General features: G+C 37.9%; 67 protein-coding genes, 1 tRNA gene and 1 riboswitch (2 of these 69 running past the window's edge). Of the genes, 12 read left to right on the top strand and 56 right to left on the bottom strand.

The features are described from left to right. Positions 1-405, top strand: the 3' portion of a protein-coding gene (locus JI665_RS02405) for a carbon-nitrogen family hydrolase (protein WP_206835787.1). The gene continues 381 nt to the left of window position 1, outside the view; the window shows 405 of its 786 coding nt (coding positions 382-786); the start codon falls outside the window, past its left edge; its stop codon occupies positions 403-405. A gap of 36 nt (positions 406-441) precedes the next feature. On the opposite strand, the gene JI665_RS02400 is transcribed toward JI665_RS02405, so the two are convergent. From JI665_RS02400 to JI665_RS02385, 4 genes are all read right to left on the bottom strand, one after another. Then, a complete protein-coding gene (locus JI665_RS02400; RefSeq protein WP_206835784.1) occupies positions 442-1023 on the bottom strand; it encodes a metalloregulator ArsR/SmtB family transcription factor in 582 nt (193 codons plus the stop codon). Between the two features lie 122 nt (positions 1024-1145). Then, positions 1146-1646 (bottom strand): methylated-DNA--[protein]-cysteine S-methyltransferase, encoded by a 501-nt coding sequence (locus JI665_RS02395; protein WP_206835781.1) that lies wholly within the window; start codon positions 1644-1646, stop codon positions 1146-1148. Further along, the gene (locus JI665_RS02390) at positions 1643-3478 is read right to left on the bottom strand and encodes a PAS domain-containing sensor histidine kinase (RefSeq protein WP_211202445.1); all 1836 of its coding nucleotides are present in this window, start codon (positions 3476-3478) and stop codon (positions 1643-1645) included. Before JI665_RS02390 ends, JI665_RS02395 begins: the two co-directional genes overlap by 4 nt. A gap of 166 nt (positions 3479-3644) precedes the next feature. Next, positions 3645-5450: a methyl-accepting chemotaxis protein gene (locus JI665_RS02385; RefSeq protein ID WP_206835776.1), complete on the bottom strand. Its 1806-nt coding sequence runs from the start codon at positions 5448-5450 to the stop codon at positions 3645-3647. Positions 5451-5957: 507 nt separating this feature from the next. On the opposite strand from JI665_RS02385, the gene JI665_RS02380 reads away from it, so the two are divergent. Next, the gene (locus JI665_RS02380) at positions 5958-6998 is read left to right on the top strand and encodes an acyltransferase family protein (protein WP_206835772.1); all 1041 of its coding nucleotides are present in this window, start codon (positions 5958-5960) and stop codon (positions 6996-6998) included. 104 nt (positions 6999-7102) lie between these two features. Beyond that, a tRNA-Arg gene (locus JI665_RS02375) sits at positions 7103-7176 on the top strand. A 129-nt stretch (positions 7177-7305) separates the two neighbouring features. Here JI665_RS02375 and JI665_RS02370 read toward each other — a convergent pair. The 3 genes from JI665_RS02370 to JI665_RS02360 are packed head-to-tail and all read right to left on the bottom strand — an operon-like array spanning position 7306 to position 11013. After that, positions 7306-8436 carry a Ger(x)C family spore germination protein gene (locus tag JI665_RS02370; protein WP_071160344.1) on the bottom strand — a complete coding sequence of 377 codons (1131 nt, stop codon included), beginning with the start codon at positions 8434-8436 and terminating at the stop codon, positions 7306-7308. A gap of 14 nt (positions 8437-8450) precedes the next feature. Beyond that, entirely contained in the window at positions 8451-9533 is a 1083-nt protein-coding gene (locus tag JI665_RS02365; protein ID WP_163142893.1) for a GerAB/ArcD/ProY family transporter, read from the bottom strand. Positions 9534-9570: 37 nt separating this feature from the next. Further along, positions 9571-11013, bottom strand: coding sequence for a spore germination protein (locus JI665_RS02360; RefSeq protein ID WP_206835769.1), 1443 nt, complete (start codon positions 11011-11013; stop codon positions 9571-9573). 169 nt (positions 11014-11182) lie between these two features. On the opposite strand from JI665_RS02360, the gene JI665_RS02355 reads away from it, so the two are divergent. Continuing rightward, positions 11183-11401: a hypothetical protein gene (locus JI665_RS02355; protein ID WP_206835766.1), complete on the top strand. Its 219-nt coding sequence runs from the start codon at positions 11183-11185 to the stop codon at positions 11399-11401. A gap of 37 nt (positions 11402-11438) precedes the next feature. On the opposite strand, the gene JI665_RS02350 is transcribed toward JI665_RS02355, so the two are convergent. From JI665_RS02350 to JI665_RS02225, 26 genes are all read right to left on the bottom strand, one after another. Beyond that, positions 11439-12443 (bottom strand): DUF3231 family protein, encoded by a 1005-nt coding sequence (locus tag JI665_RS02350; protein ID WP_206835763.1) that lies wholly within the window; start codon positions 12441-12443, stop codon positions 11439-11441. A 314-nt stretch (positions 12444-12757) separates the two neighbouring features. Continuing rightward, entirely contained in the window at positions 12758-13447 is a 690-nt protein-coding gene (locus JI665_RS02345) for an N-acetylmuramoyl-L-alanine amidase (protein WP_071160354.1), read from the bottom strand. Between the two features lie 120 nt (positions 13448-13567). Beyond that, complete coding sequence (locus tag JI665_RS02340; protein WP_071160356.1) at positions 13568-13834, bottom strand: phage holin; 267 nt, start codon at positions 13832-13834, stop codon at positions 13568-13570. A gap of 1 nt (position 13835) precedes the next feature. Beyond that, the gene (locus JI665_RS02335; protein ID WP_071160357.1) at positions 13836-14111 is read right to left on the bottom strand and encodes a hemolysin XhlA family protein; all 276 of its coding nucleotides are present in this window, start codon (positions 14109-14111) and stop codon (positions 13836-13838) included. 184 nt (positions 14112-14295) lie between these two features. Next, positions 14296-14559, bottom strand: a complete 264-nt coding sequence (locus tag JI665_RS02330) for a hemolysin XhlA family protein (RefSeq protein WP_206835760.1) — start codon at positions 14557-14559, stop codon at positions 14296-14298. 36 nt (positions 14560-14595) lie between these two features. Next, on the bottom strand, positions 14596-14799 hold the full coding sequence (locus tag JI665_RS02325; protein ID WP_071160361.1) for a hypothetical protein: 204 nt from the start codon (positions 14797-14799) through the stop codon (positions 14596-14598). After that, a complete protein-coding gene (locus JI665_RS02320) occupies positions 14796-18338 on the bottom strand; it encodes a phage tail spike protein (RefSeq protein ID WP_206835756.1) in 3543 nt (1180 codons plus the stop codon). The genes JI665_RS02325 and JI665_RS02320 overlap by 4 nt, the downstream gene beginning before the upstream one ends. Continuing rightward, positions 18339-19085 carry a distal tail protein Dit gene (locus tag JI665_RS02315; RefSeq protein ID WP_206835753.1) on the bottom strand — a complete coding sequence of 249 codons (747 nt, stop codon included), beginning with the start codon at positions 19083-19085 and terminating at the stop codon, positions 18339-18341. Further along, complete coding sequence (locus JI665_RS02310; RefSeq protein ID WP_206835750.1) at positions 19082-21421, bottom strand: phage tail tape measure protein; 2340 nt, start codon at positions 21419-21421, stop codon at positions 19082-19084. Before JI665_RS02310 ends, JI665_RS02315 begins: the two co-directional genes overlap by 4 nt. A 4-nt stretch (positions 21422-21425) precedes the next feature. Beyond that, positions 21426-22028 (bottom strand): Gp15 family bacteriophage protein, encoded by a 603-nt coding sequence (locus tag JI665_RS02305; RefSeq protein ID WP_206835747.1) that lies wholly within the window; start codon positions 22026-22028, stop codon positions 21426-21428. A gap of 5 nt (positions 22029-22033) precedes the next feature. Further along, positions 22034-22417, bottom strand: a complete 384-nt coding sequence (locus tag JI665_RS02300; RefSeq protein ID WP_206835745.1) for a hypothetical protein — start codon at positions 22415-22417, stop codon at positions 22034-22036. A gap of 33 nt (positions 22418-22450) precedes the next feature. Continuing rightward, complete coding sequence (locus tag JI665_RS02295) at positions 22451-22897, bottom strand: phage tail tube protein (protein WP_206835741.1); 447 nt, start codon at positions 22895-22897, stop codon at positions 22451-22453. Positions 22898-22911: 14 nt separating this feature from the next. Then, entirely contained in the window at positions 22912-23310 is a 399-nt protein-coding gene (locus JI665_RS02290; protein ID WP_206835739.1) for a phage tail terminator protein, read from the bottom strand. 20 nt (positions 23311-23330) lie between these two features. Then, complete coding sequence (locus tag JI665_RS02285; protein ID WP_206835736.1) at positions 23331-23681, bottom strand: minor capsid protein; 351 nt, start codon at positions 23679-23681, stop codon at positions 23331-23333. After that, a complete protein-coding gene (locus JI665_RS02280; protein WP_206835733.1) occupies positions 23682-24020 on the bottom strand; it encodes a putative minor capsid protein in 339 nt (112 codons plus the stop codon). It abuts the gene before it with no gap. Then, positions 24014-24388 carry a hypothetical protein gene (locus tag JI665_RS02275; RefSeq protein WP_206835730.1) on the bottom strand — a complete coding sequence of 125 codons (375 nt, stop codon included), beginning with the start codon at positions 24386-24388 and terminating at the stop codon, positions 24014-24016. The genes JI665_RS02280 and JI665_RS02275 overlap by 7 nt, the downstream gene beginning before the upstream one ends. A 2-nt stretch (positions 24389-24390) precedes the next feature. Beyond that, a complete protein-coding gene (locus JI665_RS02270) occupies positions 24391-24597 on the bottom strand; it encodes a hypothetical protein (RefSeq protein ID WP_206835726.1) in 207 nt (68 codons plus the stop codon). A 17-nt stretch (positions 24598-24614) separates the two neighbouring features. Beyond that, positions 24615-25595, bottom strand: coding sequence for a major capsid protein (locus JI665_RS02265; protein WP_206835722.1), 981 nt, complete (start codon positions 25593-25595; stop codon positions 24615-24617). Positions 25596-25614: 19 nt separating this feature from the next. Further along, positions 25615-26193 (bottom strand): phage scaffolding protein, encoded by a 579-nt coding sequence (locus JI665_RS02260; protein WP_206835720.1) that lies wholly within the window; start codon positions 26191-26193, stop codon positions 25615-25617. Between the two features lie 100 nt (positions 26194-26293). Continuing rightward, the gene (locus JI665_RS02255) at positions 26294-27394 is read right to left on the bottom strand and encodes a phage minor capsid protein (RefSeq protein WP_206835718.1); all 1101 of its coding nucleotides are present in this window, start codon (positions 27392-27394) and stop codon (positions 26294-26296) included. After that, positions 27394-28896, bottom strand: a complete 1503-nt coding sequence (locus tag JI665_RS02250) for a phage portal protein (protein ID WP_206835716.1) — start codon at positions 28894-28896, stop codon at positions 27394-27396. Before JI665_RS02250 ends, JI665_RS02255 begins: the two co-directional genes overlap by 1 nt. Positions 28897-28910: 14 nt before the next feature. Then, entirely contained in the window at positions 28911-30212 is a 1302-nt protein-coding gene (locus JI665_RS02245; protein WP_206835714.1) for a PBSX family phage terminase large subunit, read from the bottom strand. After that, on the bottom strand, positions 30193-30927 hold the full coding sequence (gene terS, locus JI665_RS02240; protein ID WP_206835712.1) for a phage terminase small subunit: 735 nt from the start codon (positions 30925-30927) through the stop codon (positions 30193-30195). The genes JI665_RS02245 and terS overlap by 20 nt, the downstream gene beginning before the upstream one ends. A 97-nt stretch (positions 30928-31024) precedes the next feature. Beyond that, the gene (locus JI665_RS02235; protein ID WP_206835710.1) at positions 31025-31639 is read right to left on the bottom strand and encodes a hypothetical protein; all 615 of its coding nucleotides are present in this window, start codon (positions 31637-31639) and stop codon (positions 31025-31027) included. Between the two features lie 15 nt (positions 31640-31654). Further along, positions 31655-32680 carry a Kiwa anti-phage protein KwaB-like domain-containing protein gene (locus tag JI665_RS02230; protein ID WP_206835708.1) on the bottom strand — a complete coding sequence of 342 codons (1026 nt, stop codon included), beginning with the start codon at positions 32678-32680 and terminating at the stop codon, positions 31655-31657. A 143-nt stretch (positions 32681-32823) separates the two neighbouring features. Then, on the bottom strand, positions 32824-33291 hold the full coding sequence (locus JI665_RS02225; protein WP_206835706.1) for a LuxR C-terminal-related transcriptional regulator: 468 nt from the start codon (positions 33289-33291) through the stop codon (positions 32824-32826). 169 nt (positions 33292-33460) lie between these two features. Here JI665_RS02225 and JI665_RS28850 point away from each other — a divergent pair, with 169 nt between their 5' ends. Then, on the top strand, positions 33461-33619 hold the full coding sequence (locus JI665_RS28850; protein WP_083390605.1) for an aspartyl-phosphate phosphatase Spo0E family protein: 159 nt from the start codon (positions 33461-33463) through the stop codon (positions 33617-33619). Between the two features lie 120 nt (positions 33620-33739). On the opposite strand, the gene JI665_RS02215 is transcribed toward JI665_RS28850, so the two are convergent. The 15 genes from JI665_RS02215 to JI665_RS02145 all read right to left on the bottom strand — a co-directional run bounded on the left by JI665_RS02215 (position 33740) and on the right by JI665_RS02145 (position 43061). Next, positions 33740-34423: a DUF421 domain-containing protein gene (locus tag JI665_RS02215; protein ID WP_206835705.1), complete on the bottom strand. Its 684-nt coding sequence runs from the start codon at positions 34421-34423 to the stop codon at positions 33740-33742. 121 nt (positions 34424-34544) lie between these two features. After that, entirely contained in the window at positions 34545-36032 is a 1488-nt protein-coding gene (locus JI665_RS02210; RefSeq protein WP_206835703.1) for a phospholipase D-like domain-containing protein, read from the bottom strand. 103 nt (positions 36033-36135) lie between these two features. After that, positions 36136-36372, bottom strand: coding sequence for a hypothetical protein (locus JI665_RS02205; protein ID WP_206835701.1), 237 nt, complete (start codon positions 36370-36372; stop codon positions 36136-36138). 111 nt (positions 36373-36483) lie between these two features. Next, positions 36484-36571, top strand: a riboswitch (cyclic di-GMP riboswitch). 261 nt (positions 36572-36832) lie between these two features. Next, complete coding sequence (locus tag JI665_RS02200; RefSeq protein WP_206837716.1) at positions 36833-37021, bottom strand: hypothetical protein; 189 nt, start codon at positions 37019-37021, stop codon at positions 36833-36835. A 77-nt stretch (positions 37022-37098) separates the two neighbouring features. Then, a complete protein-coding gene (locus JI665_RS02195) occupies positions 37099-37293 on the bottom strand; it encodes a hypothetical protein (protein WP_206835699.1) in 195 nt (64 codons plus the stop codon). A 4-nt stretch (positions 37294-37297) separates the two neighbouring features. After that, entirely contained in the window at positions 37298-38254 is a 957-nt protein-coding gene (locus JI665_RS02190; protein WP_206835696.1) for an HTH domain-containing protein, read from the bottom strand. 8 nt (positions 38255-38262) lie between these two features. Beyond that, positions 38263-38751 carry an HNH endonuclease gene (locus tag JI665_RS02185; protein ID WP_206835694.1) on the bottom strand — a complete coding sequence of 163 codons (489 nt, stop codon included), beginning with the start codon at positions 38749-38751 and terminating at the stop codon, positions 38263-38265. A gap of 156 nt (positions 38752-38907) precedes the next feature. Continuing rightward, positions 38908-39837, bottom strand: a complete 930-nt coding sequence (locus tag JI665_RS02180; RefSeq protein WP_206835689.1) for a recombinase RecT — start codon at positions 39835-39837, stop codon at positions 38908-38910. After that, complete coding sequence (locus JI665_RS02175) at positions 39837-40748, bottom strand: YqaJ viral recombinase family protein (protein WP_211202444.1); 912 nt, start codon at positions 40746-40748, stop codon at positions 39837-39839. The genes JI665_RS02180 and JI665_RS02175 overlap by 1 nt, the downstream gene beginning before the upstream one ends. Positions 40749-40887: 139 nt before the next feature. Further along, complete coding sequence (locus tag JI665_RS02170; RefSeq protein ID WP_311315958.1) at positions 40888-41109, bottom strand: YqaI family protein; 222 nt, start codon at positions 41107-41109, stop codon at positions 40888-40890. A gap of 167 nt (positions 41110-41276) precedes the next feature. After that, entirely contained in the window at positions 41277-41492 is a 216-nt protein-coding gene (locus JI665_RS02165; RefSeq protein WP_206835684.1) for a hypothetical protein, read from the bottom strand. Then, positions 41483-41746: a helix-turn-helix domain-containing protein gene (locus tag JI665_RS02160; RefSeq protein ID WP_009330644.1), complete on the bottom strand. Its 264-nt coding sequence runs from the start codon at positions 41744-41746 to the stop codon at positions 41483-41485. Before JI665_RS02160 ends, JI665_RS02165 begins: the two co-directional genes overlap by 10 nt. Positions 41747-41889: 143 nt before the next feature. Beyond that, positions 41890-42591 (bottom strand): ORF6N domain-containing protein, encoded by a 702-nt coding sequence (locus JI665_RS02155; RefSeq protein ID WP_206835682.1) that lies wholly within the window; start codon positions 42589-42591, stop codon positions 41890-41892. Beyond that, positions 42592-42780 (bottom strand): helix-turn-helix domain-containing protein, encoded by a 189-nt coding sequence (locus JI665_RS02150; RefSeq protein WP_026041684.1) that lies wholly within the window; start codon positions 42778-42780, stop codon positions 42592-42594. 53 nt (positions 42781-42833) lie between these two features. Beyond that, positions 42834-43061, bottom strand: coding sequence for a helix-turn-helix domain-containing protein (locus JI665_RS02145; protein ID WP_206835679.1), 228 nt, complete (start codon positions 43059-43061; stop codon positions 42834-42836). Positions 43062-43230: 169 nt separating this feature from the next. On the opposite strand from JI665_RS02145, the gene JI665_RS02140 reads away from it, so the two are divergent. From JI665_RS02140 to JI665_RS02120, 5 genes are all read left to right on the top strand, one after another. Then, positions 43231-43659: a helix-turn-helix domain-containing protein gene (locus tag JI665_RS02140; protein ID WP_206835676.1), complete on the top strand. Its 429-nt coding sequence runs from the start codon at positions 43231-43233 to the stop codon at positions 43657-43659. Positions 43660-43663: 4 nt separating this feature from the next. Next, positions 43664-44104, top strand: coding sequence for an ImmA/IrrE family metallo-endopeptidase (locus JI665_RS02135; RefSeq protein WP_206835673.1), 441 nt, complete (start codon positions 43664-43666; stop codon positions 44102-44104). Between the two features lie 116 nt (positions 44105-44220). Then, a complete protein-coding gene (locus JI665_RS02130; protein ID WP_206835670.1) occupies positions 44221-44874 on the top strand; it encodes a ribonuclease in 654 nt (217 codons plus the stop codon). A 71-nt stretch (positions 44875-44945) separates the two neighbouring features. Next, the gene (locus tag JI665_RS02125; protein ID WP_206835669.1) at positions 44946-45872 is read left to right on the top strand and encodes an exonuclease domain-containing protein; all 927 of its coding nucleotides are present in this window, start codon (positions 44946-44948) and stop codon (positions 45870-45872) included. A gap of 68 nt (positions 45873-45940) precedes the next feature. Then, on the top strand, positions 45941-47107 hold the full coding sequence (locus JI665_RS02120; RefSeq protein WP_206835667.1) for a tyrosine-type recombinase/integrase: 1167 nt from the start codon (positions 45941-45943) through the stop codon (positions 47105-47107). A gap of 240 nt (positions 47108-47347) precedes the next feature. Here the strand turns inward: JI665_RS02120 and JI665_RS02115 are convergent, their stop codons facing one another. The 5 genes from JI665_RS02115 to JI665_RS02095 form a co-directional block, all read right to left on the bottom strand. Then, positions 47348-48019 (bottom strand): PH domain-containing protein, encoded by a 672-nt coding sequence (locus JI665_RS02115; protein ID WP_206835665.1) that lies wholly within the window; start codon positions 48017-48019, stop codon positions 47348-47350. A gap of 11 nt (positions 48020-48030) precedes the next feature. After that, entirely contained in the window at positions 48031-49257 is a 1227-nt protein-coding gene (locus tag JI665_RS02110) for a YHYH domain-containing protein (RefSeq protein WP_206835663.1), read from the bottom strand. Between the two features lie 415 nt (positions 49258-49672). Further along, positions 49673-50392 (bottom strand): LutC/YkgG family protein, encoded by a 720-nt coding sequence (locus JI665_RS02105; protein ID WP_206835661.1) that lies wholly within the window; start codon positions 50390-50392, stop codon positions 49673-49675. Further along, positions 50389-51819, bottom strand: a complete 1431-nt coding sequence (locus tag JI665_RS02100; RefSeq protein ID WP_206835659.1) for a LutB/LldF family L-lactate oxidation iron-sulfur protein — start codon at positions 51817-51819, stop codon at positions 50389-50391. The genes JI665_RS02105 and JI665_RS02100 overlap by 4 nt, the downstream gene beginning before the upstream one ends. 137 nt (positions 51820-51956) lie before the next feature. Beyond that, positions 51957-52673, bottom strand: a complete 717-nt coding sequence (locus tag JI665_RS02095; protein WP_206835657.1) for a (Fe-S)-binding protein — start codon at positions 52671-52673, stop codon at positions 51957-51959. Between the two features lie 204 nt (positions 52674-52877). Here JI665_RS02095 and JI665_RS02090 point away from each other — a divergent pair, with 204 nt between their 5' ends. Next, positions 52878-54626, top strand: a complete 1749-nt coding sequence (locus tag JI665_RS02090; protein ID WP_206835654.1) for a B12-binding domain-containing radical SAM protein — start codon at positions 52878-52880, stop codon at positions 54624-54626. Positions 54627-54653: 27 nt separating this feature from the next. Here JI665_RS02090 and JI665_RS02085 read toward each other — a convergent pair whose 3' ends face one another. Then, positions 54654-54809 carry a hypothetical protein gene (locus JI665_RS02085; RefSeq protein ID WP_206835652.1) on the bottom strand — a complete coding sequence of 52 codons (156 nt, stop codon included), beginning with the start codon at positions 54807-54809 and terminating at the stop codon, positions 54654-54656. Further along, the gene (locus tag JI665_RS02080) at positions 54810-54971 is read right to left on the bottom strand and encodes a hypothetical protein (RefSeq protein WP_206835650.1); all 162 of its coding nucleotides are present in this window, start codon (positions 54969-54971) and stop codon (positions 54810-54812) included. A gap of 167 nt (positions 54972-55138) precedes the next feature. Here JI665_RS02080 and JI665_RS02075 point away from each other — a divergent pair, with 167 nt between their 5' ends. Beyond that, the gene (locus tag JI665_RS02075) at positions 55139-55489 is read left to right on the top strand and encodes a DUF3905 domain-containing protein (RefSeq protein WP_206835648.1); all 351 of its coding nucleotides are present in this window, start codon (positions 55139-55141) and stop codon (positions 55487-55489) included. A gap of 78 nt (positions 55490-55567) precedes the next feature. On the opposite strand, the gene JI665_RS02070 is transcribed toward JI665_RS02075, so the two are convergent. After that, positions 55568-56880, bottom strand: partial view of a TrkH family potassium uptake protein gene (locus tag JI665_RS02070; RefSeq protein WP_206835647.1) — the 3' portion only. It continues 52 nt past the right edge of the window; 1313 of the gene's 1365 nt are visible here — the last part of the coding sequence; the start codon falls outside the window, past its right edge — the gene reads right to left on this strand; its stop codon occupies positions 55568-55570.

The raw sequence follows: 56880 nt of genomic DNA, 5'->3' as shown, positions 1-56880 counted from the left end.
GGGACAGCTAAGGGAGTATTTTCTCTGGAAAATAGGAAGTTTGCAGGGATGATTTGTTATGATATCCGTTTTCCTGAGTGGGTGCGGACCCATACAGCGGAAGGTGCCGAAGCTTTATTTGTAGTAGCAGAATGGCCATTGGCCCGGCTGGCACATTGGCGGTCGCTTTTGATTGCACGTGCCATTGAAAACCAGTGCTATGTAATTGCATGCAACCGCTCTGGCTCTGATCCTGACAATGTCTTTGCAGGCCATTCGATGATTATAGATCCTTGGGGAGAAGTGCTTGCTGAAGGTTCTGAAACAGAAGAAATCCTCCATGCTGAGATAGACCTGGATAAAGTGAAAGAAGTCCGCAGCATGATTCCGATTTTTACTGACCGCCAACCGGATTTTTACCGCTGATGGCATACAGGGCCCTGACTAGGGCCCCTGACTTTTTTACCCTTCTATTTTTGCCCACATTTCTGGAGGATTTAATTCATAAATGCCATTTTCCCTGTACATATAATGATTAATAATAAACTCTCTGCGTATTGTAGCATAGTCTTCATGATACTGTTTAATATATTCGTTGAGCTCTTTTTCTTCATATTTTTTTCCCATTTTCAACCCTTTGATTAGATGTTCAAAAACCATGAGCTTCTTCTTTCTCTGTGCAGGTATATTCTTCAGTTTTCCATCTTTTGTAAAGAAGTTTTCAATAACCTTCTGGCTTTCTGAATTTTGTTCTTCCATTTTCTTAATCTCCTCTTTATCTGCCAATTTCGCAAGAACACCCGACTGATGTTTCAGTACGGATTCATTTAGATAGAAATAAACTGTATTTTTATCTCTTCTCTGATAAACAAGGTTTATTTCCCTGAGTTTATTTAAATGATGGGTAATGGTTGGCGGGGTCAATCCAAGCTTCCCAGCTATCGCCTGTCCATGCAAAGGCCCTTTGGCAAGAAGAAAAACAATCCTGATTCTGGTTGGGTCTCCCATTGTCTTATAAAAAGCTACTAAACGATTTAATTGCATAATACCAGCACCCTCATTTCGATTATCATCTAATTAGATAATAATCGAATTAATTTCCTCCAGTCAACCATATATATAATATCGCATAAAAAAATCACCCTTAGAGGTGATTTAAGAAAGAGCTATTTAATATAATTAGCCCCCTCGAGGGATAGCAGTACTTCTTTAATTTCAGTCCGGGTTCCTGCATACCCTGTTAACGATTTATTTTTTCCGATTACCCGATGGCATGGAATAATGATCGGAAGGCGATTGGCTTTGTTTGCCTGTCCAATGGCGCGCACTGCTTTTTCTTTCCCTATTTTGACAGCAATGTCCTGATAACTTCTTGTCTCACCATATGGGATTAGGCAAAGCTCTTTCCAGACTGCTTTTTGAAATTCAGTGCCATGAGGTTCTATAGGGATGTCGAACTTTTTCCTTTGCCCATCAAAGTATTCCCCAAGCTGGATCGAACACTTTTTGATTAAAGGATCGGAGGGATCAAATTGCAATGGTAAAACTTCTTCCCCTTCGAGAAAATCTTCTTTCCCCATGTATAATGCCGAAAGGATCCCCTTTTCAATGACAATGTAAATGTCTCCTGCCGGTGTGTTTTTTTTAGAATAAATTCTTACTGTCATTTCATTCCCGCCTTTAAAATATAGGGCAAATAGATGTGGAATACAGTTCCTTCCCCCAATTTGCTTTCCACTTCAATTGTTCCCTTATGTTCTTCAATAATTTTATAAGTAACCATTAAACCAAGTCCAGTGCCTCTTTCCTTTGTAGTATAGAAAGGTTCACCAAGCTTTTTTATTTTATGCGCGGGAATTCCTGTTCCTTCGTCCCTAATGGATATGTGAACTTTATTATTTAACCCCTTCTGAATGGATACAGTAATATATCCACCTTTAGGCATGACTTCAATCGCATTTTTTATTATATTGATAAAGACCTTTTTCATTTGATTGGATTCACAGAAAACATTGGGCAATTTCTTTTCATAATAAGTCCTGAATTGAACATTATGCAGCACAGCCTGAGCACTCAGGAGATCGACTGTTTCCTTCATGATTTGAGATATGTCTTTTTCCACAAATTTGACAGCTTGAGGCTTAGCGAGTATGAGAAATTCATTAATAATTGAATCTATCCTGCTAAGCTCAGTGGTAATCACATTGAAATACATAGAATGATCTTCCTTCACACTGCCCTCCAGCAGCTGTATAAAGCCTTTAAGAGCTGTCATTGGGTTTCTGATCTCGTGGGCAATTCCTGCTGCCAATTCTCCAATGACATTCAAAGTGTCTGATTTCCGAAGCTGTTCTTCCATTTCCAGCTTCTCAGTTATGTCTTTAAATGTTGTCATACTGATATTAGAAAAAATATTCAGCTTGTTGGAAAACTCAAAGAACTTCTTTCTGCCTGATTTCAGAGTAATGGAAAGGTTACCGTCTGATTGCCCCGCTGAATGTATGTTTTTTATTTGCTCCTTTAATTCATCATCGGTTATATTGCAGTCATTCAAAATACTATGCAGCGATACACCGATAAGCTCCTCTTTTGTCATTTGAAGCAATCTCTGACCTGATTGATTAATATCGACTATTTCAAACTGGTCGTTCCAAAGAAGAATACCTTCAAGGGCACCTTCAAATATCATGCGGAATTTTTGTTCGCTTTCCCTCAAGCTTTTCTCCATGGCATGACGCTCACTGACATTTCTGAAGATAGTCATATGGTAGCCTTCAACGGAGTTTAATTTCACTGTAAACTCCAAAGATTTGAACTGGCCATTTGGCATAAGAAAAACTAGCTCATCCCGTATGCTTCCCTTAACGAACATCTCTTTAACAATGCTTCTGTATCTTTCCGATTTTTCATATACAAAATCTTTTATCTTTTTTTTGAGAAGCTCGTCATGAGTGCATTCAAAAATTCGGCAAGCAGCTTCATTCGCATCGATGATTTCGCCATCTCCACCCCAAAAAATGATCCCATCCAGAGCTTCGGTAAATAGGTCCGCATACAGCTCTTCATTCTTTTTCACTTTCCGTTCCAGGAGCCGCTTACTCGTTACATCTCTTAATATACACATATAAAGACTGCCCTCATTAAGGATGCTGGTAGTAAAATCAAACTCTATTATCGTTCTGCCGTTATAAATAGGAAGAATGCCCCTGACACTTTCCTTCCTCTTCAACAGTTCCCTTTGCTTTTCAAGCTTGAAATGCCTATTTTTCGGCACGATATCAGACAAATTCCTGCCGAGCAGATATTGTTTATCCATTTTTAAGCTTTCAGCAAATGATGGATTGACATCCACAATTCTCTCCTGGCTATCAAAAATTATAATTCCATCTTTCGAGCGTGAGAATATATTATATTTAGGTGAATTATCATTGGCCAAAATATTATTTTCCTTTTCCAAAGTCTCAATCCTGGCATAGAGTTTCCTGATTTCCTGATTCATAATGACCACTCTATTTCCTCCTATTGGGATATGCAATTAATTAAATATTTCTACAAGATCTGACTAAAACCTTTAAATCTCTGAGAAAACTGTCCTATTAATTTTTCATATCAAAGGGTTCTGGGGGAGAAGAAAAGGCATACCCTGTCAAGAGTATGCCTGGAATTTACAATTTGAATTTTGCAATCATCTCATTTAATTGTTCTGCCAATTCCGACAAGGACTGTGCATTGTCTGAGATTTCCTCCATTGAATGGTTAGTCTGAGCCATTGATGCACTCGTTTGTTCGATGCCTGCAGCAGATTCCTCAGATACTGCGGCAATACTGCCAATGGACTGGTTCATATGGGAGGAATTAATGGAGACCTGCTCAAGGCTGCGGGAAATGTCACTGACATTAGTTGACATTGAGTTAACTGCCTCATAAATATTCTGGAATGTTTGCCCCGTCAATTGAATTTGCTCAGTTCCCTTTTCAACTTGAACATAGCCTGTTTGAAGCGACGTGGCCACACTGTTTGACTCTGCTTGAATGCCCACGACAATTCTAGTGATATCTGAAACCGAGAATGATACCTGCTCAGCCAGTTTCCTCACCTCATCTGCCACAACTGCAAAACCTCTTCCATGCTCACCTGCTCTGGCTGCTTCAATGGCTGCATTTAATGCCAGCAGGTTAGTCTGGTCTGCAATTTCCTTTATTACCTTAACTAATCTGGATATTTGCTTTGTCTGATCATCGAGTCCATTTACCTTGTCCACTGATGACTTCATTATCTGGTTAATTAATCCCATTTGTTCCTGGGATTCCTTCATTAGCTTGTTTCCATTCTCAGTGAGCGATAGCACCTCTGTGGAAGCACTCTTTATTTCATTACCGCTGTATGAAGCTTCCTTCACTTTTTCCAGGTACTCGTCCATCATTAAAGATAAACGTGTTGCAGAGCCCGCCTGATCCTCAGCGCCTCCGGATAGTTCCTGCATCGTTGAAGCAACCTGCTGACTTGCTGCTTTCACTTCATTTGCAGCAATATTCAGTTCTCCGCTTCTTTCTGTCACATACCCAGAAACTGCATTAATTTCCTGAATCATGGTCTTCAGTTTTATTTTCATGGAATTCATGGCTCTGCTAAGCTGGGCTACTTCATCATCACCCTCATACTCCACCGAATCTGCATTGAGGTTTCCTCCTGCAATATCATTTGAGAATTGTACAATGGCAGTCAGCTTTTTAGAAATAATACGTCCTATAAAAAGGATACTTACGATTCCCAGGATAGCAGAAATGATGATTGAAATGCCAAGTACTATTAAAGTAAGGATAAGGCCAGATTTAGCAGAAGTCACAGCCTTTTGCTGATCCTCTTTTATCATGCTGCTGAGAGTATTTAATTTATCGACCGTTTCAGAAATGATATTATCGGCCTGCAATTTTCCCAGCCTATATTCTCTTGCATGCTGGAGTTTCACTTCTGGCTCAATGACATCATGAAATAAACTGGTGATTTTTTGATCATTTTCATCAATTTGTCTAAAAAGGGCTTTTAATTTTGAATCGCTCAGTTCTGGAGAAATTTCCTCTTTCAAATTATTAAAATCCTCTGTCAGCTCATCGAATGTTTTTAAATGTTTTGGGTTGGAGTCAATGATAAAGTTTCCAATCGTGCTCCCTTTATGATGAAAAGTGGCCGCTGATTCAGTAATCTTAATGGCCTTTTCCCCAGAATCCTTAACTATCTCCAGTTTTGAATTGGCAATTGTCAGCAAGAAGAAAGTAAGAACGGTGGAAACCGTGAATAGCCCAATGGTCACAAAAAGCGCAACCCCATATTTCTGGCCAAGCTTCAGGTTCTTCCACCATCTAGTGCTGGCCATTTTGTTTAAATACTTGGCTATGCTAAGCTTTATTGGCTTGGACGATTCTTTTCTTTCCTTCTTGCCCGGTATAAATTTTCTTACCCCTTTCAACATTGCTTCCCCCTTTGTGATTTAACCAGATGCGAACAATTGAACTAGTTTGTTTCTAATTCTTTTTTACTATTCTTTCAATTCATTATAATAGAACAAAAAAGACATTTGAAGATTATTTTTCCAATTTTTCATTTTAATACAGCCTTCCCTGCACATTTTCCATTTAAGAATCTTCTCTTTAAAACCCTGATTGTCTCACTAAATCGTCAGCTATGACATACTAATCGAACTACTCCCTTTTATCTGCGACAAAAATGAATTTTCACAATTGAGATTTGAAACAGATTTACAAGAAGCCATTCAAGCCATATAATATATGAGCTAACAAGCAAACATTCTTTGTATAACAGGAATTTATAGATAGTATGACAGAAATTTCGACGGTCAACCATTTTACTTTATCTGTAAATTAAACCTTCTATTTACACGAGAAAAGAAGTTTGCTTCATGTTAAAGTGGGTAAAGAAAGAAAGAGAATTTTTGGGGGTCTTTAATAGAGGAGGACTTATGAAACAACGTGACTTTTACTTCGACAACATGAAGTTCATCTTGATCTTCTTTGTCGTTTTTGGACATTTACTCCGCTCTTTTATTGAAGATAATGAAACAATCTATACTTTATATAAGGTAATCTACACGTTCCATATGCCAGCTTTTATACTGGTTTCCGGTTTTTTTGCAAAAGGCTTTTATAAAAAAGGGTATATAAAGAAAATTGCAAAAAAGCTCATACTGCCATATATTATTTTTCAGGTTATTTATTCGATTTTCTATTATTTTTTATATAATAAAGGCACATTTGAGTTGGATCCTTTTAACCCGCATTGGTCTTTATGGTTCCTGATCAGCATGTTCTTCTGGAATATCATGCTTCTATTCTTTGCAAAGTATAAACCTGTATATTCCCTGGCTGCTGCTTTTATCATTGGGCTTGCCGTCGGATATGCCGATTGGATTTCAAACTATTTAAGCTTATCCAGAACATTTGTGTTCTTTCCTTTATTCCTAATGGGGTATTATTTAAAGAAGGAGCATTTTTATGCGCTATTCCAGCCAAAGTTCAGAATTAGTGCATTAGCTATTTTTGCTGTAGTCTTTGCAGGCTTTTATCTCTATCCTGAAGTGGATTATAAATGGCTGCTTGGCTCAAAACCATATACTGAAATGGGGACAGCTTCGATTGGGGCAGTCTTTACGAGATTGGGCTTTTATGTCCTAAGTTTGATAATGGTATTTAGCTTCTTTGCTTTTGTGCCCCGTAAACAATATTTCTTTACTAATTTAGGAAAAAATACACTTTATGTCTATCTGCTCCACGGTTTCTTTGTACGAGTATTCAGGGAAAGTGATGTACAGGGCTTTTTTAACAAACCGGAAAACTTCCTGCTGCTTGCCGGAATATCGCTGCTGCTTACTTTGCTTCTCTCAAGCAAACTGATTACTTCATTTGCACAGCCAATTATAGAACTGAAAACGTCACAGCTAAAGAAGCTTAAAGATAGATCAAGGGCATATGCCAGATTTTATCGTAAAAAACTTACAAGTTAGAGCAGAAACCGGTCATGGATTACTGGCCGGTTTTTTACTTTAGTCATAACCATTGACCATTTTTGATTATTGGATTATAATAAGTAACTGTGTTATATTTTTTTGTCCCAGTAGCTCAGCTGGATAGAGCGACAGCCTCCTAAGCTGTAGGTCGTGAGTTCGAATCTCGCCTGGGACGCTACAAAAGAAAAGCGCAAAACCCTTTTATATGAAGGGTTTTGCTTTTTTTATTTTATTCAATTTGAGTAGTCATAAACCTTTGAATTCCAAGTTTGGGGTCGGTTTGGGGTCGGAACGAAATTTTTTCCTAATTAACTGCTCCAGGCCGCTTAATTTCTACAGTTATATTTGGCTTTATCTTTAGTGCAGAATACTTCTCACTTAATTCTCCATTGCTTAAATGAGAATATTTCCTTAAACTTTTTATTTTTCTTCCAATTCCTATGGGATCTGTTTCTAAGATTTTTAATTCCTCAAGAATTTTCTCGAATTCATTTTTAAGTTCTTCACCAATCAAGCGCTCTAATTTTCTTGTTGATTCTTTATCAATTATGGAAGCGGATGGCTGAGTTTCTAATATTGAAACTGAAATAGACGCGTTTAAGTTTACTATTTCATTATTAACTACCTCAATTTTCCCGTGATAATTGATAGGGTGTAAGGTAATTTTATACTTTTCATTTTCTGCATTCTCAGAGATAAGTACTCCAGTTTTCTCTAATTTATCAGAAGGTATCGTTAAGGTTAAATCCCCTAAGAAAGCATTTTTGTTAGTGAATAATTTTATGTAGAAGGTTTTGATTAAAGAAATAGAACCAACCATTTTATCATCCCTGAATAATGCTACTGCTTCTATAAAAGGTGCTTCACCTTTAATATTTTTTATAATAGGCAGCGTAGGATCAATGCCACTCTCATATAATGCGGAAACAAAGTCATGCAAGTTAGAGTTTATTAACATTTCTTTTTTCTCATGTTTGTCCAGTAACTGATACATATAGGAACCCATTTCAGGAAACTCTTCATATTCTTTACTATTTATCGTTTCCTCCGATTTGTCTGTGATCGCTAAGAATATGAGGGGATTTATGCTGGTGTCTCTTAGCATCGTATCAAGAAATGAAAATATCCCTTCCTCAGCCATTTTTTTATCAAATAAGATGGTTCTTAATTGTCCAGAGGAAATGTCATGACTTGTTTGCTGCTCCAGCCTTTGTCGAATTTCTTTACTGGTAGAACCCTCAGCAGAAATGGTAGTACTTGTCTTTCCCTGTGAACCGTCAAATTGCAAAAGACTTATTGTGCCTTTGTAAGTCTCATCATCCAGTAAGTCAAAACCAAGAATAGTTGAAATACCCTGCATCTCGATTATTTTGCTTGGAGGGACACATGAAGTACAGATAAGGGTACAAACAAAAATAAAGAATCTTAATTTCATTATTTCAACTCCCCTTATGAACGACCAACGATTTTTGATTTAATGGTAATGATGCCATATAAAACTACAGGGTATACAAACCATAAATAAAATCCAATTTGAGCAACTTTATCTATAAAATAATCATTATCAACTCTTTTGGTGATAAAAAAACTGCAGATAAAAATGATAATTGAAATTATCCATATTCCATATTTCTGCTTTATGCGAAAAATCTGTTTAACACCATTGGAAGATAAAAATAACGATATACACAAGTTAGGAAAAATTACGATTATCCATATTGAAACTACTAAAAATTCAAAGCGCTCAATAAACGGAAAACGCATAGTACTGATAATGCTGACAAATGGCCAGATATTTACCTCTAATTCTTTTGAGCTAAAAAACAATATAGAGAAAATGGTAATGATTAAAACAAGAAATGTTGTAAACCATATTGCCAGTTGACTATATAAGTGAACTTTATTTTTCTCCTTGAAAAATGGAAAAAGAAAAAGTAACGCCTCGAAGCCCAACATTGTATAGCTACTTTTGTAGACTCCATTCATAATTTCAGTCGGACTAGTCGATAAAATGGGTAATATTCTATCGAGATTTAAACTTTGAAGAGGTTGATACAATACGAATAACATCCATATGACAATAATAAAAGATAAAAAACAAATACCAGCAACAACTCTGAATCCGCCAGACACACCATAAATTGTTATCAAAACTAATGATAGAACACCGACCCATTCATAGAGACCTTCATAACCCCACGTAAGTGATAGTTCAACATAACTTATGGTGATTGAATAATGAACTGCCATAAAGTAAACGACAATTACGACATTAATGAGGCTGCCAAAAATACGTCCAAATAAATTTTCATGTATTTCAAATAGCGTACGATTTTCATTCTGTTTAAGTATGGATATCATTATCCAAGTTATAAAGCTAATAGCTATACCAGACAGTAAAACCGAAATCCAGGCATCTTTCTTAGATTCTAAATACACGATCCTTGGAGCTCCAAGGATACCCATACCAAATTGAGATGTGTGTATAATAAAAAAGGCCATAAAGGCATTGACAATGGCATTTGACTTCATTTTCCACCTCAAATTTCATGTGAATTTGAACTTTTTATTACCTCTCCCTTATTCGAATTGTATCTTTTGTGCGATTGACTACAGGGCGTTTGGTATAAAAATGGTGGGGGAGCCGAAATAGAAAGTATTTTAAATCCTCCTTTCTGAACGGATATAATGGCGCAAGATAGGGCTTATTTAAAGACGTAAGCTTTAACAAATGAACCATTAGTATACAAACACTAATCATAATCCCATTCAAACCCCATAAACCAGCCAAAATAATACATGGAAATCTTGCTATTCGAATCGCAGTACCCATTTCATAAATAGGAGCCAGAAAAGCCCCTAGTGCACTGAAGGCAACTATAATAATTAAAATATTACTTGTTAAACCTGCCTCAACTGTAGCTTGGCCTACAACAATTCCTCCAACAATCCCCATTGTTTGACCTACTTTAGAAGGGAGTCGTGCACCAGCTTCTCTAAGTAATTCAATTAATAATTCAAGTAAAAGAGCTTCTAATAAAGGTGGAAAAGGAACTTGTGAGCGCGATTGTCCTATTATAATCAACAATTTAGAAGGTATCAGTTCAAAATGATAGGTCATTGTAGCTACATAGAATGCAGTTAAAAATAAAGATACTATCATAGCAAAAATTCGAGTAAATCGTATAAATGTACTTAGCGACCATCTTAAATAGATATCTTCTGTTGATTCAAAGAACGAAAAAAAGTTAGCTGGCCCAATAATAGCTACTGGACTGCCATCCATAAATACACCAATTCTTCCGTTCAAAATCGAGTAAATAAATCGATCGGGTAATTCTGTTAATAGAAGCTGCGGAAAAAATGTATAGTGATCGTCTTCTAGGCATTGCGCTAAAACTGAACTGTCATTAATATTATCTGGTTTTATTTTTTCTAATCTTTCTTTAAGGTTATTTAGTGTTTCATCATTTGCTATATCTTTTATATATACGATTCTTACTTCCTTCTTAACACGTTCCCCAATTGTTAAGCTATCAGTACACAAATTATAATCATTAAGGTTTTGCCTGATAATCTTGATATTTGATGATAATGACTCTGTAAAGGATATCTTAGGTCCATATACTAATGATTCTGTTTCTGCCTTCTCAATTGATCTTTCAAGAGTATTATTGCAATTTACCATAAAACCTTTTTTCTCATTTAAGAAATAAATATAAGAAAATCCTTTTAAAAGAGATGAGATGAACTCATTCTTTTCGATTTCAGTTTTTATTTCCTCAATTGGTATGTTATTAACCAAATAAGTGTAATTTAAGTGTTTTTCTGGAATTGTTTGCATGTATTTAATAACATATTCATTTAGGACTTCCTGATTAATTAAATTCTTCATAAAAACGATTTGAATAGTTTGCCTTCCCAATTCCATTTTTCTACACATCAAATCTGGCGAGTCATTAAGCACGGTTCTTATTTCCTGATAATCTAGGAAGTCATTTTTGCTTTTCATTTGTGACCTACCCTTTAATCATTTCTTTTAGTTTTTGTTTCTGGGAAGAATTTATACGCAACATTGAAACTTGGGTTAAAACATTGATATTATTTGAAATTTTTCACAAATTAGACACAAGGACTTTTCTCCTATTAGCTGAATTGTTTAGCTGAAGGGAGGGATAAAATTGAAAACCAAAAATAACATTAATCCGCATTGCCATGTTTGTATGGAAGAATTTATGGTGGGTGTAGATGTAGTAATGGATGGTACCTTTAAAGGGATCATACATGCAGATTGTAATTATCTGCCGCCGGGTGAGATTGAAGATAGAGGGAAATTTGAGGCTGTTGTCAAGAGGAACCAAAAGTGGTTTAGCCAATTTAATCATGTTATAAGGCACTGAAATTAACGCCCCTCTCGATTGAGAAGGGCCTTTATATTTATACTTCTTTTGCTAATTCACTTCTATTTGGAGCAAGTGGCGGCTGTTCTAACCATTTATTCTTAACCATAAGATCAAACCATTTCTTTGTAACCATGAGATTTTTGAGAATTGTGGCTTCATAAGTAGTTACAAGGTCTGTTCGCATAGCCGAAGCTAGTCCTGCCCCATGGTAGTTTTGAGAAGCTTGATATAGGAATCCTATGTGATACAGCATTAGCTTATCGGAGAAAGGAGAATCCGTTGAAGTTGTCACTTCTGTTTCCCAAGATTTCGGAACGGGTAAATTATCTCCTTGCATGATCTTTGAAAATGTTTTTATTTGGGCATCAGCTGTTTTCTCTGAATCGGTTAAAAACTTCCTAACATCTTTCGATTGAGCAACTTGACTGAAAGCGATAGAAAGGGTTTTAGCCATAATGCTTTTTTTAAGATTTAATGAAATGCTAATGATTTCTGTAGAGGCTAATTTTCTGCCCTTTCCGAAATATCCATCAGTAAAATCTTGGCTTGTTACATATTCAAGGTTTTTAGCAGGATAAAACAAAGGATCTCTTTGGAAGTTTCCTTTCTCAAGCAATAACTCAATTGTTCGATGATACATTATTTTTGCATCGGTATCACAAGAATCATAAAAGTCCCTTAAGTCTTTTCTAACGGAAACACCTAATGCAGTGCTGTGTCCTAGCAATCCATGTAACGTCATGATATGTAAATAATTCAAGCAAAAAATATCAGTGAACAATCTTTGTTTGCCTTCATAGAGGTCAGATTCAGTAAATCCTATTGGTATTGGGAACCCCTCTTTCTCCAAAAAGGTTACGACTTGATTCTTCTGTTTTTCAAATGTATTAATAGCATCCTCAAAAATGTTTTTTATTGTTTCATCGTCAATAATAGTGACCATATATCGATTTACCACGTCTACCAATGTACCATTCACATATTCTCCCCATAGTGTACCTATCTCGGAAGATGTGAGTTTTAATTTATTCTCTTCCACAAAATCACCTCATGTATCAAATACTTATCCTATTTATTCCTTTTTTGAGTTTCATAAATGCACTTTACCATCTGCATGGTTTTAAGACCTAAAACTGTAATAATGATGGTATATATTGTTGTTAAAATTATCGCAGAATATCCTAAATATGTAATGTTGCCTGTTGTTTTAGAAAATCTCAATAGACTCACTTCCTTTGAATGAACTTGTATAATATTGTTCCCAATCTAAAAGCTTCAATGTATTATGAATTCCTTTTATCAAAATTTCCATTTGATTAAGAAGCCCCTCTCGATTGAGAAGGGCTTTATACATTACTTCACTCGAAGTACTTGTCCTACATAAATGGTGTAATTATCATCAAGGTTGTTCCAATCTTTAATTTGTTTCATAGTGCTTCCGTAAGTTCTGCTCAGTGAATAAACAGTATCACCAGACACAACAGTGTGATAAACTGCTGAGTTCTTCTTAGGAAGATTAAAGCTTCTTACAATTCCATTGACATGACCGCGGGCAAGATTTTCGATAAAAGTGGCTGATTTTAACTTAGCTGCATCATTAGCATTATCGATAAACCCATTTTCAGTTAATAGGGCAGGCATGTTCGTTTCCCTTAGAACATGGAAGTTTGCCTGCTTTTTTCCACGATCATTAAAGTCAGCCAGCTTAATTACTTCAGCATGGATATTATTTTGGTATGTTGTTGTTGGTGCCCCGACTCCTGGATAAACATAATCTTCATATCCTGTTCCTCCACCAGCGTTAATATGGACTGACAAAAAGAAATCAGCTCCCCATGCATTAGCAGCATTTGTACGCTCAGATAAAGATACTGTTTGGTCACCAGTTCGGCTCATGCGGATGGAAACATTATCATATTCAAGGGTTAAAATATCTTTTATACGTGTGGCGATTTGAAGTGTTAAATTCTTTTCCTGAAGACCATTTCCTACCGCACCTGGATCTGTGCCGCCGTGACCTGGATCAATAAAAAGTTTGACCATATTTAATCACCTCTAATAATATTTTTATTCACAAATCTATTAACTGCTTGTACTACTGCCCTCCTTCTCACATACCAATCACCCCCTCAAGAAATAAGAATAGCCACCCAAACTGGCAGCTTATTTTGGCCATTGATAGCGTTTAGCTTGTTGACTATCCTCGATTCCTTTCGTTGTAGGATCATTCAAGGCATTCCACACACTGACCACTATCAGCAATAAAACATATGGATTAGAAAAAGCTCCTACTAGCAAATTAAAAACAGAACCCCACGTAGTGAGGTCCTGTGCGGTTAAGCCATAGTATCCTAATATTGGTGCAAAAAAAGCTAGAAATAACTGTGCTAGAAATACAGGATTTTTAAAGCGAATCTTCCAGTTGATCATGTCATTGTCCCCCTCTTAAAACATTATAAAAAATAGCAATTGCTCCCCCAATGATTCCAGTACTGATTGCTGTGATAATGGCTGCTGTAATTGTTCTTTTTATCCATGTTGTATTTTCGTCAATTTTATTTAGCTTTTCATTTATTGAAATAATTTGTTGATCCTGTCGAGTTGTAATTTTTTCAAGATTGTTCACCCGATTCTCAATATTTCTAAGATCCCCTTTTATTTCTGCAATTTCTTTGTCGTATAAATTTTCATTAACCGGCTCCTTCAAGATAACCACCCTCCTTATAAGGATATCTTGTGCTTGTCCAGCTTCATGGACTTAAGTGGCTAAAATTTATATTCTTTTCCACATTGAGCACTCTATAAGGTAGTAAATGAAAACCTTCTGTATCAAGTAACGGCAACTATCTCCATTTTGCTTTAATAGTTCTTCTACAAAGTAATTTATTTCTCTACCCTTTAAACACTGTAAAGATAACTGCAATACCGCCGCTGATTATAGCAGTGAAAACGGACATAATAATGGCATTTGTAATTGTTCTTTTTAGCCATTTAGTATCTTCTTTAATTTCCTTTAGGTCACCTTGGATGTTCTGGATTATTTGGTCTTGTAAGAGTGTTTTATCCTGTAGCCGGCGAATATCACCTTTCATTTCTTCAATGTCTTTCTTTACAGATGTCTTCCATAAATCCATTGTTTCCGCCTCATATGTCACTTACAATACCTCCTTTGAAGGTAATAAAAAGAACCCTTAAATCTTAGGTTCTTTTATACCATCTGAAACCTTTAATTCAATTAGTTTATTTTCAAGTTCCTGGATTTTCTGCTGCAATTCTTTATTTTGAGAAACCAAATTATCATGTTGTGCCTTCAAGATGATATTTTCGTATTTTAGTTTTCCAAGTTCACTTTGAAAATAGGGGTCTATAGAAATTGTTTGTTTCTGTTCGCTCATTGAATATCCTTCCTTTCAAGTTTCAGTCTTAATTCTTCAATCTCAGCAAAAGCACCTAACAATTTTTCGTTGATTTCCTGAACAGCTTTCCAAAGCATAGAAGACATTTGATATAGATTGATTCCGTCAGGTATATCAGGTGTTTCCCCTTTTATAACAATATCTTCTGGGGCTTCATCGGCAATCATACCCATGAAAAGTTTAGAATCCTCATGACCTATCATGTTGTAAGTATAAATAGGAGTAACAAGTACTTTTTCCAATGCTGATTCTTCATAAGGATTAATGTTTCTTTTTAACCGCCTATCAGAAGCATCAGAAATAATGGCCTGCATAGTTCCATATGCGCTATCAGAGTTATTCCTTACCTGAATGGTGCTTGAAGATGAAAGCCATTTTAAAACAGCCCCGCTTGCCATTCTCATTCCATCATGACTGCCAAGGCCCATAAACTCAGCGCTCCCACCGTCAGAAGTACTGATAAAAACCCTGCCGATTTCGTTGGAAATGGTCAAATTGTTGTTATTTAAGCTTCCGAATCCAAACCAACCACTTCTCGATACATGAGTTCCTTTGAAAAACTCGATGTATACATGATTCTGAGATCCCCCCACCAATTGAAGCGCATCAGAACCGGAATCTATAACGGTTTTGTTATGGAGATAAATATATTTTTTGTTGCTTCCAATAAGTCTGAAGTGCATTCCGTCTTGAGCTGAAATCATAGCTTCTTTAATTGACAAATCATCATGTCCACGAATATCAAGCAAAAGCCCGGCTTCTGGATCCTGAGTGTCATGTGTACCGATTCCGACACGATCAGCATAGATGTATTGCGGGTATGCCGTTGTGAAAACAGGTGTTGACCCATCAAGCAACGGCATCATGTCGTATTCGTGCCCGTCAAAATCAGTAAAGCCTGATTGAATAACCCCGTTTGTCATACTTGTTCTTGCTGCGTTGTATTTGTATTCATAAGGAAGTTTGCTTAAATCATTTCCCGATCTTAATGTGCTCACAAGTGGCAGAGATACTTCAGAACTGATAAAACCGTTATATATAGAGGTTTCTATTCGTTGGTTATAATCTCCCGGCACAGGGTAACGGGATTGCATAAAAAGACCGTCATTTATAACAGCCCTTTGGCTTGGATCCCCTGAAACATCTGCGCAATATATTTGGGCAGTTGTTCCGATAAGGTTTATATTCCCTGAATTGATTGTTGGGGAATTAATTGAAATCCCGGCTTCAAGGGTTCCTGAAAATGACACATTTCCGTTTGCATCAACAATAAATTGGTCATTGATGTTCAAACCTTCCCAAGCTTTAAGGTTTTTTGCTTCAATATCACCTTGCACAATGAGATTGCCCCGGATCCTGATCCTTACATCTGTATCCCTTACATAAAGTTTTGTCGCTGATGTATTGCTGTAAAAATAGCACTCCCAATAAGTAGGTTTTTTTCCTGAATAAGCATTTTGAGGAATAACCCTTGAGAACCGCACCCTTGTAACAGTATTGGCAGGAACAGCCACAATGCTATGCAGGAAGAAGGTGTCTATATATGAAGTTCCATCTTCAAAGTAAACCCTTATTCCCATAGTCAAGGAAGGCGCTGTGCCTGAGTTTTGTGCATATAGCAAGAAATCAAAGGCAATTTCATCCCCATCCTCAGGAACAGGCCTGTTATATTGGGTTTCATCCGTATCTTCCATGAGATAAACCCAATCATTTAAAACGCTCCATTGGAACCACTTTTCCCCGTTAAGGGTAACAGGTCTCATATTACCATAAAGCCCTTCCTCAACAGTTGAAATGTTGGCCCCTAGCTGCGCCCTAACATCAATTCTTGCTGCGTTTAAAATGCCTGTGTCGATAACGTCAGCATTCACGCTGCCGATCTTGGCCCTGCCTATTGAAGCATCAGCCATTTTCGCCCCGTCAATATTGGCATTTAACGCAATGAGATCATTTGTTATCACTTGGGGAGTTATATCTCCTGCAACAATTCTTGCTGTTGTGGCTGTTTTTTGATCAGAAAACGGCCCGGCAGTTCCCGCCCTGTTCATCCCTCTAACCCTGATGTAATATTGCTGATTTGGCTCACCTTCATAAACAAATACGCTTGTCGTTGCCCTGGCCACAAGATTTGATATGTCAGGTGTGAAGTTAGGAACTGTTGAAACGTAAACTTCATACTCTTTTACATAGCTACTTAAATCGGCATCCCATTCAATAATGACTTTTGAAAAGGCTCCTGAAGCCGTTATATTTGGTTTTGCAGGGAGTATATCCGCAAAATCAGTATCATCAATAGGGCCAATTTCTCCGGGATTATCCCAAACCCCGGTTCTTCCATCGACCTTACTTTCAATGTTTTTCAGCCTTGAAGCAAGATCAGTAAACAAGGGAAGGAAGTTCCCAAGGATTATTTCAGTGTTTTCAGGATTTACTAAATCCTGTTTGATTTCTATAACTCTGGATTCAACCCTTAATTCAGGAGTGAATTCTTTATCAACGACAAAAACAGTATCGCCTAGTCTAACTTTTTCATGGGAAAGCCCGGCAACCTGCTCCAAGTCCAGAACGTTCATTTCATAAGTGATCCTTGGTGTATTTGTGCCTTGAAGGGCATCCCATGTTTTATCCAATAAAGCTTCTGAATCCGTTTCTTCTCCATCTTCAAAGATTCCGAACCTGTGTATTTTCTTCCCTGTGTCTGGATCAATGCGCCCAAATCGTTCAAGGGCTACCGGATCCCCAACCCACTTTTGGCCTAAAGGCTTATCAACAGGATCAAGGCCTGAACCATTCCAAACTACATCCGCAAAGTCAATGCGCCTTGTATATCCTCCTGCTTCTGTTTCCTCACCTTTTCCCCGCCCATAAAGTGCCGTTTTAAGGTTAGAAGTATCCACAGTTCTTTTAATGGAAACCAGATCTTTTGTGAATTCAAACCGCTTCCCAGTATCAGCTCCCCGCCTTGCAAGGAGATCCACAAAACGCCCTGTAATGGCTGAACCGTCAAAGTTTATGCGTTTCTTTAGTTCCCCGCCCCATGTACTGATTATCTTCTGAATTGAAGAAATGGCAGATTCATAGTAAAAATTTGTTGTTCTTAGGCCAAGATCCGCAACGGTTCCTTTTTTGAACCGGCTATTTGAAAGGGCATCATCCAGGGCACTGTCTGCTGTACCATTAACAGTTCGCAAGTCTTCTATTATGTCGTCATTCATTTCAAAGTAAGCATGTTCCGCATTAGCCCTTGTGACTATTTCAGTTCCATTATGTTCTTCCTCGATTTTGTAAATCTGGAATAACTGAAAATCTCCATCTTCGTCTTTGAATGCTACAAGATTGTTTTCTTTAACATGTGCAGCCGCTTCATGATCTGCGGGAACTGAAAACTCAAATGTATGATCTTTATTTAATTGTTCTGTGTGAACGGCATCAAAAAAAGGGCATTTCCCGCTGTTGTCGTTTTGCAAAACAGCAAGAAGCCCTTCTGATTGACCTTCCAGTATAAAAAGTTTGTTCATTTATAGCCACCTTCTTACATAAACAAGGCTTACTGTACTAACCCCGGCAGGCGTAACAGTTAAAGTTGTATCTCCTGGATTCAAAGAGAAAAAATCTGAATTAATATCAAGTGCAGTAATTAAGTTTGTTGTGCCGTTATAAGTAATTGTGCCAACTTGACAATCAATCACAACTTCATCGCCAGCCACAAAATTACGCACAATCCGTAGAAATTCATTATAATTCTTTTCAATCTTTAATTCAGTAGCTGTAGCCGAAAAATCGACAGTGATAATAGGAAATGATTCTGCCGTTCCTGTATTATTTATTGTTGCAAAGTCGTTTGAAATCGTTGATGAACTTTCTGTTATGGAATAAGCAAAAGGATCCGGGCAAAGGAATTCAATTTCTGCCATTCGCTTTGCAAAGATCCCTTCAAAATCTGTATTTTCGGTTACAACCGCATAATATTTCTTATCAGTTTCATCATCAAAAATCAGTTCTTGTGGTCCATTGTTGGGATTCAGCCATACAGCTAAATCCCTTATCTTATTTCTGTAATCAAATAGAGAAGCACCGAAAAGGTTTATTTCTACCGTTATTCTGCGCTCCATAAACCGATAACCAAAGTAATGAACCCCATTTTCAGAAGGCGCTTGAGCCGTTCGGCTTTCGATCTCCGGGAGTGTGTCACGACCTTGTATATTTGTAATCCTTATTCCTTTTGATGTTGAATGAAATCCGTTGAAGGAAAATCCCCAACTCATGGATTAACACCCCCTACACGCAAAGACCTGTTTTCTAAGCTTGCCAGTTTTTGAGAAATGCCCCTTGCATCATTTTCAGTCCGAACATTAGGCATAATAAGCTGAATGGTTTTATTGACCACTCCTGCTGCAGCACTTGAAGCAGTTTGTGCAGAATGAACTTTCTGATTGGAAATGTCTAACCTGGCATCTTGCAAAGGTTTCCTTGTTCCGATTGCAACAGTTTCTCCTACTTGAGTTGCTGCTTTCATCAGTTGTTTTGCCCTAGCTAAAAGCCCATCCTCTAAACCTTCCGTAAAGAATGAGCCTAATTCAATGGCTACCCTTGAAGGACTATGAATATCTAATGCGCTCTGGATCTTATTTGCAATGCTTTTCGCAATGCTTCTTGCAGTGTCCATCAGGCTTCCAAACATGCCCCACAATCCTCGAATAAGACCGCTTATGATGTTTCGCCCTATCCATTCAAGATCAACACCTTCAAGCCAATCTTGGGCCTGATTCCATATGTCCATGATCTTCTGTTTGACTTCATAAAGCTTTTCTTGAACCCCTTGTCTTAAAGCAACAAATTTTTCAACAGCAGTTCTGCGTATGGCTTCAGCTGTGTTTTGGACAATTCCCTTTGCTTCATTCCAAGTATTTTGTATTTTGGTTTTTAAGGAATTGTATATTTCATTTGTTTTGTCCTTTAACGCTTGCCATTTTCCAGAAACATAGCTCCTTATATTATCAGCTACATTATTTGCAGTGTTTTTCATGGCCAGCCAAGTATTGGAGAAAAATGTTTTTATTCCTTTCCACGTATTTTCTGTTACTGTTTTGGCAGCTTTCCAAGTTTTATCTATGAAATCAGATATGAACTTTAGAGATTGCTCAAATAAAATCTTGGTTAAACTCCACATATTAGAAAGGAAGTTTTTTACCTGGCCCCATTTTTCAGTCGTCCATTTGCTTATAGAATCCCAATTTTCATAGATTAAGAGTGCTAAAGCTACAACGATTCCCGAAATAATACCTACCGGGCCTGTGAGTGCAAGCATTGCTGTTCTGATTAACGGGAATATCGCCTTTACTTTAGATAACCATTGCCAGGCTGTTGTTAGTGGACCAATCATTGCCCCTAATACGGTTAAAAACGGGCCTATTGCAGCTGCTATTAGTCCGATTCCAACAGTTATTGCCTGCATAACAGGATCCATTTTTGCAAAGGCATCAGAAACAAATTGGATTGCTTGGGAGACATACGGGAGAACTGCCATGGCAAAGTCTAAAAGAACTTTCCCTAAAGGCTCTAGGGCAATCAAAGCTTCCCTTGTGAATTTCTTCCACTTGGTTCCAAAGGATTCTTCTGTTACCCGGTTCATTTCATCCATGGAACCTTTAACACCTTTTACCCCCCCATTAATATTGCCAAGGGCATACATGGCATCAGCTTCAAGATCTTCCCACTTAGTTCCGTACAAGCCAACCCCTATTTCATTAGCTTTAACCTGATCATCCATTCCTTTTAATTCCGCTATGACTGCATTGTGAACATCTTTAACCGTACCCTTACCTGCTAAGAAATTCTTCCATACCTTCTGTGTACTTTTGGACATTTGGCCCATAGCATCAGAAGTTGATTTGGATCCGTCTTTGATTTTGATTTGAAATTCCTTCATTGCATCATTAATGTAATCGAGGTTATACACTCCTGCTTTACTGCCTTGTTCTAACAGCTGAAAGTATTCAGATGCAGAAAAGCCCATTTCAGCAAACAAAGGCGCATATTCGCTGAGATTATCAAACATTTCATTAGAGAAGTTCAAGCCGTTCTGCGCCCCATGTGCCATGAGATCAAATGCTTCTTCAGCAGAAATCCCAAACCCTTTTATCAGGTTTCCTCCGGCCCTTGTAACCTCATTTACATCTGCATCAAAGGTTTGAGCCAAGTTCATGGCCGATTTTGTTACGGTTTCAAGTTCTTCTTGATCTAATCCCTTGATATTTTGCCGGGTTTGAATCAAGGCGTTTGAAACATCTTCAAGGCTTTCACCGAACCCCGCTGTATAAATGTTTTTGGCTGTTTGGGTTAGTCTTTCAGCCTCTCCTTTGGTAAGTCCCAAACTATTTCTTATTTTCGCTTGTGCATCACTAACGGAAGTTGCAGCAGCAATCCCAGCAGCTCCCATTGCAGTAAGAGGAACCGTTACGGCCTTGGACATGGTTTCCCCAATGGATCCCATTCTGTCAGCTACATCTTGTACCCGGTTTTCAATCTGCTGAAGCCCTGATTCCACGTTATTTGTGTTTATTTCTGTATTGATGACAATGCGCCCATCAATCGAAGCCATATTTTCACCTACCTTTTTTGTAGGATTTCTTTAACGCTTTACCTATCGCTGTTAAAGTTGCATCAGCTTCTTCAAGGGAAGGTGTTTCATTTTTGAGCATATAGATCCGCTTCAATTCAATAATCCTGTTCCGTTCTTCCTGGTTGTATTTAGTAGGTGCAGGAATTTTCTGCGCTCTAATTGCCAAAACCTCTTTAAATTTCGTATCATCAGATAAGCTATCTAATAATGCCAAGAACTTCTGCCAATGCAGTTTGCCTTGCATTTCAAAAAGATCAATCTTGTAATCTTGAAGGAACGAAGCATAAATAAAGGCAGCATCTTGTTCAAAATCAAAATAGCTTTTACCACCGTTTTCAGGTTTCTTAGGAAATAGAATTTCGTCAAAAAGAAAGCCTATAAATTGGCTTATCTCCAAAATAGAGAGTTCCAATTCATAGGCATTTTTCACAAGCATTTCAAATAGAATTTCAAGCTTTTCTATTTCATCAAACGTTTCATCAGATAGGAGCTCATAAACCCGTAGAACATTATCAAAGGCAAGATTAAGCTTGATTATTTGGCCTTGAAATTCTATTTCATCTATAAATCTTTCCGTAAGCTTCATAAGCTTTATTTTCCTGTGTAATAGGCTTTTTCTCTCTTTTTAAAGGCCTGCATTCTCTTTCCGACTACTTCCATCAGCTGCATGATTATATCAGCCATAACAAGCAATGATTTCCCGGTATCTGCATAGACCTTTTCAAAGGATCCTTCACCCAAAAGAAGTTCCACAACGCTAAACATAATTTCGTAATTCTCTTTTTCCGCTGCTTTTTGTTCTTTATCTGTCATTTTTGAATAATCCCTTTCGCTCATTTTCAGGGATTCTTTACGGAACTTTCTAAAGACCTTGTCATACTCCCTCAATTTCTCATCATTGAGATCCATCACATAAACTTTGTCTGCAATCTCGACTTCTTCATATGCTTTTTGAACATTAATTTTAATTGCCATATCATTTCCCCCTTCTTCTAATATTTTTTATATTTATGGTGCAGCTGGGGTATAGGTTGGCTTTCCATTGAAATGAATTTCAAAACTAAAGGTGCTTTTCTCATTGGCCGCACCTGAAGCACCTACAATATTTGCTACAGTACATGGACCTTCGTATGAATCCCCTTCTGGGTCTGTCCAACGGAATAAGGTTTTTCGTCCCTCACCCAGTTCTGTTTGCAGTCCGGCAATGAAATCCTGTGCTTCATCCCCATATTTCCTATGACCCTCAAAAGCAATGACCAGCTGTGCAGCCGTCACATCGGATGAGCCGAATCCATCACCATCTAAATATGGAGTTTGGTCAATTTCTTCATTCCATTGTGGATCAAATGTGTTGATTCCTGCTGCTACACGGGCCCAAACTTGAGTCATTTCATCAGTTGTCTGAGTTGTTTCAATCTCAAAGGTATGTGCTGAATTCAAAGTGAATCCTGCCATCAAAATACCCTCCTTTAATTCTTCGTTATAGTGGCGTTAAATAGCGCTGAATAGATAAAACTGCCCCGGCTGTCTTTTTCGACAAGCAAGGGCATTGTGTAAATCTCTGACTTGATAAATTGATAGGAACCATCAGTAGGAATAATTGTATTTGGGCCTAATTCATCAAGATAGACGGTTAATTCGTTTATAGTATCAATGGCTTGCACCTGGTTCTGGTGCTTCACCAATATTTGAAAGGCAATTACCCATTCCCTTGAACTGTCCAAATATCGCCCAATAGGTGATGAAGGCGTTCGCCTGATTGTAATTGCATTCAGATCTACTGGCAGAACATCAACAGTCAAGGAGTCGAACAAGGGGATTTTTAGTTCTATATGATTTGCCAAATCGTCAATGAAATCTGAAGGCATAAGGGAAATCCACCCCTTTCTTACAAGTGCCGATTTATGGCCTGTTGTGTCATGCGTACCCAATCACTAAGGAACCTGGCTTTTGCAGCTTCAAACCAAAGGCCCTGTGCATTTGGGTTTGCATCTTTGGAAAAGTTATATTGTGGGTTGTAATAAAGCTTTCTGGCATATGGCGTATCCCAAACAATCTTCCCTTTTCCGATTTGTGAAGCCCGAACCCCTGAACGTACAAGTTCCCCTGTTTCTTTGGGAATGAAATAGTTTGAACCCTTCAAAACTTCCTGATCCAACTGTTTCTGCCCGGCATCTACCGCTTCTTCAACCTGGCTTTGAATATTATCCATTTCCAAATGAACATTGAAGCTGATCATCTATATCAGCTCCACTTCATAATGATGAAGGGTTTCGGCATAAATAGGGTTGATACGCTGGACTTGCATCGTTACGCCCTGGAATGTCACCTTTGATTTTTCCTTGAATTCGAATATGCCTGATGAACTTGAATTCTTTTGGTCAAAGAACATTAGAGCTTTAACACTTTTGCTTTCTGTATCCCCTGCCCTGCTAAAACTTTTTTCAAAGTTGATCCTGATGTTTTTCAGGGTTACGGCAGGCAAATAGGATTCACCATACCGCCCATTTTCTTCGAACTGTTCATAAGTAGCTTCATGAATTAATAGATTCCGAGGAATAGGCCTGATTCTTAACATCTAACCCCAACTCCCATATACAGCAATCCCGTTGGCCTTAAATAGCTTAGGGCCATTTCAGAGACTTTCTTTACACTGGATCCTTCTGTATAACTAAAGCCGCCTATACTAACTGAAGAAGGGGAACCGCCATGAACTGACAATTTCCCACCTTCCGAATACATATATTCAATTTGGGCTGCAACAGCCTTTTTAACATTGGTTTGTACCAAAGTAGGTTCCTTGGATAAATCGACAACTAACAGCTTGTAACTAGTCACCATGTCAATAAGATCTGAAGCCCTGGATTCTAACTTGTTAAAGGTTTCAGCATCCATGGGAGTACCGTTGTACATATCATTATAAAAAGCCTGATCAATATAAGGCATGACTACTCAACCTTCTTACCTTCAGGCTTTTTAGCTTCCGTTTTCCCTGAGTTCTTCTTTTTAGGTTCATTAGATTCCTCAACCGTATAACCTTTATTCTTAAACCACTCCAGCAACCATTTATTATCGGTTTCAGCTTCTCCATTAACAAATTGAAGGGAAGCGCTATTCCCGTTGTAATTAGGATTAGGGCTTTTAATTTTAGCCATAAAAAAAGCTCCTTCCTTTATTGAACTTTAATATTACGGAGAACACCGGCTTTTCGGGTAGCTTTAAGGGCAACAGCAGCCACCATTTCTACCTCACCAGTTTTAACCGCTCCTGGAGAGTTGAAGTCAGGCAAGAAAGTACGAATCACTTTATTACCGGTAGGAGAAACTCCATGGAATCCATCCATTCCAAGAGAAACAGCATATAGATCTGTTAACCCTGTTTGCTCAGTACCAACCGTACGGTTTACGATCGGAACAACAGGAACCGTTGAAGTACCGTCATAGAAATATTCAAGATCAACCAGAGGAATTCCATCATAACCTGTTACGGTGCGTCCAAATCCATCCTCTGTCTTAGTCGCATAACCAGCCCGGCGGGCAACCGATTTGATTTTGGTGATTAACTTGCTGTTACCCATCAGCATGGTTGGCCGGCCATCTAATTCCGATAGAAAATTATCGATTTCATCTAGTAAAGCAAACTTCTTGCTTTCTAAGCCTGCTTCATCTGAGAGATCAATAACAGAATCGGTGTTTAATTCTGTATTAGAACCAGTAAGCGCCTTGTCTAACCCATCAAACGCTTTGGAATCGACAGCTGAATCTCCATTAATTACAGTGTAATGAAACAGATTGGCAGCCCCTTTAATTTTTTGCTGCATTTGGAAGTTCATTTCGTTGATTTGACCACTGGTATCCTGAATTACACGGTCAATTTTAAACGCTCCCCCAAAGATTTTAAGATTCACGTATTGATTCTCTCGGTCTGCTTCATTTGCTGTGTATTCGCTGTTAATCTCACGGAACCCAGCAGTTGAAGGAGTTTTTAAACGAGTGTAACCGTAAGTTAAAGTTGATCCACCTGTACCAGGTGAAACAGCATTATCGAATGTTAACCGATCTAAAAGGAAGGAAGCACGACGAAATTCATCGATAACCTGCTGGTCAATATGGTCTGCCATTCCTACCTTTGCTTGCTCTAAAGTAATTGGCATAAACAATCATCTCCTAATCTTAATTATTCGTTGTTGAAAACCTTTGATTTAATGCATCTAAAAGGGTGATAGGCTCACCCGCTGCAGTCGTTTGGTGCTGGCCATGAGAAAATGTTGGCTTACTTGGCTGCTGCTCTGTTTCAAATAAATAAGCATCGCTTTTCTGCAATGCTTTCAACTGATCTTCCAAGCCTAGGAGCTTATCTCCATCCAACTTGATAGATTCCTTATTTAATAGAGCCTCAACCGCCTTAGGATTTTTAGCTTTGACGCTAGTTAAAGCAGACTTTAGAGCAAAATCAAAAGCCTGCTGATCAAGCTTTTCCTGATATTCAGCTGCAGTCTTCTTATTTTCTTCTGTTAATTCATTAATCTTGGCTGTTAATTCCTCATGACCTTTAGCCTTTTCGCCAAGTTCAGCTAATTGGGTATCACGGTCTTTCAACTGCTTTTTCAGTTCCTTGGTATTTTCGTTCAATTCATTAAATTTTTCTTTAGGGATCCAATTGCCATCAGAAACAATAGCAATCTTTTTATCTCCTGTTTTTTCCATGACTTGCTTATAAAGTTCTTCTCCAAGCAATTCTTTTAAATCCATCTATTTAAATCTCCTTTTTAATGTTTTTTAGCGTGTCACACCTCACGCAAAAAGGTTCCGTTTCTTTATGGCGTCTAACCTTTAAAAAGACGCACTATTATTAATAAGGCTTTTCTCGCTCATATCGCCTTGTTCGGCCTGTATCATGGATAAATGCTCTCATGTTAGCTTGTCGCTGCCGTACTTTCTTTTTAGCAGCATCTATGGCTTCAGATTCACCCATGGCTTCAGCAACAGCTAATTGTCTTTTAGCTTTCCTGATTTCCCTTTCCAAGTGCCTCTGCCTCTGGCTTTCCTCATAGACCTTCCTGTTTTCTGGAGCTGGGTAAGGCTTATAGACACGCTTTGAAAAACCTTCAATATAGGGATAAAAAACATGCCGGCAATTGATCCCCATTAGTCCATCGGGTTCGCCATAGCTAGTAGATGAAAGAGGAGGGTATTTATTACTGCTCCCTGACCTTGAAAAAATCTTCCCCTGATACTTTGCGCATTTTGGCCTTGCTCCCATATGGGAACTGACTTCAACTAAATCTGCCCCGTATTCATCCATTCGAGCAAATTGCATTTCATTGGCAACACTGTTCGACATTGACCTGGTAACCATTGATACATAGGCTTCGGTAGACATCTTGGCCCCATCTTTTCGAATAAGAGCAGTAACTCCGTGTTCTGCCCACCTTGCTGCTGTCTCTGCCAGCGCTTGCCTTGGCGTCTTTGTGCCTGCCAAGACTTTTCCTGTTGTTTCATTCAAGATATTTAAATATATTTGCTGAGACTGATTTAACATGGTTGTATTGATCAGGTTGAAAGATTCCCTTGCTTGCCTTTGAAAAGACACTAATACCGCTTCAAGAACAGAGCTTTCTTTAGGTAAAGGAGGTTGCAGCAAGATTCCTTGAGCAACAGCTTCGATCAATTCTATTTCTGAATCAGTGACAGCTTCATAGCCAGCTTCTTCAAGCATAGCTGTTACTCTTTCTATCGAAAGTTCTGCGTATTTTGCTATAGTTATTATATTTTGCTGTGTTAATTTTCCTAATTGTCCAAGCTTCTCGGTTTGCCACCTTTCTACATCTTCTTCCAGCAGGCTTTTTCCTTGTTTCAGGATCTTGGCAATGTTTAAAAGGATTTCCTCCTCAATGGATAGAAAGACTTCGATAACAGGCATTGTTAATTGCTGCTGCCTTAGTGGTTCCATTAGGTGTCATCCTGTTCTTGTCTTTTATTGTTAATGCCAAAGAAATCAATTGCTTCAGCCGTTGCTGTTGCATTTTCTTCAGCAATTTCCTTTAGTAACTGCTCGGCTTCTTCTTCTGAAAAACCATGGATTTTCATAATCGCCTTTTTCTTAGAAGTCAGCTGATTGGTAACCAACTGAACTTGCTTTGCAATCTCTGCGTTTTGGTCTTCTGCTATTGAATCATCAAAAGCAACTGTGACTTCATATTCGCCTTCTGGCCGAGAAAATAACTGATATAGCTCAGCGACCTGAAGAATACATTCCACTAGTTCCTGAATACCAGCTTCAATAAGGTTTTCATGGCTTTGCTTGGTCCGGAAGGTCTTAGAGTTTTCAGAAACGACTTCTGTTGCTGTCTTGACCCCCTGGCCATCAAAAGTGAATGCACCGGAAGAGAAGCCTATTTGCATAGCCAAGACATTGAGCAAGGAATTGATCGCTGAAATATGTTCCTCGACCCGGAGTGTTGCTGAAATGTCTGCTATTTTATTGGCATCCATATCGCCAAGAGCCATCGCCTGGTAAACTTCATCTTCAGCATCAAAATAACGGTGCATTTGTCCAGTTAGTGGGTCAATAACTGTTTGAATAGCTGTATCCGGTACTAAAATGCGCTTTTTCCCAAGCTTAAATTCTCGTTGATAGGAGTCAAAAGCAATATCCAAGGAATGCAGCGTATCAAGTGCATTAGCGAAAATGGAAATTCCTAATGGGCTGGCTGTATCCAAGTTATTGGCTATGTTTGGCTTAAAGTAGACAAAACCCGGTCGCTTGTAATTGGATATCCTAATCTCCTCTTCAAGGTTCGGGAAAAATTGTTTCAGTGGAACCTTAACCCCTAATTCCTCGCCTGTATTATTTTCATAGACTTCATTTCGGATTAGATAGGTCTCCCCATCCCACAGGTGCCATTCCAGGTGAGTGTATTTCTTTCCTTTCTTGGAGAATTCATTTAGGAATACAGCCTCTCGAATGGTGTTATGGTCCCAGCTAATCGGGATAAAACAATCAGCTGTCAAATAGGAAAGCTTTAATTTCTCATCCTCCACATATGGCTTGATCACCATGCCACCCATTGCAAACTGGTATTCTAAGTAATCCTGGAATTTCTTAACGAAGTTATTATTCTTAAAGACATCATGAATGTTTTCGGACAATGTCTTGTCAGAGATATTTATCTCGCAACGCTCATTAAAAATTAAAGTGGCTAGCTCCTGAGAAACCACCTTAGGCATGTTCAAGGTAGCCATTCGACGTTTTTTCTGTCCGGCAATCGTTGTATATCGGATATCATGCCACTCGCTAAAATACCCTTTATAGAGAGCTCTCCAATTTCCTATATCTTTGTAGAAATCCTCATTAATCTGGATGTCCTTGTGATCAGCCAGCTTTTTAATGCCTTTAATCAATCCCATTCTGTACATCACCTGCCTTATGCGGGCCAGCATGTTTTTAAACATTGGTTGTCACCGCCTTAATATTTCAATCCAAGCTTCCTCAAATTATCCTGAACATAATATTGGAAAGCATCGCATGTATGATCATCAATCTTTATGACCTTCGGATCATCGCTCTGCAAGGTATCAGCATCCCATTGGTACTTTTTATGTTCGGTAAGGAAAATCTCATTGGTTGCTTTTTTAAGCACAAAAAAACGCCCCTGAGCCAATAGGTCCTGGACGTTGTCGATCATATCTATTTTCTTTTTCTTCACTACCGGATGAAGCCGGATGCCATAGTCCTTAAAGAACTGGTTGCGCAAAGCCCCTTCAGCAGAATCAATTGTCTGCATATCAAAATGCCGTTTATAGGTTTGTTGGATTTTATCCATCCATTCTTTTAAATCCTTTGAAAGCTCGCTGGGAGCCTTTTTTACAACTTTGTTTTCCGGGCTATAGTAAAAGGTATAGAGTAGGATTACATTCCGCTTTTTCGTAAACCCCAAGGCCAGAAAGGTTGTTGCAGATACTTGGTGCCCTGTATCAATGGCTATATCGATAAGAATTAGATCATCATCCTTTGGCAGCTCATCGATCTCTTTAAAATGAGCCATATTATATACCATGTCACCAAGACCAATAACCTCACCGGCATACATCCAGCGCCAATAATCCTCATCATTTTCCTTGTATTTCTCAATTTTCCGGATCATCTGCTCGGATAAGAATCCCTTTTTATCATCAAGATACGTTGAATGATGGATAAAGTAATCATCATCCCCTGCTTTAGTTTCCAACCACTCATTAATCCAGCTGTATGGATTTCTGGGAGGGTTGTATGAGAAATAAACCTTAACCTCTTTTCCCTCTATTTCTTGCCGGATAAACGTATCTTCTACAATATCAATATCTTCTACACCAGCAAATTCAGCAGCTTCTTCATACCACAATGCCATGACATAGCCTTTTGCTATTTTGGCTGACTTTATCTTCATGGGATCGTCAACACCGTAAAAATAAAAGGCCGTATTGGTGACCTTATGACGAATTATGAGAGGAGACTTTCCAAAATAAAACTCATCCTCAACGCCCAGCATGTAAATGGCCCATTTAATCTGCTCGTAAATGGAAGTAGAAAGATATTTTCCTACTTTTCTTAAACAAACGACATTGCCCAGGTCATCTTCCAAAAAATCGACCACAAGCTTTAGACTAATCACCGAGGATTTCATGGAGGAACGGCCGCCTTTAGCGACTATATGGGACTGTTCAGCAAGCCAGAGGGAATAGAAATTGACGTTCATCAAGTCCATGACATTAATCGTTTTGACCGTCATTTTCTAACGCCTTTCTCATTGCTTCTTTATCATTTACAATAACAACCTTGCTGGTATCTCCGCCCTCTTGTTTGATTTCAGCTTTCGTTTTCTCGATATTTGCCCGCATAAGTTCAAGTTTCAGCCTGCGCTCATCATGAATGTGAGCCATCTCATCAAATTGCTTTATTAGGGAACGCAGCTCCCCCATTGCCCTGGACTGAGCATTCAAAAAGTTAGCATGCTTATCCCAAGCAAATTGATACTCCCATTCTCTTTCCTCAGCTGAATCCGAGTCTTTTTTCTTTTTTAAGACCTTTGTGATATCGTCTTTGTTTTCTACGAACATAATTCTCTGGGCACGAATAATGGCAGCATACTGAATCTGTATTTGATCCCAGATTAAATCAGATGGGGAATGTTCCTGCATATGGTTCATGATTTCTAATGATTCTTCTGGAAGATACTTAGAGAAGAAACCATGGGTGACCGCATTCGTGTTTCTTTTTGGTGCAGCTCCTCCTCTATTGCCTTTTGCATTAATATTGCCTTTAGGAGCACCACGCTTTTTTGTATGCACACTTTTTTCTTTGGGTGCACACCTATCACGATTCCAGCCATATCTCTTTTTCCATGACTTTACGGTATTCAGTGACACCTGATATTTCTCAGCAATGTCCTTGTATTTCATGCCTTTGACATAGTCTTTCTCCGCTTGGACATATTTTTCGGCCATGCTACATCACCTGGCACCTCCTGATATTTATGTTTGTTTTGGAACAAAAGAAAAAAAGCACCCAAAGGATGCTTTAAACAATTCGGTCCCTCTTCAATTATCTCGCCTCTGTCAAATAGTATATATTTCTAATTAATTTTTCTACTCTAAATTCTTTATCAAAAAAATCACTTTCATTAGTAATTACAAAAGCATTGATAGTATATTCCTCGTTTTGTTCACTAGTTTCTAAAAGTTCTATTTTCCAGACCTTATAAGTCGAAACGAAAAATAGTGGACAAGCAATAATATAGTCTACTCTTGTTAACAGAATTATTATGAATATAATAACCGAAAAACATATCAAAAAGCTAACAGTTGATGTAAAGTCTACTGTAATTAAAGGTAATATTAATGTTAATAGAAAAAAAGTATAATCATTCAAGTTAGGTCTTTCGAATTTTTTCACTATAACGTTACGCCCTTTTTCTCCTTTAACCATCTGTTTATTTAGTTTCTTAAACATAGTTTTTGGTACATAATAATACAATCCGGCAGAAAAAAGCATTATAAAAGATATAAATATTAGATGTAAAAAGTCATCAGAAATCGTGTGACCAAAAACTTCTAACGTTTTTACTTTTTCTTCAAAAAAATACCTATATAAAGCTACCACCAATACAGGTAGATATGAGATAATCCATAAAAATCCCTGTTCTGTTTTCCCCCACATAATTTATCTCATCCTTTATACTGCCATCATCACCCTTATTTCCTTTGTTAAAAATGAAGTAACAATTTTATCTTGAAAAAAGTGTAACAAAGGCTTAGGATCTTCTTCATCATCAAAAATAACTGTTTTGTTATTAAAGTCAATAAATTTAATTAACTTATCTAATTCTCCTATTCCCTTAATAAAAGCTTCTTTCTCTTTCCCGTCTTTAATTTGATCCCTTTTTGATTTTATCTGCCTTAATTCTTCTACCCTATCATTAAAATGTTTTTCTACATTTTCAATAGTTCCAGGTTTTATATTAGCAAGCCCCCTTGCTAATAATTGGTGACTAGAAGCTTTTTTAAAATACTCCTTTGTCATTTCATCTGGAAAAAAGCTCATTGAAGTTATCTTTTCAATATTTTGTTTACTAATCTCAGAAATATGATCAGTATAATCAAAAGCGAATTCAAAATATTTTGGGTCAATTATATAGACATTGCCCTCATCCATAAAAAATGAGAATTTCCCTCCAAATTCAATAATTTCTTGCTTTATTGTTTTGAATTCATTTGAAGAAAACATTGCCAATTTTTTTGTTTTAGCATTCTTTTTGATTCCTTTATAAAAGCAGAAATCTACTTTTTCTTTACCTAAAGCTATAGAAATAATTTGAAACTTAGTTTTAGATAATTTCTCAAGCGAATCATGAATAAAAGATTTTTTTAATAAATCAATATTTTTCACAGCTTTATTTGATTGGCCATGCTCTTTAATGTTAAAAACACCTATATGATCTGTTAATTGAAATTCCTTGTTATACTCTTGAATCGGAAAGGAGAAATCTTCACCAATTCTAATTTCCTTTAAATAATTTACAATATTTTCTTTAATAAAATCCACTAATTCAGGTTCAGCTTCAATTTTCTTTGAAAAATAAAGTTCGCTTTTTTGTTTATCTTTACATACCATATAAATATTAACATCTAAGCTTGAATATTCTTCTATGTTCATTCTTAAAATTTTATTAACTAAATGTGCCGAATCATTAATTGACATAAACAGTATCTCCCTTCTTATTCTTTTATGTCATTATACGACAAAAGGAGATATTTTCCTGCAACTATTTTACTACATGTTAAACTAAAGAACATAAATAGAGGAAGCAGTCTTTTAACCGCCTCCCCGTCCTGCCTTCAAGTTTAGCAAGCAGATTTATGTTTTAGCAATTTTGCATCATTCGTATCGTTTGGAACATTGGGAACATATTCACTCATTTTCTTAACAATAGAGTCTTTAATACGTCCAATATGAGTATGAGACAACCCCATATGCATAGCAATCCATCGATAACTTTTGCCCTCGAGCAGCCAATGAAGAACCTCATTTTCTCTGTCATCTGTAATAAGATGCATCCGATCCTGAATAACAGAAATCTTTGCCTGGTACTTAAGAATAACTGAATATCTTCTCTCTCTGCGTACACACTCTCTATATACCGGATCACTTGTGGTGCCTTGAGCTTTTGGCATCCCGGCTGCATCTCCATATTGGGATGTAAGCTCTTTTCCTACATCTTTCACTGAGTCTCTGAGAACCTTAATAGACTTTATCATCCAATGATAATCCTTAAGGATGGATTCAATCTGTTTGCTGGCAGCTTCTTTCATCCAGGACCCCTCCATGGTAAAATTAATTGTGGTGGCCGGGACAGATCCTGGCTTTTTTCATTCCTTAAGAATTTGTCGTTTCAATACAAGTTTTGTCGAAATCATTTAATATTTTTCCTTTATCTGTAATAATAGTTCCTGTAATTTTATCATTTAAAGGAGCAAATGAATGTGTCGTTTCTGCCGAGAGCTTAGAAAAAAGATTAAATTTTATAGAAAAGTGCTTATTGAAACTGGATTAAGAAAAGGGTTAGATGACCCTGAAACTATAAGAAACAGTCAATCTCTTGATAAATTAATTTTCAAGTATCAATCAAAATGCAGATAACATTTTAAATTTCAAATAAGGGTCGAGATATTCTCTGTTTCATTTTTTATAAAAACAATGAAATAATATTTAAAATCCAAACGGCCATTCACAAACATATGTTAATATCCTAATAAAATTTTAAAATGGACTAATATGAATTCCTTCATTCTCTCGCCAATCTGCGTAGAGTATACGTTTAACATTTTCATATCCATTGGTAGTTAATTGATTATCTAACCACTGTTGATCAAATCCGAGTTCATGTAAATTATCCCTTAATACTTCCCCATCTATAATTAACGCTGTTGGGAGGTATACTGGACTTTCTAGAAGACTGAGATCTCGCTTGTCTGGTTTTTGATACCTCGATTGTAATAATATACTTATTTGCCCATTGGCTTCCAATATACCGTATTTGACTTCGCGAACAGAAAAAACCTGATTTTGCCGAAGTATACTTAATACTTGATTTACATCCAATTTGTTCTTTTTAAGTAACTTTCTATCCATTACACCATCTCGAATAATGATGTTAGGATCGCCCAATAAGAGAGAACGTGTCGATTTATTTTTTAGAGTCAAGAACTCTACCCCCAACATGAGAAGCGTCCACAATCCGATGGCATATAAAAAGTGAAAAATCCCTACCTTATCTTCATAAATGGTATTTCCTAAAAAATCTCCAAGCACTAATACAAAAACTAAGTGAAACGGGGTTAACTGAGAGATAGATGTTCTACCTGTTATGATAATGATAAAAAATAAGGTGACAAAACCTACTATGACTTTGATTGTCAGTAAACCCAAAAAAACTTCACCCAAAGTTTATTCCTCCATTTTATATTTCACTCGATCCCAAAAATCCTCATGTTTTAAAATATTTATATTAAAACATGTAAGCTAAATTAAAAATCAGAAAGATAAAAAATACGGTTTTTTTCACTTATAATAATGGAGAAAGCAGGCGGGCACCCTGTTCAACAATGCGCTCGGTCAGGGGTCGTTCCAGCAAGTCTTCAATATTTAATGGAATAGAGTCCATTAGATCGCGTTCGAACTGATCTGTGAGTTCCCTCGCCACATCAGTACTGTACAAGACTTGACATACCTCATAATTCAGGCGAAAACTTCTCATATCATAGTTTGCTGAACCTATGGCAGCAATCTCCTCATCTATAGTCAACACCTTGGTATGAATCATTCCTTTATCGTACTGGTAGATTTGTACACCAGCTTCTAAAAGTTCCCCATAATAAGTACGGCTTGCAAATTCCACGATTTTTTGATTATTGTGGCGAGGAACCAGCAACCTTACGCGCACACCACGAGCTACTGCTGTCTTTAATGCCATGATAATATCTGTTTCCGGTACAAAATAGGGTGTTGTTATATCAATAGTCTTAGTCGCCTGTGTTATACATATAAAGTAAGTTTGACGAATAAATGGGGTAGGAATTCCAGGATTTCCTTCCAACGTATGGATATACGCTTTTTGCAATGTCCTTGTTTTTGGCGATATATCTATCTCAATATAATCTAGGGTGCTCAACTCTGATCCCAATTCGGCTGACCATCCGACATGATCTTCTCTTCCGATTGGATTGATTACATCATACTTTGTTTTCAGGTTAGTTTTTGATTTTATTTTTTCCGGCACCGCCATATTCCAATGAACATCAAAGACAGTCTGTAAATCGACCAATGCATCTCCTATGATTTGCAAATGTGTATCCCGCCAGAAGCCAACGTCAGGCTTCAATCCTGTATATTCATATCCTACGTTCATGCAACCAGTAAAAGCTTTCTTTCCGTCGATTGTTACAATTCTACAGTGATCACGATAATTCCAATAAGAAAAGATCCAAGGAAATCGTAAAGGAAATATTGTCCTGCATTCTATCCCTGCTTCAACCATCTGCCGGATTTTTTTACGCGGGAAATTATAACTCCCCAAGCCATCTCTCATAAAACGAACCCGCACTCCGTTTACTGCTTTTTCGATTAGTAGTTCCGTGATGCGACTACCAATTTGGTCATTCCTAAATATGAAATATTCCAGATCAATCGTTTTTTGGGCTTTTTGGAGGGATTCAATGAGTTGTTCATATTTTGCTATTCCATTATCAAATACTTGGACTTGGCCCGTTCGTAGCCCATTCACAGTGAAGTGCCGTAAAGCATCGGCGATTACCGATGCTGAATCACCAAATGTATCAGGTAATTTATTAGATTCACTTTTAGAAGAGGTCAATCTTTTCCGATGAATAAACTTAGGATTTGATATGCTTAGATAAAGCAAGAAACCAATGATAGGAAAAAGAAGGACGATTATTATCCAATTCAAAGCCTTGGCAGGCCTACGTACATCCCGAATTGCTATGATTAAGATAAAAAACGTATTTATCAGGTATAGATAAAAAATCCATTCCAACTAAAAATCCTCCCTTGTTTTTCTCTTAACATTTACAAAAAATGTAGGGAGTATACTTTTAGAATTCGAAAGAATACCTAGTTTACTCTTTTGCTTCCTTGTCTTACTCTTCCAGCCACCTATTTATCTTGGCAACAAACAAATCTAATCCTTCCCTTTCATCAAGATGAAATGCTATACCAGAGAAATCAGGTCCCTGATAATGACAAACGCCCTTGTATTTTTCATGATGACGGATCAGCAGCCGTTCCATCCCTCTGTAAAACTCCAACTCTTCGCCCTGTTTTAAATCAGCGATTTGATCCTCAAGGGCGAAGGAAAATAAGTCTAATTGCTTCATTCCCTCACCGCCTAGTACCCCTAATAATGCTATTTTTCCCATTCGAAAACATCATTACATTTTCGTTACAAAAACCGACAAAATATGACATTATACCTAAATTATGCTAGTATTTCCTCTGGGCAAATTTTACGAAAGTAAAAGACGCAAAGCCACGGGCCTAAAACAGCTTATTTGTCATGGCAGCCGAGTTGCACACAATATATTACCAATACATTACCTTTCTAGTTTGCCTATTTTTTAACTAAAGAAAGGGTGTTGAAATTCATGATTTTCCCGACAGTATACAGTAAAGAGCCTGGTCTAAGACATATAATTAAGGATCAAAACTATTGCTTATGTGGCGTTAAATACCATGTCTTTTCTACATTTACAAGAAGTGATTTTAAGAAGATTCAATTTAAAAAAGTAGATAATGTCACCTGCCCTAAGTGTAAAGCCATTATATCTGCTCATCACTCTAAAACTTCTGCATTTCGATTTTATTAACTTCAGACGGCATTATGTTTTTCTGAATAACATTTAACGCAGGGACCCTCAACGTAGAAATAATTTGGCTTTCCACAAATCTTGCAAGTCTTGGAATAAGTATTCCAGCGTTTATTACAGTCCCTGCACTCAAGTAATAAAAGATTATTTCGATGGCCAATCACAGTCCCCTTGGACAGACATTTTGGACAGCGAGTAACTAACTTAACATTTGTTACGCTCATGTCTATTCTCCTTTCAAAACCAGGTGTTATCGGTAGCCTCTGCGTCAATATCACGGAAAGACGCAAGGACAAGTTCATATTTCAATTCCTCGTAATCACAATCATGAATACTCTTTCCTGATTGAGCCTTAGAAATATTCATATCTGCTAATTTCCTGATGAGGATATTCCTTTTCTGCTGCATAACGGATTCATAAAGGATCCCCATAATATCAACTCCCCGATCTTAATAGTTTCAATTTTTCCTTCAACTCTGCCTTCTTCTTAGCAAGTTCCTGCTGCTCGTTCTTAATAAGTTTAGGCTTTTCCTGTTGACCCTCTTGGTCAAACCAATCTGGTAGCATCTCAGTACGTATTGGCTTAGATCGCATCCCCTTAGATTTGTAAGAATTATTGCTTTTAAAAGGTTTAACGTTTTTGGCTGCTTCTTTTGCCTGTTCTCTTGCTACTAAGGCTTCATAATGATCCATGATGTATTTTTCGCAGTAACTGAAGGCTTTAATAGCTCCATTTGGCTGACGTTCTTTGTATTCAGCAAAACATTGTTCAAGCAATTTGATTGTTTGTGGCAACGGCATACCACGGGCGACAATCCGGGCGATTGCTTCGTAATCTTTTGTTGTTGGGTAAACAGAACGTCCTTCTTGTATCGTTCGTAACTCTATGAATCTTTCAGCAATAATATCTACAGGGTCATTTTCTTTAGTAATAGTAATAGTAGTATTATTTATCTTTGTAATATCTTTATTAGAGTGGACACTTTTGTCCACATGACTGGACATTTCTGTCCACTCTGGACTAGACGTTTTTGTCCGGTCTCTATCAGACTGGACATCTTTGTCCACTCTCTCTTTGCTGTATTTTTTAGAGTTTTTTACAGTTATAATATATCCATAAGGTGCTCTGGTGATCTTTATGTAGCCATGTGTTTCTAGGTCATCCAGCCACCTTTGAACAGTTCTTTCGCTAACTCCAAAAGGTTCTGCCAACTCTGAGCGTTTCAATGGCTTATTTCCTAACACGATGCCCCAGGTTACTCCATCTCGTTCAATCTCTTTTGTAGTGGAACTGACGCACCAGAGAAAAAGCCACAATGCTGATCCTATTTTTTTGTAATGTTTCGGCTCTAATAATCCTGAATAGGTCGGAAATGGATAACTTTCGGGCACCGTATCACCTACTTCCTATGGACATTTTTATGACAGGGCACGCATAAGGTTAGCCCATTTGAAACTTCGAATCTTAAATTCTCATATTTAGCAAACGGTTTTACATGATGAGCGTTTAACTCTCCCCCAACTTGCCCACAATGCTGACATGTGTATTTGTCTCTTTCAAAAACCAAAGTTCGCCATTCTTTATATTTTCCAGAGCTCCTAATATCCTTATTTGTCTGCTCCCAGGGTGGTTTACTGCCTATCCATATCAAGATTTCCCCATCAATTACCGAAGCGTGAGAATTTGATACGGACACCCCTGAACATTTTAGGAACTCCACTTCCGTTATCTTTCCTAAAATGAAACTGCATTCCCAACAATAATGTTTTTGTTCCTCTGGTATGTGTGGATCAGATTCCCCGATAGTTTCACCGCATCTATCACATTTGAATATAAAATACTTTGAAAATACATCTCCATTTGCGATACGAATGGTCTTTACAAGCATGTGATTCACTCCCTCTCACAGACAGCAAATCCGTTTTTTACTCCTTTTACTTTGTAATCCGGATACCTCTGCATATACTCTAAAACAAGCATTTTCAAATGTTCTTTATCTCTTGCCTCCTCCCAGATCCATGCAGGAAGGAGGACATTTGTCTTGTTACTCTGCATCTTCAAAATCTATGTCCAATGATTCCTGTGCAGAAATCTTCTTTTTTGTCTTTTTCTTCTTTTGATCCACATCAATAATTTCTGGTTCGGCAGCTGATTCTTGATCTTCTTGGCTTGGTGGATCAAAATGGATGGACTCTTCATATTCATTAGCATCATCCGTAATATCTTTTACCTCACGCTCCTGCTCGTCTTCTGAGAATGCTTTTTGCATATCGATGGACAAGATACCCCATTTGCCTAACATGTTCCTAAGAACCGTTTTCATAGCCATGGCATCGTAATCAGAACGCCAAACATTATTAAGAGATTTCTTGTCTTTTGCCTTGTTGTGCTTAATCCTGTGTGCCTCTACTTCGTCCCGGGTCCAATAAACCGTTTTTTCAAAGCCATTGACCAACCTAAAGTAGCCACAATAACCGATGACCTTATCACTTTTCCTGGCATCCAAATCAAGCTCAATTTCCTCCGTTAGACGATTCCACTTTAGGAGTTCTCCTTCATATACCGGTATTACATTTATGGCCTTGTACTGGCCGCTTCTTAGTGCCAACTGAATGTATCCTTTGTAGCCCAGCTGGAACTGTGCTGCCTTATACCCTTTTTTAGAATCGTAAAAAGCAACAATCCAGGCGTAACCTAGGTTTTTATCAACCGGTAAATCGAGAGACGCAGCAACCATTGCACTGGATACTATGGACATAGGTTCAGCTTCTCTTAGGCCAGGATCTCCGTTATATAAATTAAGAACGGATGCCATAAATTGAGGAGCTTTATTGGCCAATACCTGCTCAAATTTCTTTTGCATTGTTGGCGTATTTAGTAGACTTTTAAGTCCAAGTGATTGGGCTGACACTTGTTTTGCTGCTGTCTCCTTCCTATTAGCTAATTGATTTTTCAATTCTGTATTGGTCGCCATCAATTAATCTCCTTTACAGCAAATTTTCGGAAATAGGATTCTTTCAAGACTTTTTTGTATATGTCCGGAAACTTCTCTTTCAGTGCTTTCGAATCAACACTTTTTCTACTCTGATTCTTCCAAGTGACAATAAATTGATCAGTAATACCTGTTTCAGCATCCTTCAATGCTTCTTTTAATTTGTTTTCAATTTCCGTTTTTGCTGTTTTAATCAGCTTTTCATCGGATTTCACTTTCTCATATTGAACCAGTAAATCCTTATAATCAGATGGAAGGACAATTTCTTTATCCTTCTCAGCACGATCGTACTTCTCTTTCAAATACTTCTCAGCTGCGCTGGATCCGTCTAGTTCTGGGGCATGCCCTTGCAGTACGTGATATTCCCAAAAGTGCTTTTCAGCATTGAAAATCATATCGATAAGCTCCTGGTCTCGCTCTACTTCCTTCCAGATGAACTTGTTCCCGCCGACAAGGACTGCGATATAACCCTTTTCCTTTTCTGTAACTCCGAGATAATGCTGAAGCTGCACAAGGTAGCTTGCGGGAACTTCTTCACCTTCCCACTCTTTAGCGAGATACGCACTGGCTGTCTTGCATTCCAAAACTGCTGATTCTCCAACAACTAAACGATCAACGTTTGCTTTTATAAATGGATATTTGACATGGCTGTACATGAAATTTGTTCGGCGCACCTTTTTACCTGTACGCTTTTCAAACTCCTTGGCAACCACATTTTCCATTTGATTTCCCCAGTAAATTGCTTCATTATCAGTTTCCTGTGGTTCGACCTGTCCTGTCTTTTCTAGCCAAAGTTCAAAAGGTGTACGAAATTGATTAACTCCAAGAATAATTCCAGCATCACTCCCGCCAATTCCTTTAGCCCGTTCTAGAAGCCATTCATAACGGCTCATTTCTTTTGTACATACTGCATTAATGGCCACTATTGAGTCCTCCCTTTACCGCCAGGGGCCTATATGCTACAATGACGGTACTATAATTGTTTTTCGATTTTCATCGAACCCGGACACCTGCCTCCCAACAGGTGTCTTTTTATACTGTTTTAAATTCAAATCCCATGACCTCTGTTAAATACCGTTCCAAGTTATCCCTCAAAATAATTTCACCGTCATATTCAACAATGTCATCACCAAAAAGCATTTCATCACCAAAATAATCTAGCCCCACGTGTTCAGGCTGTTCGACCATATTCGGGTATCCAGACCTCTCTATTTGGTCAATCATAGGATGATTCATTTTTATCCTCCTCTCTATGTATTAGGTGCTTTATTCACACCGCGATAAGCCGAAACGTAGATGATGGGGGAATGGCAGATATTCGTTCCGACTTATCGCGACAGGAACAAAGGTTCTTGCCGCCCTATTCTAGTGGTGTTAGAATAGAAGTATCGACGATTAAGTGGCAGTGAGCTGTGGTGAGCTTACTGCTTTTCTTTTTGATTTGAAGTAAAATCCCCAATTAAAATTCCCATGATGAAAATAAAATAGGTTCCGAAAATCATAGCTAGGACATAACCCAAGTCCACTTTTGAACCCTCCTTTGGAGAACAGATTCTAGCAGCCCAATCAATCTTTACTCCTTGGCTCTTTAATTTGTTAATCAATTGTTCCAGCTTCTCTTTTCTGGTTAAAACCATTGGATTATTCCTCCTATCAACGGCATTAACTGCTGCAATATCATCACTGGATCTACCCCTGTCACAATGGCACATGCCACATCTTTAGCTGAGGTAACATCTGCCCACTTGATTAAAGTAGCGACATCTAATGTTTTTTTATCTGTTTCAAATTTTGAAATACAACTCCGTGAACGATGAAGCTTCTCTGCGATTTCCTCCTGTGTAAGACCTGCTCGCTCCCGGCATGCTTTCAATACTGCGCCGAAAGTCAATCCTTCTTCCCTCCCTTCTATGTTCCAATTTGGAAAGGTTCCAGTATGGAACCGACAAATTAATAGATTGCTATTAAAATTAATAGATGAAAGGAAGTGCACCGAATCTTTTTAAGCCTGGCAGCTTCGTAAGGTGCCTTCGCTCATGAAACTTTTCTAGGAAACCAGTTTTCTATGTAGCTGAGTGCTGATTGAAGCTCCTTCCTTTTAATGTCTTTGTAACTTGCTACACCAAAACGGTCCTTGATTTCCCGATGTAGTTCCCTGAAGAGCTTTGATCGGAACTCTGGATTACTTTCCAGCTCATAAACCTTTTGAGCAATTCCTTTCTGCACACGGCGTTGTTCGCCACTGGATAGAGTGATATGCTCTTCGACTTTATGATCAATCTCATAGACTAGCTTTCTGATTTTATGTTGTTCAGCTTTAATGGTTTGAGTATCCTCCATAAGATCTGCAGTTGTTCTCAGCACTGTGACAAGAGCCTGATCTTTTGATAGAGGAACAATGTCTTCTTTAATCGTGTAGTATTCATCGACTAGCCTTTCGTAAGCATCCCATGCCTGCTCGGTATTTAGTGATTTAGCGTGAAGCCAAGCTCCCTTTTCAGTCCAGAGATAGAGAATAGAAGTAAATTTAAGGCTGTCGTCAAATTGACGTGACCCTTTGAATTCCCGTAATTCTTCTCCGGATAAGGCAAAATAATGTTTGCCTTGAACATACCGATCGGCATTTCTTTGAAAGTTTCGGTTAATAATTTTTGCTTCTGTACCAAAAGCCTCTGCAAGCTGAGTGGTAGTTAATACTCGCTTACCTCTCTGGCAAATAGGCTGCAATTGATTCATTTACATCGCCTCCAGACTTTTTTGTTCTTGGTCTCGCATCCAAGCATTAATCGTTTCCAGGGAAAAGAAAATTCTTCGCCTAACCCGGAAATGCGGGATTTGCTTTTCTCGGACCATCGTATAAATCGTGTCAGGATGGACACCAATATAATCAGCCACCTCTTGAGCTGTGAGTGTTTTTCGCTGCACTTTGAAATGATCCTGTGCTATTAGCTTTTTGAGATCCATTTATATACCTCCTATTAAGCTGTAGTTCTATTACACTTTACGTGTAACTCCTCCTCAAAAAAATATGAAGGAGATACACCTAATGATTTTGCTATTATTTGTAGTTCGTCAGTATTTATAGGCCTCTTACCAAGTTCTTTCATGTTGTACCCTGAAACACTGATGTTAAGCTCCTTAGCTATATGTTTTTGAGAAATTCCTTTCGATTTTCTATAGTTTCTAATACATTCATTTAAGTGCAAGTTATCACCACCTTTCCACGTAACGTGAAACTTTATGTTTTGATTATAAATCCACTTTTCGTGAAAGTCAATAAATATATTCAACTTTTTGTGGATTTTATTTAACGTAGCGTGAAATCTTGTTATGATTTTATTATTAAATAATTTAACATTATGAGGAAGATGGAATATGTCATTAGGCAAGCGTTTAAAAGCAGAAAGAGAGAGAAGAAATTGGTCTCAAATCTTTGTTGCTCAGAAAATTGGAATAACCAATACAGTCCTATCAAATTATGAACGGGATTACAGAGACCCAGATACTGAAACTCTAAAAAAGCTTGCAGATCTTTATGAAGTGGAGACAGATTATCTATTAGGCAGGTCTGATTTCCAAAAATCAAATGCAAATTTGCAAAACAAAGACGAAAAAGACATTGCAAAAAGAATGGAGAAAATTCGGCAAGACCTTTCTGAAGATGACGGCTATATGTTAATGGGGGAACCGATTAGCGAGGAAGCAAAGGAATCAATCATGGATGCCATAGAATATGCAATTAGACAAGCCACCAGAATTAACAAAAAGTATATTCCAAAGAAATATCGTGATAAACAGGACTGATTAGATGAAGGATTTTATTGTTGCTGAAGTTCAAAGATTAATTAAGAAATTCAAGACAAGAGATCCTTTTCTAATCGCTGAGAAACTTGGTGTTCATGTTGTGCCATGGGATTTTACGGATGAAGTCCAGGGAATGTACAAATATGAAAGGAAAAATAAATTTATTTTCATAAATAACAACTTAGGCAAAGTCCGTAATTTTGTCATGGGACATGAATTAGGTCATTCGGTTCTTCACCCCAAACATAATGCTTCATTTCTTAAAAAGAGTACTTTCTTTCCAGAAAGCAAATACGAAAGGCAAGCAAGTCAATTCGCTGTAGAGTTGTTACTTCCAGACGAATGTCTAAGTGAATTTAAAGATTCGCATCTTTCAATCTATGAAATTGCAGAAATATATGGTGTGCCAAGAGAAGTTGCTCACTTAAAAAAATTTAATCACTAAATAGGTACATTTAATCAAATCCTTATGACCACGCCAATAGCGTGTTTTTATTTAACGTTTAGTTGGGATAATAACCCATTTATACATAAATTTATATTTTTCGGGAGGAAAGCTTCATGAAGAAATTTTTAAAACTAGGATGTTTTGGTCTGATTGGTTTGTTCACAATTGTTATTATTGCCTTAATTATTGATATCGGAAATGACGATGAACAAGCTTCAAATCAACCTAAAGAAGAGAACGTAGAGAAAAAAGAAACTAATTCTGAAGAGACTGCTAAGGAAGAGACAAATAAAAAGGCAGATGTTATCACCGATGATGTCTACACTAATGAAATAAGACCCGAAATTAATGAGATCACTAAAGAGTTTGATAGCATATGGACTGAAAATTGGCAGTCATCCTGGGAGAAGATTTCTACTGCAAATGGTCAACCTGATATTGTTAGTTTAAAAGATGATATGGAAATCGTAAGTGAAAAGTATAGTGAACTATCAAAACGAATAAGTGCAATTGATTCTAAATCCATCAATCCCGAGTATCAAGAGCAATTGGAGGAATACAGAGTAAATATGTCTTTGGCAACGAATTACAGAGGTAACGCAGCTAACGCAATCTTACAAGCGATTAATGGCGTAGCTGACCTTGAATCCAGAATGGAAGAGGCTAAAAAATCTGTGGAATTAGCCGACCAAAAGATGTTAACAGCACTAGTTGCTATTACATCTATAGATAGTAAATTAGGTTTAATTGAAGAAAAAGATAAATAATGCCGGTATTCGACTATTTCTTTTAATCAGTAACAAAACTAATATTTCTTTGGATGAGAAAGGAGACATAAATGGACTTTATTGCAATTGACTTTGAAATATCAAATGAAAATTTATATAGCGCATGCTCTGTTGGCTTGGCAATTGTAGAAAATAATCAAATAGTTGATGAAAAGTATTACTTAATCAAACCTCCTAACCTTAAATTTGATGAAAGCTTTAGCGCAATACATGGTATCACTCCAAGAGATGTATTGGGCGCAAGAAATTTCGATGAGGTTTGGGAATTAATCAAACATTATTTTCAAGACACTACCATTGTTGCACACAATGCGCAATTTGATATGAGTGTATTGCATGCTGCTTTAAAGAAGTACCAGATTCCCCTTCCGGATTTTGAATATATTTGCAGCATTCCAATTAGTACACGAGCATGTAGAGGTCAAGGAATTGGTCAAAGCCTAGAGGAGAGATTGGCATATTTCAACATAGCATTAAATAATCACCATAATGCCCTCTCTGATGCTAGAGCATGTGCAGAACTGGTAACTACCTGCATCAGGATGAAAAACAGAAAAAACCTTATGAGTTATTGCAGCACTTATAGCAGTATTCCAGTCAAGAGATTTTCAGAATTGAAACCACAAGAGACTTTCACTAAAAGGAAGAAGTTTAGTAAAATTCGAGTTTCAGAAATCGCTGCTACTGTTGAAAATTTTGATGAGACACATGTTTTATTCGAGAAAAATATTGTTTTCACAGGTGACTTACAAAGTATAAGTCGGAATGAAGCAATGCAAAAAGCTGTTGATTTAGGGGCAATTATAAAATCTGGAGTGAGTAAGAAAACAGATTATCTTGTGGTTGGAATTCAGGATAAATCTTTAGTTGGTACAAAGGGAATAAGTACAAAAGAAGAAAAAGCATACTCCCTTATTAAAGAAGGTATAAACATAAATATAATAAACGAAAGTGCTTTCTTAAATTTAATAAAATGATTAATATGCCCTTTTGGGCTTTTCTTTTCAACTAAAACAGAACATACATTCTTATAGGAGGTTAACAAATGGCTAATGTTGAAAATCGCGGTAATGGTAGCTATCGTTTAACAGTAATTTTAGGTTATGACGAAAAAGGAACACCCATTAGAGAAAGAAGAACTGTAAAAGCTAAAAATATGAAAGAAGCTAAAAAGCTACTCACCCTATTTGAGGCTGAAATATTAACAGGTCAATATTTTAAAGCTGAGGATAAAATGACCCTAAATGCCTTTTTTCCTCAATGGCTAGAAAAACACGCTAAAGATACTCTTTCACCTGATACCTTGCAAAATTATATCAGTATCTTGCAAAAGCGAATCCTTCCGAAATATGGACATTTTAAACTGGAAGACATCAAAACTATTCATGTTGTAAATTTTATTAATGATCTTAAAAAGAACGGCCAGCGCCTGGATGGAAAAGATGGGAAACTTTCTGCATCTGCTGTACTGAACTGCTATAAGGCTTTTAACAATATCCTCTCTTGCGCCTATAAATGGAAGTTAATTAAAGAAAATCCTGCTATGGGAGCAAAGCCACCAAATGGAAAAGCAAAAAAATCAGAGGTTTATTCAAAGGAGGAGTTAAGCCAGTTAATGCAGCTTCTTGATGACAAGCCCCTGTTTTGGAAAACGCTTATCCTCCTGGCAGTTTCGACCGGAGCCAGAGAAGGTGAAATTGCTGGACTTGAGTGGAAACATGTTGACTTTGAAAAAGGAACTATTCGAATCGAGCAAGCTATTACAGAGATTAAGGGTAAAGGAGTTCAGATAAAAGGAACTAAAACCGGTAAAGACCGAACAGTTAGTGTTCCTGAAAAATTACTTGATATGTTAAAAAAACTAGAGTTAACTAGCCGGCAGGATAAATGGAAAGTACGTGACCTCTGGGAATGGCCCAATCACTTCTTCATCTTTGGGAATGAATTCGGCAAACCGATCCGTCCAGACAGTATCGGTCAATGGTGGCGCAGATTCACCAAAAAACATGATTTTAAACATATACGCTTTCACGATCTTAGGCATACCTCCGCTACCCTGCTAATAAATGAAGGTGTACACGCCAAGGTTATCAGCGAAAGGTTAGGTCATGCTGATATTTCAACCACTATGAACATCTATGGTCACGTATTGGAAGAAGCAGATAAAACAGCTGCAAGTCACTTTGACGGTATTTTTAAAAAGAAGGCTTAGAATATATAAAGTTGCTGTTATTAAATAACGGGTGCATTGGTTAAAGATTTGAATTTATAATAAAGAAAACTCGCCATTTCCCCCAGGCGAGTTTTGCTTTTTTTAAATGCCATTTACAAATTCAAAAGGACTGTCATTTTGGTGCATTTAAAATGGAATTAGTATGCGATTTTTCCTGATTCAAATGAAATTTAATTTTTTGGTTATCTTGGTCGGTAACTCTCCCAAAAGGAAAAACCCTTATACAACCTTCCTAGTAGAATTATTTAAAATAATATTTCCTACTCTTTTCATTTGTTCCTGGTCGAACATCTCATCAAATTCTAATCTTCTCTTACCATATTGTATTTTAAGGCCTCTTTCTAGCAATCCATCTTTAAACCAATTGACATTAATTATAGTCTGGTATCTAAACTTATCCATATAATTTAAATTTTTGGTTATAAAAATAACTCTTTTATTAGTTGGTATTAAATAGCCCTTTATTTCTTGTTTGCTGCTCTTATCATATTCACAAAAAATAAACGTCAAAACTTTTTCATTAGGTTCAAGAACACGTTGAGCAAGGGATTGAAAGAACACTTTGTTTCTCTTAATCTCATTAAATTCATAAGAAGAATAGTCTTGGCCTTTATTTTCCATTAAATTAGAGATGATGTGTTCAATTTCTCTTCTTTCCTGCTCTTGTTGTTCTCTTTTTATCCTGTCTTTTTCTTGTTGCTGTTGAGCTCGAATTTCTCTTTGTTCTTCAATTTTTTGAGCTTTTTCCTCTTTTCGCTGAAGGCGGGCACGTTCTTTTTCAGTTCTATATTGGTCTACTTTCGCTTTAACAGCAGCAGGATCATCCTTTTTGGCTAATAATTTAATAAAAATATCTTCGACTTTATAACAAACGGTTTGATAAATCCCCATTTCAAGCCTCCTTAACTAATCATTTTTTTAGCAACATAGAGTCTTCTGCCTAACCAACTAAGTGCCGCTATCCCGATACCGCCAGCTGCGCTAGCTTGATTTTGTTTTTTCTCCTCTTCGTATTGTTTATATCCTTCTTGATAATAATGCTTAAATATTTCTTCACCCTTTTTATATTCGGAAGGGAGAGAATAGTTTTCGCCCTTTTCTCCCAGAAGGTATCCGGCATCTTTAATTCCCTGTATTTCTTCGTTAGAATCGAATCCTTCTTTGTACCACTGTGTAAATTTATCGTTTGGGAGATCTGGATCCTTAAATTCCAAATGTGTAAAGGCAGTTTCATATCCCATATTAAAATACTTATCTTTCAATTCCGCTTGTGCCTTTTCGTATCCTTCTTGGTATGCCTTTACATAAACATCCTCTTTGTCTTTAGGAGGGGCGTGAGTATCCTCTTTGCCATTTTTATATCCTAATTCTTGATATTCTTTTTTCTTAGTTTCAATTTTCTCTGACAAAGCCTTATTAAAGCCGCTTTCAAAGGATGATTTTAAACCTGGGTGATTTGAATATGCATCAGGAATTGCAATCTTATCCTGTTTTTTACCTAGAGCGTAACCATCATTTGTTGCTTTAGTTTTATCTGTTGTAATTTTCTGTTTACCTTCCTCGTAACCTTTGTTATAGCCTGTTGAATAACCAGATATAAACTCCTCTGAACCTTCGGATGTAGAATCGCTAGCATCCGTTTCAGCATAACCATCCTTTAACCCTTGTTTATACCCTTGATTTTCTCCTTTTTCGGCATCGGCTTGTTCTTGTTTAAATTGGATTTGTTCAGGACTGTTATTGATTTTGGTTTTGTCATATCCGCCCGGCGCTTCACAAGGGATTCCGTCATCAACCTGCCCATTTCCCCAACCATCTAAGTTTTCTGGATCATAAGTAGCTGAATATCCTTTGGAATTCCAATAATCGATAACCTCATCATAAGTAGCAAAATCAGAACAATTTTTATCATTTCTCGTTGTTGCCGGCTGACTGGTAGTAGTTGTTGATCCCCCGGTTGATGAACTGCCTCCATTATGATAATGATACCCGCTACAAAGCCCTTTTGCCTGTGATTTAGGGCTACAATTGTGGCCACCATTAGCATCGGTTCTTCCCCCGTGTGCATAAGAATTTGTAACAAAAATCAAAAGAAATAAAAATAATAAAAATGCAACTTTTTTACCCATTTCTTCCCCCAATATTTATTTTGTATGTCTATTATAGTATTATATGTAAATATTTACTATCACATTATTGATTAAGATATATTAGAAGAAGTTTTGAAGGAGTTTTTGGAGATAAGCAGAATGATTTGCAACTCTCAAATAAATAGTTAAATTGAGTCTATGGGGTCGATTTGGGGTCGAAACTCATCATGAAGCCTCAAATTCTAACCATCTCAATCTGGTTCGTAGTTCAAAAATGTTGATTTAACAAGGGTTTATCCAAGTTCTTCAAAGTTGTTCCTGATAAGTAAGACCGCCTCCTAAGCTGTAGGTCGTGAGTTCGAATCTCGCCTGGGACGCTTTTAGAAAAAACGCCAACAAAAGTTTGGCGTTTTTTCTCATACTTACAAAAACCGGATGCCTGGTGCCCCACGAGTTATAAATCATCAATAACTATATACGCAGCCTTAACAGGCCCATGTACACCAACAACGAGGTTCATCTCAATATCAGCGGAGTTGCTTGGTCCAGTAATGAAATTAATACAGGAAGGTGCCTGCTGCCCTGAGTTTACCCTTTCCCTAATGATCCTTGCTGCCTGTGTCATGCGCGGAACCAGGGTGCTTTTCGGAATAAGGATGATAGAAGCAGCAGGGAGAAAACTGACTGTCCGCCCGTGATCCTTGCTGCTGAACAAGACTGCTGTGCCAGATTCAGCCAGAGTTATTTCACTGACCGTGATGCCGATGTTAGCATGTTCTGCGTATTCAATATTTCTTCCTTCTTCAGAATAATCCCATTCATATACATCTATATTCTCTTTTGGCCAAATCTCCTTGAATAGCGGTGTAAGCCCAAACTGTCTAAAGCGGTCATCCTTCCAGGTCACAACGGGACCCCCGCCATATTGGGCTACAATTTCTTTGAGCGTTTCAGTCAAATTGGCAGCACTGGTTACAACAAGGTCAGTGTGGATTTTCGTACACTGAGTCTTTAAAGCTTCGAGAAGCTCATCAGCATCCGCTTCTTTCAAGACTGCATCCTGCGGGTTAAAGCTCCATTCCGGTCTTTTGACTCCAGTAATTCTTTTTTCCCTGCCCAATCTGCCTGCAATTTTATTTAAAAAAGCATCTCGATTCTGAATTGTTCCATTCACTGCTGTCCGCCTCCTTTTGGCCGGTTTTTGAACCAATCGCGAAATCTTTCTTTATTGGGAGCTGGAAAATCCCTGATTTCTGTCCATGCTTTTAATGGGCCTGGTCCCTTTGTAATTTTGTCCCCTGCGGTAAATGGATTCATGGCTGCCGGTGCCAGCTTTGACCCAAGCTTATAAAGGGAGGGTGAAGCTGCCCCCAGCCCAAAAGCCTTCATAGTCATCTTTTCCGATATCGGAGCCCTTCCTTCTTTTTCGACAATTACCTGCCGGTGTTTATGAAGAAGTTCATGAAGAGGGATTTTGACTGGACAGGCTTCCGTACATGCTCCACAAAGTGTTGAAGCATATGGCAATTCCTTATAATCATTATAGCCTCCTAAAAGGGGTGACAGCACAGCTCCAATCGGGCCTGAATAAATGGATCCGTAGGAATGGCCGCCTACATGTCTATATACGGGACAAACATTTACACATGCAGCACAGCGGATACATTGGAGAATGGAGTGAAACTCCCCTCCTAAAATCGAAGAGCGGCCATTGTCCACTATAACCAGGTGGAATTCTTCAGGACCATCGACGTCGAGTTCTTCTCTTGGACCAGTCAGAACAGTAATATAACTCGTTAGCTTTTGTCCAACAGCGCTCCTCGTCAGCATGCTGACAAGCACTTCCATTTCCTCGTAAGTCGGGACCAGCCTTTCCATGCCCATTACCGTAATTTGTGTCTTAGGTAAGGCTGTGACGAGATCTGCATTGCCTTCATTAGTCACTAAGGTGATTGAACCGGTTTCAGCAACAGCGAAGTTGCAGCCCGTTATGCCAACATCTGCGGTTAAGTATTCACCCCGCAGCATTTCTCTCGCATGCCATGCAAGTTCTTCCGGCTTTTCTGTGTTCTGATAGTTCAGTTTTTCTGCAAACACATCCCGAATCTGCTCTTTATTCTTATGAAGAGCAGGCGCAACTATATGCGAAGGAGGATCGTGATCGTCCACCTGAAGGATGTATTCCCCCAAATCTGTTTCAATTACCTGACATCCGGCCTCTTCCAATGCCGCATTTAAATGTATCTCTTCGGTTACCATAGATTTTGATTTAACCACTTTTCTTGCATTCTTCTTTTCAATTACTTCCCGTATATAGGAAGATGCTTCTTCTGCAGTTTCAGCGAAAAAAACCTGCCCGCCCCTTTTAGCTACATTTTCGCTGAGCTGGTATAAGTAAAAATCAAGATTTTCAAGTACATGCTGGCGAATTTCTTCTGAAAGCGACCGCCATTCTTCCCAATTTCCAAGTTCTGCTGCAGCATCAAGCCTTCTTGTCTGAAGCCTTTCCTGGGCACCAGACACTGCCCCTCTCATAAAGGAATTGTTTATTCCGGAATCCACACGATCCTTAAAGTCATTTGTTCCTATTTTCATAGCCATTTCTATTCCCCCTTTAGAAAAGCACAAGCGCCTTGCCCACCCCCGACTGCTCAAGGGGGCAGGCTGCTTACGATAAACAATTATCGACGTTCAAAATTGTCTTTCCTTCTTGCAGGAAAGCATGTCCATTTAATTGCTTAGCGGCAATTTAACACTTCAGCAATATGCATTACTCTTATTGGTTTTCCCTGCCTGCCGATCCTGCCTCCAATATTCATCAGGCACCCTGCGTCAGCTCCAATGAGAATTTCTGCTTCAGTCTCCTCTATATGCCCAACCTTTTCATCTACCATTTGTTCAGATATTTGAGCCATTTTCACGGAAAAGGTACCGCCAAAACCGCAGCATTGCTCCTTGCCGGGAAGCTCTTCGAATTCCAGGCCCTTCACATTTTTCAATAATTTCATAGGTGCTTCCTTTACACCAAGAAGCCTGGTCATATGGCAGGATGTATGATAAGTGGCTTTTCCTTTTAACTTTGCTCCAACATCATCCACGTTTAGAACTTCAACGATAAATTGAGTAAGTTCGTATGTTTTTTCTGCAAGCATTTTTGCTCTTGGTTCCCAAACAGAGTCACCTTTAAAAACGTACGGATACTCATGAAACATATAGGCGCAAGATCCAGAAGGGGAAACAACATATTCTGCATGCTCAAATGCTGTAATCATCCTTTTCATAGCTTCCTTTGATTCTTTCACATAGCCGCTGTTATAGGCAGGCTGGCCGCAGCAGACCTGTGATTCCGGAAAATCTATTTCACATCCCAGGCGCTCAAGCAATTCAACAGCTGCTTTTCCTGCATTTCCCTGAAACATATCTACCAGACATGTTGCAAAAAGACTTACCTTCATTCATTCCCTCTCCCAGCTAAATACTATATTTTTCTACTATCTTACTATAGGTTTAATGAAAATCGTTTAATTTTTATAAATATTATAATAATTAGTATAGTTTATCTCCCTTAGCATATGTCAATGTTTTACTTCCTTTTTTTCATTCAAAAATATGATACAATTATATGATGTTTAAGTTGCTAAAAAGGGAGTTCAAAATAAATGAAAGTTATCGCCAGTACGCTTAATGCCAAATACATTCATACAAATATAGCGATCCGCTATCTGAAGGCATACGCACAGCCTGATTTCGATGTGGAATTAGCCGAATATACTATTAAAGATCCGGTGATGAATATCGTTACAGATCTGGTCCGCAAAAAACCTGATGTGATCGGATTCAGCTGTTATATATGGAATATCGAAGAGACCATAAAGGTCATTAAAATGATAAAAAAGATTGACCCCTCCATTCATATTGCAGTTGGAGGACCTGAAGTGACATATGATGTTGCAGATTGGATGAAAAATATAAAAGAATTTGATTACATTGTTATCGGTGAAGGTGAGGAAACGTTCAAACAGCTGCTGACAGAGCTGAATGGCAAAATGAATATGGAAAATGTGCATGGTCTTGCTTTCAGGGAAAATGGCAAGGTTCGTATTAATCCGCAGCGGAATAAGCTGGATTTGCGCGAGCTGCCCTCACCATTCCGCTTTGAAGAAGATATTCCCCACCTTTCTAAACGGGTCACTTATATAGAAACCAGCCGGGGGTGCCCTTTCAGCTGCCAGTTTTGCCTTTCCTCAATTGAAGTAGGTGTGCGATACTTTGACAGGGAAAAAATTAAGGACGACATCCGATATTTAATGAAGAATGGTGCAAAAACCCTTAAATTTGTGGACCGTACATTCAACATAAGCCGCAGTTATGCTTTGGAAATGTTCCAATTTTTAATCGATGAACATCTGCCGGGAACAGTTTTTCAATTTGAGATCACTGCAGATATCATGAGGCCTGAAGTAATTGAATTTCTAAACAAGGAAGCTCCGGCAGGATTATTCCGATTTGAAATTGGCGTACAGTCGACAAACGACTATACGAATGAATTGGTCATGAGGAAGCAGAATTTTGCAAAGCTTTGCCGCACAGTCACAATGGTAAAGGATGGTGGAAAGATCGACCAGCACCTTGACTTAATTGCTGGACTGCCTGAGGAAGATTATGATTCATTCAAAAGAACCTTTAATGATGTTTTTGCAATGCGGCCCGAAGAGCTCCAGCTCGGCTTCTTAAAAATGCTGAGAGGCACCGGGCTTCGATTGAGAGCAGAAGATCATCAATATATTTATATGGACCATTCACCATATGAAATACTTGGAAATAATGTTTTATCCTTTGATGACATCATCCGCATTAAACAAGTTGAAGATGTTTTAGAGAAATATTGGAATGATCATAGGATGGATGCGACCGTTGAATATTTGGTTACAAAAGTATTTCCCACTCCATTCGATTTCTTCCAGGAATTCGGAAGTTATTGGGAGCAAAAAGGATGGTCCAGAATTGGCCATCAGCTTGAGGATCTTTTCAAACGCCTTTTTGAATTCCTGCAATCAAAAGAAATTGCTGATTTGGATATAGCAGAAGGCCTTATGAAGATTGACTATATTTCAAAACAAAAATACAAACCTAGAAAACCCTGGTGGCAGCCAAGCTATGAAAAATCTGAGAGATCAAAGCTTTACCAGTCCCTGCTTGAAAATCCAATCCAGCTGGGAGAAGGCTTCTTAAGCCTTCAGCTGAATGAAAAAGAAATTTACAAACATACCCTAAGTGAAAAATTTTCTTTTGATATTGAAAAATATAATAAAGATGGAATAATTGAAAAGAATGACTCTGTTCTGCTTGCCTATTTCGACTCAAGCACAGAAAAAGTTTCCATCTTTACTGGCCCTTTACATGATTGATAAAACCGGCAGGAATCTGCCGGTTTTTTAGCATTTATCCCGATCTTTCTTTTTATCTTTATCACGGTTCATAAATGGCAGTTCATAAAGTTTTCCGGAATTTATATCACCAAACTCCATACCGAATTCTACATTGCCCGAGCCATTTTGGCGGTCTTTTTTTCGTGGTTTATTATGATCCACTTAGGCTCTTCCCTCTCTCCCATGCTTGGAGTTGCGGTTAGCCATTTTCATGGGAGTCTCTCCCTGGCTGAATTCTGCTGAAAACTCTGATTCCTGAAGGTTCTTCTTAGGCGTTTTGCTGTATTTTTCAACGGCATTATACTCAGCTTTTCGTTTGGCCATCCCAATCTCCTCCTGAATTATAATTCATAGTGTTAAATCCATTTTCAGGTTTAACACAGCTTTATTTTTAGTAAAAAACACGGTTTCATCCCTATCTGAGTCTTCCTTATTTTACAATCATAAATTTTGCTGCGGTGCAGAAAATAAAGTAAAAAGGAATGAGCGATATGACTAATAAAAAGAAGAAAGGTAACAAAAGCATTGGCATTGATGAGACACTGCCACATCAAATAGAAGCACCGAGCTTTAAAGACACAGGCATGAAACTTCAGCCTCCTTTCAAGAATTCTTTTGGCGTAACCATTGGGGACAGTTATTATTCTTCGGACAGTTCACCGCTGGAAAACTGGAGCGATGAAACAGATCCTGCGGTGATGGCAGGTGAGGATTGGATTCATCCGACAAATGATATTGGCTGGAATACATCTGAAAACAAAGAACTCCTTGAAAGCAAAAAGCCGCCTCAAGGATACCCATTCATGCATCCTACTAAAGATGTCAGCCGCGGGACGGATTAATAAGAAAAGCCCAAGCTTATACGCAATGGGCTTAGAGACGGAAAAAAGCAGTCCGGAATAGTCTTCCGGGCTGCTTTTTCAGCCAATAATAACGCGCTCTTTAGGATAATGAAAATTAGGCTGTTTTTCTTTGCCGCCTATAATAAATAAGAAGGACGTTAATCCAATTCTTCCAATAAACATTAAGGCCATTATGATACATTTCCCGATCATTGATAATTCAGGTGTGATTCCTAACGATAGACCCGTAGTACCAAAAGCTGAACAAACCTCGAAAATTATTTCTATTAGCTCCATCTGCTTCTCTGTAATGCTTAAAATGACAACAGAGAGAAAACACATTCCAATAGCAAGCAATGTGATAGCAAGGGACTTCAGAATATCATCTTCATGAATTTCTCTTTTAAATATTTTTATATCCCGATTTCCTTTGGCAAAGTGATATATAAAAAGGATATTCACCGCAAAGGTAGTCGTCCTGATGCCCCCTCCGACAGAACTCGGGGACGCCCCGATGAACATCAATATACTCATTATGATGAGGGTAGGCATTGTAAACTCATTTACATCCATGGTTGATAGTCCGCCGCTCCTGGTCGTGGCGGATTGGAAGAATGCATAAAAGAAGCTTTCATGCCAGTTCATGCCTTTAAAATATTGATTGAATTCCATGATGAGTAATATAACCGTACCAAACACAAGAAGGGCGGCATACGTCACAGTCGTCAATTTTGCAAATAAGGAGAAGCGAAAAGATGGTTCCTGATCCCATTTATTCCGAAATAAATATTGCTTTAATTCAATAAGTACAGGAAAACCTATAGCTCCTAACGTAATCAGAATAATATTGATCAGCTGCACGAAATAATCGCCGGCATATGGTTTAAGAGAGGCTCCTGTTATATCCATGCCTCCGTTGGTTGTTGCACTGACAGAGGCGAACAGCGCATGCAGAAATGCATCATCCCATGCAGGGTAATATTTTAGAAAATGAAAACCCAATATGAGCGCACCTAGCGTTTCAATTACCAATATTATTTTAATGATTTCTTTCACTAAATTGACAAGGCCTGACAAGGCATATTGATTATGATCGACCATGATGAGGCGGCGTCCTCTTAATCCAATCTTGCGGCCAAGCAGGAGCCAAAAGAATGTGCCTAGCGCCATGATCCCTATTCCTCCAAACTGAAGGATGAACATGATGACAAAATAACCAAAAACACTGTATGTTTCTGATATATCAACCACAGACAGACCGGTCACACTGACTGCACTGACAGCTGTGAAAACCGTATCAATAAATGCAACCTCCACTCCTGTTTTATGTACAGCCGGTATTCTTAATAAAAGTACCGATACAGATACTGCCAATAAATAATAACCGGATA

Origin of the sequence: Bacillus sp. NTK034 (genome assembly GCF_017303275.1) — a bacterium.
In the GTDB taxonomy this organism is placed as follows: domain Bacteria; phylum Bacillota; class Bacilli; order Bacillales; family Cytobacillaceae; genus Cytobacillus.
The sequence above is the reverse complement of the archived record's forward strand: the minus strand, read 5'-3'. Positions and strand labels throughout refer to the sequence as shown.

Excerpts from the sequence above, each read along its gene's own strand:
- JI665_RS02360 (WP_206835769.1), bottom strand. The coding sequence starts at position 11,013 with ATGAAAAGCAAAAATGACTTCCTAGATTATCAGGAAATAAGAACCGTG.
- JI665_RS02175 (WP_211202444.1), bottom strand. The coding sequence starts at position 40,748 with ATGAGCCGTTATGAATGGCTTCTAGAACGGGCTAAAGGAATTGGCGGG.
- JI665_RS02115 (WP_206835665.1), bottom strand. The coding sequence starts at position 48,019 with ATGGGGATTTATCAAACCGTTTGTTATAAAGTCGAAGATATTTTTATT.
- JI665_RS02110 (WP_206835663.1), bottom strand. The coding sequence starts at position 49,257 with ATGGGTAAAAAAGTTGCATTTTTATTATTTTTATTTCTTTTGATTTTT.
- JI665_RS02265 (WP_206835722.1), bottom strand. The coding sequence starts at position 25,595 with ATGCCAATTACTTTAGAGCAAGCAAAGGTAGGAATGGCAGACCATATT.
- JI665_RS02290 (WP_206835739.1), bottom strand. The coding sequence starts at position 23,310 with ATGCCTTCAGATTTCATTGACGATTTGGCAAATCATATAGAACTAAAA.
- JI665_RS02250 (WP_206835716.1), bottom strand. The coding sequence starts at position 28,896 with ATGTTTAAAAACATGCTGGCCCGCATAAGGCAGGTGATGTACAGAATG.
- JI665_RS02185 (WP_206835694.1), bottom strand. The coding sequence starts at position 38,751 with ATGCTTGTAAAGACCATTCGTATCGCAAATGGAGATGTATTTTCAAAG.
- JI665_RS02340 (WP_071160356.1), bottom strand. The coding sequence starts at position 13,834 with ATGATCAACTGGAAGATTCGCTTTAAAAATCCTGTATTTCTAGCACAG.
- JI665_RS02260 (WP_206835720.1), bottom strand. The coding sequence starts at position 26,193 with ATGGATTTAAAAGAATTGCTTGGAGAAGAACTTTATAAGCAAGTCATG.
- JI665_RS02390 (WP_211202445.1), bottom strand. The coding sequence starts at position 3,478 with ATGAATCAGGAAATCAGGAAACTCTATGCCAGGATTGAGACTTTGGAA.
- JI665_RS02315 (WP_206835753.1), bottom strand. The coding sequence starts at position 19,085 with ATGAGTTGGGGATTTTCCTTCAACGGATTTCATTCAACATCAAAAGGA.
- JI665_RS02380 (WP_206835772.1), top strand. The coding sequence starts at position 5,958 with ATGAAACAACGTGACTTTTACTTCGACAACATGAAGTTCATCTTGATC.
- JI665_RS02270 (WP_206835726.1), bottom strand. The coding sequence starts at position 24,597 with ATGGCTAAAATTAAAAGCCCTAATCCTAATTACAACGGGAATAGCGCT.
- JI665_RS28850 (WP_083390605.1), top strand. The coding sequence starts at position 33,461 with ATGTGTCGTTTCTGCCGAGAGCTTAGAAAAAAGATTAAATTTTATAGA.
- JI665_RS02195 (WP_206835699.1), bottom strand. The coding sequence starts at position 37,293 with ATGGGGATCCTTTATGAATCCGTTATGCAGCAGAAAAGGAATATCCTC.
- JI665_RS02165 (WP_206835684.1), bottom strand. The coding sequence starts at position 41,492 with ATGGTTTTAACCAGAAAAGAGAAGCTGGAACAATTGATTAACAAATTA.
- JI665_RS02395 (WP_206835781.1), bottom strand. The coding sequence starts at position 1,646 with ATGACAGTAAGAATTTATTCTAAAAAAAACACACCGGCAGGAGACATT.
- JI665_RS02275 (WP_206835730.1), bottom strand. The coding sequence starts at position 24,388 with ATGCCTTATATTGATCAGGCTTTTTATAATGATATGTACAACGGTACT.
- JI665_RS02230 (WP_206835708.1), bottom strand. The coding sequence starts at position 32,680 with ATGTCAATTAATGATTCGGCACATTTAGTTAATAAAATTTTAAGAATG.
- JI665_RS02365 (WP_163142893.1), bottom strand. The coding sequence starts at position 9,533 with ATGAAGTCAAATGCCATTGTCAATGCCTTTATGGCCTTTTTTATTATA.
- JI665_RS02305 (WP_206835747.1), bottom strand. The coding sequence starts at position 22,028 with ATGAAGCTTACGGAAAGATTTATAGATGAAATAGAATTTCAAGGCCAA.
- JI665_RS02080 (WP_206835650.1), bottom strand. The coding sequence starts at position 54,971 with ATGGCCAAACGAAAAGCTGAGTATAATGCCGTTGAAAAATACAGCAAA.
- JI665_RS02310 (WP_206835750.1), bottom strand. The coding sequence starts at position 21,421 with ATGGCTTCGATTGATGGGCGCATTGTCATCAATACAGAAATAAACACA.
- terS (WP_206835712.1), bottom strand. The coding sequence starts at position 30,927 with ATGGCCGAAAAATATGTCCAAGCGGAGAAAGACTATGTCAAAGGCATG.
- JI665_RS02345 (WP_071160354.1), bottom strand. The coding sequence starts at position 13,447 with ATGGTCAAACTTTTTATTGATCCAGGTCACGGCGGCACAGATCCAGGT.
- JI665_RS02100 (WP_206835659.1), bottom strand. The coding sequence starts at position 51,819 with ATGGCTATGAAAATAGGAACAAATGACTTTAAGGATCGTGTGGATTCC.
- JI665_RS02155 (WP_206835682.1), bottom strand. The coding sequence starts at position 42,591 with ATGAATCAATTGCAGCCTATTTGCCAGAGAGGTAAGCGAGTATTAACT.
- JI665_RS02300 (WP_206835745.1), bottom strand. The coding sequence starts at position 22,417 with ATGGCAATTAAAATTAATGTTCAAAAAGCATATGAAGAAGTCGAGATT.
- JI665_RS02180 (WP_206835689.1), bottom strand. The coding sequence starts at position 39,837 with ATGGCGACCAATACAGAATTGAAAAATCAATTAGCTAATAGGAAGGAG.
- JI665_RS02235 (WP_206835710.1), bottom strand. The coding sequence starts at position 31,639 with ATGTGGGGGAAAACAGAACAGGGATTTTTATGGATTATCTCATATCTA.
- JI665_RS02205 (WP_206835701.1), bottom strand. The coding sequence starts at position 36,372 with ATGAAGCAATTAGACTTATTTTCCTTCGCCCTTGAGGATCAAATCGCT.
- JI665_RS02135 (WP_206835673.1), top strand. The coding sequence starts at position 43,664 with ATGAAGGATTTTATTGTTGCTGAAGTTCAAAGATTAATTAAGAAATTC.
- JI665_RS02400 (WP_206835784.1), bottom strand. The coding sequence starts at position 1,023 with ATGCAATTAAATCGTTTAGTAGCTTTTTATAAGACAATGGGAGACCCA.
- JI665_RS02255 (WP_206835718.1), bottom strand. The coding sequence starts at position 27,394 with ATGGAACCACTAAGGCAGCAGCAATTAACAATGCCTGTTATCGAAGTC.
- JI665_RS02130 (WP_206835670.1), top strand. The coding sequence starts at position 44,221 with ATGAAGAAATTTTTAAAACTAGGATGTTTTGGTCTGATTGGTTTGTTC.
- JI665_RS02125 (WP_206835669.1), top strand. The coding sequence starts at position 44,946 with ATGGACTTTATTGCAATTGACTTTGAAATATCAAATGAAAATTTATAT.
- JI665_RS02285 (WP_206835736.1), bottom strand. The coding sequence starts at position 23,681 with ATGATCAGCTTCAATGTTCATTTGGAAATGGATAATATTCAAAGCCAG.
- JI665_RS02225 (WP_206835706.1), bottom strand. The coding sequence starts at position 33,291 with ATGAAAGAAGCTGCCAGCAAACAGATTGAATCCATCCTTAAGGATTAT.
- JI665_RS02140 (WP_206835676.1), top strand. The coding sequence starts at position 43,231 with ATGTCATTAGGCAAGCGTTTAAAAGCAGAAAGAGAGAGAAGAAATTGG.
- JI665_RS02245 (WP_206835714.1), bottom strand. The coding sequence starts at position 30,212 with ATGACGGTCAAAACGATTAATGTCATGGACTTGATGAACGTCAATTTC.
- JI665_RS02295 (WP_206835741.1), bottom strand. The coding sequence starts at position 22,897 with ATGGCAGGATTCACTTTGAATTCAGCACATACCTTTGAGATTGAAACA.
- JI665_RS02095 (WP_206835657.1), bottom strand. The coding sequence starts at position 52,673 with ATGAAGGTAAGTCTTTTTGCAACATGTCTGGTAGATATGTTTCAGGGA.
- JI665_RS02370 (WP_071160344.1), bottom strand. The coding sequence starts at position 8,436 with ATGAAATTAAGATTCTTTATTTTTGTTTGTACCCTTATCTGTACTTCA.
- JI665_RS02385 (WP_206835776.1), bottom strand. The coding sequence starts at position 5,450 with ATGTTGAAAGGGGTAAGAAAATTTATACCGGGCAAGAAGGAAAGAAAA.
- JI665_RS02325 (WP_071160361.1), bottom strand. The coding sequence starts at position 14,799 with ATGAGCGAACAGAAACAAACAATTTCTATAGACCCCTATTTTCAAAGT.
- JI665_RS02280 (WP_206835733.1), bottom strand. The coding sequence starts at position 24,020 with ATGTTAAGAATCAGGCCTATTCCTCGGAATCTATTAATTCATGAAGCT.
- JI665_RS02090 (WP_206835654.1), top strand. The coding sequence starts at position 52,878 with ATGAAAGTTATCGCCAGTACGCTTAATGCCAAATACATTCATACAAAT.
- JI665_RS02120 (WP_206835667.1), top strand. The coding sequence starts at position 45,941 with ATGGCTAATGTTGAAAATCGCGGTAATGGTAGCTATCGTTTAACAGTA.
- JI665_RS02075 (WP_206835648.1), top strand. The coding sequence starts at position 55,139 with ATGACTAATAAAAAGAAGAAAGGTAACAAAAGCATTGGCATTGATGAG.
- JI665_RS02320 (WP_206835756.1), bottom strand. The coding sequence starts at position 18,338 with ATGAACAAACTTTTTATACTGGAAGGTCAATCAGAAGGGCTTCTTGCT.